The organism is Paenibacillus sp. FSL M7-1046 (assembly GCF_038007405.1).
GTDB lineage: Bacteria > Bacillota > Bacilli > Paenibacillales > Paenibacillaceae > Paenibacillus_AQ.
In genome coordinates, this window is the sequence record NZ_JBBOXB010000001.1 from 1787224 (window position 1) to 1844654 (window position 57431).

Sequence of the window (57431 nt, forward strand, 5' to 3'; positions counted from 1 at the left end):
GGTGTGCGCATGTCTGGGCTGCCGATAGCTTCATACATATCCTTGCGGACAACGAAGGTTTGGTTGGATACATATTTATCGCCATATTTCTCGTAGTCGGCTGGAGAAGAGGAAGCATTAGGATAGCCGTAAACATTACCATCCGCTTGAGTATACCATCCTAATTTGTCCGGATCGGATACTTTGTAGAAGTAAGGGTCATATTCATCAGCCAGCTTATTAAGCGGAAGCACAAGCTCGCCTTCGATCATTTTCTTAACAGCATCTTCGTACCAGCCCAGCGTGATGAAGTCGGGCAGCTTACCGGAAGCCATAAGGGTATTCAGTTTTTCATTTTCATTACCTGCAGGAACGATGAAGTTAATATCTACACCGGTTTTTTTGGTAATATATTGGGAGGTTGGGTCTACACCCCATTTATTAGGGAACCAGGCGAAATTTAGATACCAGTCAAAGGTAATCGGAGAAGTATCGGACTTCCATCCGGGTTCATCCGCAGATACGGGCGCTTTGGTCGCCTCTGCTGTTGCTGACGCATTGGCCGCTTTCCCGTTATTAGCCTTACCCTCGTTATTCTTCTCACCATTGCCGCTGGAACAGGCTGCTGTTGAAAGTGACATGATTAATGTCAGCAGCAGAAGCACCATTTTCTTTGGCTTACGTTTTATTCCCATGCTTTTTTACCCCTTTTCTGAGAATGTGTAATTATAAGCTATAACCCCAGAACCGTTGCGAAACGACTGGAGGAGTTACCTTGGTGTGCCGAAGCTTTGTTTTACAGGTCACTTTTAGCCCTTGATCGAGCCAATCATCATTCCCTTGACAAAATAACGCTGCAGGAACGGGTATACGAATACAATTGGAAGTGTAGTGACCACCATAGTCGCTAATTTAATCGACTGTGACGTTACCGTTTTGGTAAGGGCGCTGCCCTGAACGGCAACCATCATCTGGTTTGAACTGGACTGGGCCACAACACGGTACAAATAGGTCTGAATGGGCTGCATACTCTCATTGTTGATGTAAATCATCCCTGTAAAATAGTCATTCCATTGATACACGCCATGGAACAACGCAATCGTAGCAAGGACGGGCATGGATACCGGCAGTATAATCCGCAGGAAAATCGACCAGTCATTGGCCCCGTCAATCCGGGCCGCCTCTTCCAATCCGTCTGGAATTTCCCTGAAGAAGGTCATCAGGATGATTAGATCATAGAAGCTGAACAACACTGGAATAATATAAACCCAGAAGTTCTCTAATAGATGCAGATCCCGCATGAGCAGATAGCTCGGAATGAGCCCCCCCGCAAAGAAGAGAGTTACTGTACCCATCAGAATATAAATTTTGCCTCCGATCAGATCCTTGCGGGAAAGCGCATAAGCTACCATGGCTGTAAAGAATACATGGGCGACTACACCGATTGCGGTCTTAGCCACGGTAATCCACATGGCCCGCATAATGCCGGGGCTTGCGAATACCGCCTCGAAGTTCTTAAAGGTGAACATGCGCGGCCACCAGTAAATATTGCCCAACATGGCGTCTTTGCCATCGTTAAAGGCGTTGATCAGCACGTACCAGATAGGATATAGGGTAATGAAACATATACATAACATGAAGACATTGTTGGCTAGATCGAAGATGACTTCGCCCTTTGTTTTGCGATTCAGTGCAAACATGTGCAGGTCCTCCTTGGCCTAAAACAACGATGTGTCGTTGATTTTTTTGGTTACTCGATTGGCAATCAGCAGCAAAATGAGAGCGATAACTGATTTGAACAGCCCGATAGCAGCAGAATAAGAGAAACGCGCCGAAAGTAGGCCGGTCTGGTAAACATAATAATCAATTACATTACTACTGCTGTCATTAAGCGAATTGCGCAGGACCAGAATCTGGTCAAAGTTGGAGTTCATCACACCGCCGACCGCAAGAATAAACAGGATGCTGATCGTCGATTTGATCGATGGCAAAGTAACATACCACATCTTCTGGAACCTTCCGGCTCCGTCAATCGTTGCTGCTTCATACATCTCGGGAGATACACCGGCGATCGCTGCCAGATAGATGATAGCTGACCAGCCAAGCTCTTTCCAAATATCAGAGGTGATGATGATGGTCCAGAAATACTTGGGCTCAGCCAAGAAAGTAATGGGCTGGTCGATTAAGTGAAGCCCCATCAAGATATGGTTGATGATCCCGACATCCGCCAGCCATGTGGCGAGAATCCCGCCGAGCACTACCCAGGAAAGAAAATGCGGCAGGTAGGAAATCGTCTGAATGGTTTTCTTATACCGGATCGAACGGACTTCATTCAGAAAAAGTGCGAATAGGATCGGCAAAGGAAAACCGATAAACAGCTTGATTAAACTGATCCCCAGAGTGTTTTTCATGACATTCCCAAAATTATCATCCGCTAGAAACTCCCTAAAGTGGGTAAGACCTACCCAGGGGGCCTCGGAAATCGACTTGACGATGTTGTACTCCTTAAAAGCGATGATGATGCTGTACATTGGAATATAGTTGAAAATGATCATCCAGACCACGCCGAGCAATGCCATTGTCTGCAGATGGCGCTGGGCCAGAAATCTCCTCCAGAATGGCCGTTTGTTACCAAAACCGGTTTCGATTGCCGCAGGAATCAGCGGCCGTTTCGCCGGATTTATTCCGTCGCCTCTTTTGTTCTCCATGATATGGACCTCCAAAACCAATCTATCTATATTTAAAGCGCTTACAGCTCTATGTATTTATTGTAATTGTATTCCGCGTTCCCCGAAAGGCCGCAATTTTCATATTTAGGGGCTCATTTTTCGGATAAGGACGAGATTTAAGATATTTTATACAAAAAGAGAAAGGCCTTTTCAGCCTTCCTCATTTGCACAGTCTCTTTAACCCATAATTGCACGGATCGCCACAATCTCTCCCCGGCGCAGGTCTTCAGCTTCCGCACCGCGCAGCAGCGCTCCCGAAATAGGGGTAACGGTCCCGTCACGGTAGACCAGTGTAAGGTTCTGGATCACCGCCCGCTCTGCTCCAAAGGTATTGGCCCGTTTGGGGTTGTGATAGGTGACCTCCGTGCCCCCCAGGAAGGTGAACGACAGATTGCCCTGTTCATCGAACAGCCAGCCCGGTAGTGCCGGTGCAAGCGCCAGCGTCAACTCACCATCCTCTACTGTGAACACACGGCTTCCGGCCATCATCGTTCTCCACATGCTCAGGAACTCTGCGGTGGAACCGCTGAGTCTGGCTACAAATCCCCGGCCATGAGTGCCCGGGTCCGGATTTCCGCCCGTAGCTATGAACGAGGAATTCTCCAGGGTGCTGCGCCCGTATACAGCCGGATCGAGGAACGGAATCAGCGAAGTCTTCATTTCACTGAAGAACTCCTCGTACAGCCCTGATTTCAGCAGCTCCAGCAAATATTTATAGGACATATGCAGGAAATTGGACTCCCGCTCCTGCCAGCCCGGAGTAAACGCCCGTATCCGCCCGATATCGTTCGACTCCTGCTCCAGCGAGACCGACGTCCGGTACATCGAAGTGACTAGATCGTATAGACCGGTATTTTTGACTCTGGTATAGATGTCCTTGGCCTGCTCCGGGCTTTCCAGCGTTTTGAGCCAGCGGGTTGGCCCCTCCAGGAAATACGGCAGGGCATAGGCTTCGAACTCTTCCACCACAGCCTTCGGCAAGCCGTAGCCGCTGATTACCGGTTTACCCGCTTCATCAGTCACCGGCTGAAAGCGCACGACCTCAAACCGGAAATAAGTTGGTGCAAGCCCGCCGCCCATTTCTACTGCTCTATCAATGCCTACATTAATTTTGAGCAGGAATTTGCCAAGCGCCTCACGGATGACGGCAAGTGTGACCTCGGCCAATTCACCGGTAATTCCGAACCGGATGCTCTCCCGGTAAGCTTCACGTGCCGAAGCCACAGTATCCCAGTAGCCAAATTGGCTGGTCCCGCCGGCAAGCATAAGCGTCACGGCTTGATGCACCCGCTCCAGCAGCTGCGCCATCTCCACCGGAAGCGCTACAGCTTCGGTTCCATCCCCCCCGTTCTCCAGCGCCTCCAGTAAGAAGAGGATCATCCGTTTCAGCTCGAACGTCTCACTCATCCCTGAACCAAATAATCCGGGCAGCCCGTTCATGGCATCATTCCAGCCTGGTTTGTTGCCCTCCATTTCCACGCCCATGCCGTACGGATCAAGGGTCGCAAATTTGTTCAAGGCAAGCGAGATCATCTTCACAAACAGATTCGTGCGGTAAATCTCCCCGAACCCGCCTTCCGTGCGCAGCCACTGGGTATCTCCGGCTTTGCGCTGTAGTCTGTGCAGCTTCTCCTCGTCCTCCAGCAGCGAACCGTACTGCCGGACCTTCCCGCCGCTAAGCACATATTTCTCGCTGCGCGGAAGCACATAGGCCGGACTGTCATAGAACGTGTAGGATTCATCCCCGAACAGAAGCTCCTGCTGTTGATCCGGGAATACATCCAGATAACCTTCGACCAGATCAAGATTGTACGTCCAGTGGTCGGACCAGAAGCCTTCGCCAAAGGCAGCCTCTATATTCTGCTGCGACAGGGCAAGCACACCGCTGAGCAATTGCTGTTCGTCTACCTTCAGCGTAACGTTGTGGTCGGCGATGTAATTGATCAGGCGGCCCGGTGTGAAGCGGCCTGCGCATAACTTCACGAGTTCCTCCCGGTGATCGGCTGCAGCTTCGGCAATCCAGCCGTTCAGCTTCTCCGCATTCTCCGGCAGCACTTCAAAGCTGGTTCCCTGCACACTGAGCGGATTATAGCCGTCCGCCTGAATCAGGCTGTAGAACATTTTGATGTTGAAGCTGCCGACCTGCGGATGGAAAAATACATCGTTGCGCCGGTTCTGGTTCATATCGCGGAAATTCCCGTTGCCCTGGGAATAATATTCCGGTGCCAGAGAGAAGAAATTATAATCCCGCTCCATATCGCCGTGCTTGCGCGAGTATAGATGTACGACAAAGCCGTCTCCCCCGTTGTCAAAGATAAACGGATAGCCGCCGCGCAGAAAGTTGTCGAGATAGGACTGCCGGCAGTAGGCATCGAACACTGCTGAGGAGGTATGGGTGGCGATATCCGCCGTCAGCTCCTCGGTCAGGCTGGATGCCTCCTGCGCCTTGGCCGTAATATACTCCTCGCGGCAGATCTCCGCCGATTTCTGATTGATCTTCCCGATCTCGTTGACATGCCCGATGATCGTATTCAGCGTCAGCTTGCCGCCGGGAGCAAGCGTACGTGCTGTACCGCTGAAGCCGCATGGCACCTTGTTCACCGGATATTGCGGCTGTTCCAGCAGCTTCGCAAGTGGCTGTCCGGCGAAGCCGTCCGGGTAGGCAAGCGAGGTGTTTCCGCCAAACACAAGCTCGAAATCTACAATCGGCGCCAGCATTTCCCCCTCTGCTGTGAAGGAAAGATAGAAATGGCCGTTATTGATTTCACTGATTTCCGCATCATCATTCGTGCTGGAGCGCAGCTTGTAGAATGGAATGCCATTCTCCAGGTTGTATACATCCATCCAACTGCGCAGCAGGTTGCCCATTTCCTTGTAGCCGCTGTTCTCCACACCGTAAGGCAGAATCTCCGGCAACCCGTCCAGCAACTCAAACTCCAGCTTCTCAGTGCCTGTATTTTCGATTTCCACCCGCCGGATAAGCGCAGCGTAATCATCATTTGGCAGGTTAAAGTAGTGTACGGTCGTCTTTAATCCATGCCCGGCATGAGCTTCCTCAATGGTTAGCCCGTTCGGCAGGATGGTCATGGTCCGCTTGGCTGCTGGATCAGGACGTGCCGACTGGAACGGCTCATAAATTTCCGGTGTATTGCCCAGCTTGATGAACGTGCGGAAGCCGGAAGACGCTACATTTTTATAAGAAATATTCGCCGGAGAAAATTCCATGATCGGCGAGTTTTTATCCCGTACCCCGAAGCTGCAGACCCCTTGGCCCCGGTTGACATAGAAGGTCCACATCGGAATTCCCTTGAGTCCCGCGAGCCCGGGCAAAAAGCTGGCAAACGGCTTGCTCTCGTGAAATTGCTCCATCACAAATTTGCCTGCATCAAAATAAGATTTGCTCATGACAAGCCCTCCTAAAAGTTTTGTGAGCTTATGCTTCCTGAATTAACTTCGTACAAAACTCACTTCGGAAGCATTTGCTTTAGTTTTGTGAGCTTATGCTGACCTACGAGAGGACATGCGTGACGATGGAGTGCGGCGCAAGCCGGCATTCAGCCAGTTCTTCACCCAGACCCAGGGTCAGGGAACGTTCTTCCTCGCTCTCATTCATCAGCACCACGGCAATGCTGCCGTCCGGATTGCGGAAAGCTGTGGAAAGCACACCTTCTGCAGTGGATTCCAGCCCGATCCGCACAGCACCCGGAGCGATAAATTTACTGAAATGCCCGATGTAATAATAAGAGCTGTTATAGTGCACCTCGTCCGTCGTCGTATCGGCAATGATCGGAGCATCGCAGAAATTGCCTACATGGTTTGGTCCTCCAGTCTCATCCAGCACCAGATTCCAGTCCAAATACCCTTCGGTCCAGGCGTTAAGATCACCGATCATATTCCGCCCGTAGCGTTCTCCTGTGAACCACTCTCCAAGCCGTACGCCGCCCTCCTGGCAGCCTTCCGTGAACAGCAGATGCTTATCCGGGAAAAGCTCATGCACCTTGGCCACCTTGTCGAATTCCTCACCGCCGTACCAGTGAAGACCGCTGCCCCATACATATTGCGCCGCTTCGGGATCGGACAGGATAGGGGTTACACGTTCGACCATAATATCGCGGTTGTGGTCCCAAATCACGATATTCACATCCGCCAATCCCGCTTTGTGCATGACCGGCCCGAGGTGATTTTTAACAAAATCCCGTTCCTCTTCCGCGCTGTAGACACAAGAATCCCAGGTCTGAACAGCTGCCGGCTCATTCTGAACCGAGACCGCCCATACCGGAATGCCCTCTTTGCGGTAGGCTTCAATGAACTTTGTATAATAACGCGCCCAGGCATCCCCGTATTCCGGTTTCAGCGAACCGCCGTTATTCATCTCCCCGTTCGTCTTCATCCATGCCGGAGGGCTCCAGGGAGAAGCCAGCATCGTGAAAGGTCCGCCTTTTACCTCCATGGCATCCTTGATCAGCGGCAGCACCCACTTATGGTCATGGGAGATGTCAAAGGTAGCCAGCTCTGTATCATGGTCCTGCACATAGGTGTAATTGCCGAGTGCGAAGTCACAGCTATGAATATGCACGCGGCCCATACTGTAATTCAATCCCTCAACAGGGTGAAAATAGCGGTGTATAACCTCCGCCCGTTTGCCCGGACTCATACGCGATAAAGTATAGGCCGCCGCTTCAGTGAAAGCGCCGCCAAAACCTATCATCTTTTGAAATTCTATCTCGGGCTGCAGCTGCACATCGGCCTGCTGTCCGGCAATCCGGGCTTTAAACTGGATTCCCTCCTTCGGACTTAAACGTTCTCCTGTTTCTTTGGCAGTTACTACTGTGCTTACCTTTGTCATTTTGTCTGTCTCCTTTTGGATAAATTATGAATACTATGATAATCGAAACCGGTTTCGATTATTTCGAAAAAAAAGCGCACCGAGGCGAACTTCCTTTTATTCATTGCCTGGCGGTGCGCAGGAATCCCGCATGACCACTTCGACGGGAAGCACAAGCGCTTCCATTTCTTGCTGATTGCCGTCGATCGAAGCCAGAAGGATCTCAGCCGCCCGGGTTCCGAGATTAGCCGTATCCTGCCTAATAGTCGTCAGAGCTGGAGTAACATACCGGGCAAGCTCAATATCATCGTAACCCATAACGGAAATATCCGCCGGTACCGCCAGCCCCTTATCTTTGGCTGCCATAACCGCGCCTAACGCCAGCAAGTCACCCGAAGCAAAGACGGCTGTCGGGCGTTCCGGCAGTTCAAGAAGACTCTGCATCGCGGCATAGCCGCTCTCCAGGGAATAAAAAGCCCCCACTGAAACATACCCCTCCTGCACCTCAAGCCCGTGCTGCTTCATTGCAGCCTTATATCCATTCTCTCGCTGTTTGCCCGGGAATGTATTCTCTCCCCCGGATATATGAGCGATTCTCCGGTGTCCCAAAGAAGTCAGGTATTCCACCGCCTGCAGCGCACCGGCAATATTGTCCGAGCAGACCGTATGTGACTGCGTTGTCTCATAATCCAGTATAACCGTGGGAATATTGCTCTCCAGCAGCTCCTGAAAATAAGGATCTTCATAATCAGAGAGAAACACCACGACTCCATCCACGCCATGAATCCGGCAATTTTCCAAATACCCGCTTTGCTTGCCGCCGACATCCTTGGAGATAAACATCAGGGCATACCCTTTGGCCACAGCAACCTGCTTGAAGCTCTCAATCACCGCGCCGAAAAACGGATGGCGGATACCGACACCTGTGCCCTCTACGAACAGCACGCCAAGGGTCCATGATTTCTTCGTAGTCAGCGTGCGTGCATGTGCATTAGGTAAATAGCCCATCTCGCGGGCAGTCCGCAGAATCTCCTGGCGCGTCTTCTCCCGCACATCGGAGTAGTTATTAAATGCCTTTGATACCGTAGTTGGAGAGTAACCGGTTCTTTTGGCAATATCATATATAGTTGTCATTCCGGTGCACTCCCCCGGCTCAAATGAAAGCCCTTTATTTGTTCACTGCCATTCTAACGTCTTTCCGCACGTCCGTCCAGCATAAAATATCCCTGTACCGCAGGCAGCAGTGTAACAGCCTGAATCAGCAGGCCCAAGCTGGTATAGACCACATGGACAACGGATACGGCGTTCATCATGTAGGTCTGCACCATAATCCAGATAATTTGCCCGAAGCCGATATAGAGCGAAAGTGCCCACGCACTATGCAGTGTCCTGAACGGATTCAACGGGGCCGCCCACTTCCAATCCGGCTTCTTGACTAGGCCATACAGCACCAGCAGCGGCAGAAGTCCAAAGATCACCAGCAGCAGAATGCCAGGGATTGCAAAATTCTCAAAGGGCGATCTTTCCAGCACGGAAGACGGCATCCCGATCATTTCACCACTGGGGTCTGCCAGCAGCATCAGTCCTCCCCCTATCGCTCCGACTCCCAGAAAAGCCTGAAGAATATACAGTAAAATTACAGCACCCGGTCTTTTCCCGGCTTGTGTCATTGCTAATCCCCCCGTATTCATCGTCCCAAAATATCGATCTCAACTTGCTTTGAGTAGATTTTACAGGTTCTCCCTCCACCCTGCTAAGACAGATGTCACAAATTAGGGAATCGGCGAATTTTTATGCTTGCGGTGTGAACAGACGCACTTTACGTTATACTAAAGTTATTATCTGTTGAACAGGAAGTCTTTACTAATCCATAAAAAAATGAGGGGACCGGGTGACGCTGGCAAAGCATCATCCACACATGCCTATGACCGATACGAACCAGCCTTTATCCAAACAATGCGCCTATTGCCATAAACTAAAACCACTTGCCGAATTCCGCCGGCGGACCGGAAAACGCTCCAAGGGCCAGTCCCGCCGCGGGGCCTGCAGGGAATGCCGCAAGACCCGCGAAGCGGGATCCGCTCCTGCACTGCTCCGCGGAATGGGAGCGGTGTCTGTGTCCGCTGTTTCAGCTCAGACTTCCGAACCCGGACCTGTACCTGCGTCCCGCCGGTCAACGGCCCCATCAGCCCCGGCTCCTGCAGCTTCCAAACCGCCTGTACCCAAAACCCATCTGCACTCCTTGCCGGAGCGCTCCAAGGAGGGTAAGGCCGCAACCCTTACCTCTGCAGTCAAGGGAAAGACGCGTCCGCGCGGAGCCGAGCAGCGGCGGAAATCGCCGCAGCCGTTCGGACCGAAGCCCGATCCGCAGGACGCCTCCGCCCTGATCCCTTCATTTAAGGGGATGATTCTGATGCGCGGACATAGCGACAAGGGCCGCCGCTGGCACCAGGAAATCGATCTGGAGCTGGCTGTGACCCTTGTCAGAGAGCATGCAGCAGTAGTTGTGAACCGCCGCACGATTCGCCGCCTGTACAGCAATAAGGATTTTCGGGCGTTAATTCTAAACAGGGACAACTATACTTGTCATTTCTGCGGCTTGTACGGAGACACTATTGATCACTTGCTGCCGCGCGCCAAAGGCGGCCACACCACTCCCGACAACTGCGTCTGTGCCTGCAATCAATGCAACCAGACAAAAGCCGACCAATATGTAGAAGAATTTATGGGCCGTTAGGAGCAGCGGGGCAGCTTTAGAAATCCACCTGCTGATCAAGCTTGCTCTACCCGGCTCCATTCCACTCACACCCCTAAATTTTTACCATTTTATAACATGCTCTATTGTATTGTCCAATTCAAGCAGAGCTTGCTCTTCTCTCCAATGATCAACACCAAGTGCCTAAGCAACAATAAACGCTCCTTCCGCCGGTGGCTGCTGTGCTGTTGGGCAGCAGTAGCCAGGCGAGAGGAGCGCTAATGAAAGTTAAAGATAGGGATGCAACGACCTGTTCATTCAGCTGGTAATATTCTTAACCCGGCCGACTTGTCCGTCCGTCAGCCGCACCTTGATGCCGTGCGGATGGCGGGGCGAATTGGTCAAAATATCTTTGACCGTGCCATGCGTAAGTTTGCCTGTTGGCTGGTCTTGCTTGAGTACAATATCCACCTCAAGTCCGGGGCGGATGTCTGCTCTGGATTGCCCGCTCATGATGTTCTCCCCTTTCATAGGTTATAATGGAGTCAACAATTACTGAAAAGAATAGGAATGAGGACAGCTATGGCCTTCGGAATTAACAGAGAAGAATTAACCCGGTGGAAACAGGCAGTCTCTGCAGGAGAGATCGCTTTTCTGACGCATTATTGGATTGACCCGCGCTTTCCGGAAATTACTACAGTGACTAAAGTAGGCTGCAGTGACTTGCCCCGTCTAAAACGCTGGTGTAAGGAGAATGGTCTTCCGCCGCAGTATATCCACAACCGCAAGCCCTTCCCCCATTTCGATCTTATGGGTCCGAAACAGCCGGAAATACTCCGGCAGGAGGGATTATGGGAGCAGTTGGAGCGGTTCCGCATGATTTGATATATACCGTATTTGCATGGCCCGATTACTTCTTGTTCCGCAGATCCTTCATAATCTGGCGCCCGGTAGGGGTCTGAGCCAATCCGCCCCCTGCCGTTTCACGGTGCTTCTCAGGCATAGCGGAACCGACCTCCAGCATTACCTTGATCACTTCGTCTGAAGGGATCACGCTGCGCACGCCGGCCAGCGCCATATCCGCTGCGGCGAGTGCCGTAACGGCACCAAAGCCGTTGCGCACAATGCAGGGAATTTCCACAAGGCCACCCACAGGATCACAGATTAGGCCGAGTGTATTTTTGAGTGCCAGACCGACAGCATGTACTGCCTGTGCCGGGGTTCCGCCGCGCAGCTCGGTCAGCGCTCCCGCAGCCATCCCGATCGCCGAACCAACCTCTGCCTGGCAGCCGCCTTCCGCACCGGATACAAAGGAGTTATTGGCGATCACGTAACCAATGGCACCGGCGGCGAACAAGCCCGACACCATATAATCATCGTCCCAGCCAAACCGCTCCTGGCAGCTGAGAAATACACCGGGAATGATTCCGCAGGAGCCTGCGGTCGGTGTGGCAATAATGCGGCCCATGGACGCATTCACTTCAGATACAGCCAGCGCATAGGCCATCGCGGTACCGGCAGATCCGCCAAGACACGGTTCATCTGCCGCATTGTAGGCAGCAACCCGCTGCGCATCAAGGCCGGTCAGACCGCTGCGCGAGGTGGTATCTTCGTGCATGCCGCGGTGCACCGCCTCTTTCATCACTCCGTAGTACTGGCTCATCGTGGCGAACTCCTGCTCTGTGGAACGTCCGGACTCTGCGCTTTGCTCCTCAAGCATAAGCTGGCCGATACCCAAACCCCGTTCCTCGCATAGTACCGCCAACTGGCTTAATGTTTGAAAATTCATGATGAGCTATCCTTCCCTTTCTTTACTTGCGTTGGTTCGTTTAAATCAACAACCTTTACCGACTTCACGGCCGGAAGGCCCGCCAGATCCTTGAGCAGCTCTGCTGTGGCTGGCTCATCCAGCTCCAGCACTGTCAAAGCCGCACCGCTGCGGTTCTTGCGGTCCAGGGACATATGCCCGATATTAAACTGGCCTTTGCGCATTACATCGGTAACACTCGCGAGTACTCCCAAATAGTCCATATGGTTAATCAGCACTGTCGGATACATTCCCGTAAGCTTAACCCCGAAGCCGTCGATATCTACAATTTCAATATTGCCGCCGCCAATCGAGATCCCCGTAAGCGTCATTTCTGTTCCGGTCTCCCGGCCGACAAGACGCAGGCGAACCGTATTGGGGTGGGGGAACAGCCCCGTTCCCTGCCGGAAGGAAATCTCCATCCCGTCCTCTTGCGCAAGCTCGATAGAATCAGGCAGACGGTGGTCATCCGTGGCGAAATCCAGCAGGCCACCGGCAATTGCCCGGTCTGTGCCATGCCCCTGATAGGTTGCGGCAAAGGAACCGAAGAAAATGACCTCAGCCTCGCCCGGCACTTCACCAAGCACCTGACGGGCTGCTCTGCCAATCCGGGCCGCTCCCGCAGTATGCGAACTGGAAGGCCCGACCATCGCCGGGCCGATAATTGAGAATACATCTTTAAAGCGCATAGTTCAGATCGCCACCTATCAAAATTCGACAATATACTCACATATATTATACTGCACGAATGCAGAAGCTACACTATTACATTGGTATGTCACCTTACGATAGATCATTATCAGGGCCGATGCTCTGAAATCTCTCCGCCTGATTAAGTATCCTGTGAGAAAAGAACAATCCCGTCCCGTTCCTGCCAGCCGATGCCCGACCAGAAGCTGCGGCCCAGCTCATTCCCCTCAATAACCATCAAGTGGCATTTCACAATGCCGGCTTCCCGCAATCTGCCTAGACAACGGGAGACCAGTTCACGGCCGACTCCTGCTCCGCGGCATTCTCCGCTGACAGCTACATGATACATATACCCTCTGCGCCCGTCATGTCCGCACATTGCAGTCCCGGCAATTTTGCCCGCTTCATTCTCGCAGACTAGACTCAGTCCGGGGTTGCGCTCCAGATAACGGACAATTTCTTCCCTGGAGTCAGCCTGGCTGAGGTTCATGCCTGTAGTATTCCCCCATAAAAGATACGCTTCCTCATAATCATCTGCAACCATTGCTCTGTACTTCAATATTCCTTCCCCCGTTTCCATTGTTCATTGTATGTAGGGATAAGCCTTCTTGCACATGTATTCCAGCTCCTCATGACGAAGCCTGCCAAGGTCCAGCAACGCCTTATAAGGATCGCCTTCCAGCTTCAGCAGTCCCGCAAAAGCCGGTTCCGTCTTCATTCCGCCTGACTTCAGCAAAATAATTTCTTCGCGGAAACTTTCCCCCAGCAGATCCAATATCCGCCCCTCTACCAGCATATGCAGCCAAGCGTTCTGCTGCCGCGCTGGCTTGGCTTGCCCGAACAATTCAATCGGCCAGCCTCCGGCATGAAAATTAATCTTGGTGCGTGTTATTGCCCCAACCACCCGGGTTACGGCGGAATATCCGGTCCACTGCCCGAAATAACCGTGAACCTCGGCGGTAAAGCGCACGGGGTCATGTACCTCGCAGATCAGATCGAGATCGCTGCCTTCCACTTGAATTCCCAGAGGTATCGTACCTGCAAGCAGCGGTTCATAGTCCGCAAGAAGCCCCATAATCCGCAGTTCCTGAAGCAGATTGTATACCTCTCGTTGAAGTACCGTGCCCTGCTGCAAATAGGCAAGATTGAACCAGTTCACACGATCCGCCATACGTTCCTCCCAGGTAATATATCATAATTTTTTTCATAGAACGCCAGATTTGTCCCCCTGATCATTGCCCGCTTCAAATGCCGGATTCACACTGCGGAAGCGCACGCTTTCCTGGGCGCATGCATAAAAATATACGAATGACAGCATCCAAGGAGGATAACCGCGATATGAATCCCACTTACCCCTATTATGGGGAACAAACGGTATGCCGCAAGCAGCCCATTGCCTTTCCGCCGCAGCATCAGAACCGCCAGCCGGGCCTTGAAAGTCTGATGAGCCCCCGCCCGATCAGCGAAAACCCTGAGAGCTTCGGCAGCCGAAAGCTGGAAGGCAAGGTGGCGCTGATTACCGGAGGGGACAGCGGCATCGGCAAGGCGGCGGCCATCGCATTTGCCAGGGAAGGGGCGGATGTAGCCATTGCCTATCTGTACGAAGCCTCGGATGCCGAAGTCACACAGCGGCGCATTGAACAATTGGGCCGCCGCTGCCTGCGGATCGAAACTGATTTGCGGCATAAGCAAAACTGCTTCCAGGCCGTAGAGCAGACAGTACAGACCTTTGGCAAGCTGGATATCCTCGTCAATAACCATGGTGTGCAGTATCCGCAGAAGAGCATTCTCGATATTTCAGAAGAACAGCTGCTCCAGACCTTTCATACCAACATTATTCCGTTCTTTTACCTGACACAGGCCGCACTGCCGCATTTGAAAAAAGGCAGCTCCATCATTAACACCGCCTCAATCACCGCTTACCAGGGCCACAAAGAGCTCATCGATTATTCAGCCACCAAAGGTGCCATCGTCACCTTTACACGCTCTCTTGCCCTTTCGCTCGCCGATACCGGAATCCGTGTCAACAGTGTCGCCCCCGGGCCGGTCTGGACACCGCTCATTCCCTCCAGCTACTCCGCTGCCGAGGTCAGCGTCTTCGGAACGGATACTCCGCTCCGGCGTGCGGCTCAGCCTTATGAATTAGCCGGAGCCTATGTCTATCTGGCCAGTTCCGATTCTTCTTATGCTACAGGCGCATGTATTCATGTTAATGGAGGGGACATGGTCACAAGCTGAGCTGCCGCCGGTAAAGGCCCTGAGTCCGCCGTAGTAGCGTTAATCCCACCCTGAAAGGAAGTTTTAGGATGAATAAAATCAAGGATTACGATCTTCCGTCCGTCCGCCTATCCGCAGGCATGTACGCACTGGCGAAACTCTCCGCCGCCGGTCTGACCTTTATGCTCGTCTCCCTGCTGATGCTGTTCTTTCCGCACGAAGGCGGAGTGCCGGAAGGCTGGCCGATATCGGTGCCTTATGCCATTTACGCTTATGGACTGCCGGCGGCACTGCTGGCAGATCTGCTGCTGCGCATGTTCCGTTCGTCTTCGCTCGGGCCGTCACTGGTCCTGTATGCGGCTGCCGGCTTTGGCGCAGGTCTGTGGCTGGCCTCGGAGCAGGGCGGAGAAGCCATGACCTGCGGCATCTACGGCATAGCTGTACTTCTGGTATTCCGGCTTGCCCAGGTAGCCGGCGAGCGGCAGCCGCTGCTGCTTCCTGTATTCGCGCTATTCATCCCGCTGCTCTGCCTGCTGCTGCTCTAGCCTGCAGGCAGTTGCACCGGGTGCCAGACCGGCATGCATCCGGCAGGATGCATAGTGTGATCAGGCTTCTCCACACAGCTTCCTGCAATCAGAGTGCTTCAATGATATCCCCGGCAATTAATGCAGCCGGATGATGCCGCATGCGGGCTGCCCGTTCTCCGGCCAGTCCGTGCAGATACACGCCAAAAGCCGCAGCCTGTGCGGCATTCAGCCCTTGAGCCAGCAGTCCGGAAATGATGCCTGTCAGCACATCGCCCGCTCCGCCGGTTCCCATACCCGGATGGCCTGTGACATTTACATAGGCTTGTCCTTCAGGCGTTGCAATAACTGTATGCGCCCCTTTCAGCACAAGCACCACGCCATGCTCCCGGGCATAGTCCAATGCCAGACCGATCCGGTCGCGCTGCACTGCTGCCGTGGCAAGACCTGCCAGCCGGGCCATTTCTCCCGGATGCGGCGTCAAGATCACAGGCCCCCGGCGGGTCCAGGAGCTGTAATCGGCATCAGCCAGGATGTTCAAAGCATCGGCATCGATGACCAGGGGTATTTCCGTCCCCTCCCAAATCGTGCGGAGCCAATCCGTATCGCCCTCGAACCGGCCAAGGCCAGGACCAACGGCGATAACCTCCTTTCCGGCACCCAGCCGCAGCACCTCTGTTGCCGTGCCTGCTTTCCAGGTGCCATCCTCTGCGCTGCCGGCTGCAGCCAGCATCATTTCAGGGGCGGCACCGATCACATAGGGCAGCAGCCCGCCGGGCAGTGCCCAGGTAACCAAGCCGCAACCCGCCCGCAGCGCAGCCCGGGCGGAGAGCAGGCCTGCACCGCTCATGGCCAGGCTTCCGCCGGCCAGCAGGACATGCCCGTAAGTGCCCTTGTGGCCTTCGGGCGAGCGGCGGCGCGACACGTCGATCTGAAGACGTGTCCGCAGCACCTCCGGCGTCAGCAGGCAAGCCTGCACGCCGTGATCCCGGGCCAAGGCAGCCGGAATGCCGATGGAGCGGACCACCACATGCCCGGCTGCTCCCGCGCCGGGATATTGCACCAGCCCGCGTTTGAGAAACGCGAGGCAGACTGTCACTGCTGCATGAATGCATGGCTCATGCAGCTCGCCCGTGTCCGCGTTCAGCCCGCTCGGGATGTCCGCGGACACCACCGGTTTGCCGCTGCTGTTCGCGGCGGCAATCAGCTCCGCATAGGCACCGCGCGGGGCTCCCGCGCTGCCGGTGCCGAGCAGCGCATCCACGATGCCGCTGCATGCGGCAAAGTCCAGCCGGTCCGCGCCGTAGACGGCGGCGGGCAGGCCCATGGCTGCAGCGGCATCCCGCTGCAGTGCGGCTTCGCCGGCCAGCGACTCCGGCGCGGCCGCGTACACCAGCGTGACGGCGATGCCCGCCTCACGCAGGTGCCTGGCGGCGGCGAGGCCGTCGCCGCCGTTATTGCCTTTGCCGACGAGAATCAGCCAGTGCTCGGCTTCGGCAGAGTCCAGGGTCAGCGCGGCATCGCCGCTGACCCTGAATCCCGGCGGCTGAATCCCCGGGCCGCCGCTTCCCTGGATGGCAGCAACGCCTCTGCCGCTGCCACGCCCTGCTCCCGGTTCCTCGCCGCCACGCCCCACATTCGTTCCCGCGTCTCTGCCATTCTCTGCACCCGGTCCCCCGTTTATATAGCCGCCGCGCCCAGCTATATCTGCATCAGCCCAGCCGCCTCCCGCTCCGGCCCGTCCATCGTTCCGCTCCTCTCCGCCTGCGCCTCCACCGTGCCTGCTCCGGCACAGCGCGATAACCTCCTCGGCGATGGCCCGACCCGCATTCTCCATCAGCGCAACCGCCGGAATGCTTAAACCCTCAATCGTTATGCGGTCCAATTGCCGCATCTGCTCAACAGTTACCAGATCCATAACTCGCACCCCTTTCGCTACATTTCCATCGCAACAATAAAGGGTAAGCCTTACGGCATAAAATGCAATAAGTCTTACCCTTTGCGCATAACCGGAATCCACTCTCCCAGACTGTATCGGTCCTGTTGTTCAGTTCAAAGCAACCTTACAACTGCTTCTGTTCTGTACCCAGCTCAGCTAATAAGCTACCGTAAATCTCTCCCGGCTGAAATTGCCTTCCTCCAGCTCATCAATGACCGCCACGGCGAAATCCTCCACGCTGATGCTGCTCTCGCCATTTTCATCCACGATAAGCCGGTCCAGTCCGATGCGGAACATGCCTGTCCGGCGGCCCGGGACGATGAACGCAGGCGGACTGATATACGTATAATCAAGTGCCGAGCCTCTATAAATTTCATAGGCGTTGGCATGTGCGGCAGCCAGCGGCCGCAGCTCCTCGGGGAATTCGGCCGTGTCCATCAGCCACTCTCCCGATTCCGTCTTCAGACTGCCCGCTCCGCCGACGATCATCAGCCGTTCCACCCCGGCTATACGCATCCCCTCCAGGAGCGAATCCGCTGCGCCAAGCAGATCATTTTCCCGCCCGGAATCCGGTCCAAACGCACTGATGACTTCCCCATGCCCGCCAACTACGGCAGCTACCGAGGAAGGATTCAGGATATCAACGGTGGCAATCTGCAGCCGCTCATGCTCGATTTGCAGCGAATCCGGCTGGCGGACGGCTGCGGTTACTTCGTGTTTTCTTTTTAGTGCTTCCTGTACAATTGCTTTTCCCAGCGTCCCCGACGCACCTAGCACAACAACATCCATCTCTAGTTTTCCTCGCTTTCTCAAGCCCTAATTCTAATTTATCCCATAGTGGCGTTCTGAAACCCTTCGGGTAGAAACAGCATTCAAATACCCCCGCTAGGTGGGGGTCGGCCAGCCTCACTATCATAAGATTACAATCTGCCATTCCGGCCAGCTACCGCCGCAGGAACATCCCTTGCGAATAAGGCATTACCGGAACAAAACCATACTGATCATACAGCTTCGAAGCTTTCCCGTCAGCAATGAGGCTAATATACGACGGATTGGGCACCGTATCCAGAAATGCCCTGATCTCACCCATAATGACTTTCCCGAAGCCACGCCCTTGACGGGAGGGCTTAACGGCAATATCCGTTACCTGAAAGAAACAGCCTCCGTCCCCGATGACGCGCCCCATCCCTACCAGCATGTCCTCTTCATAGAGGGATACTGCATAACAAGAACGCGGAAGCCCGGTCATAGCCCCCTCTACACTCATCGGACTAAGTCCTGCCTCAACCCGCAGCGCCAGATATTGCTCCACCGAGGGAGATTCATGTCTAATTTCTACTTTTTCTGCTGTATCCATATTGTCCTTCCCTTCTCGTTCCTACTAACGGTCTCAGGATCTGCAATGCTGTTACCAATATATACTTAAGCATTGATTTCAAGCAAGGCCGGGTAACCGGCTGACGGAATAGGTACATGCGGAGATTTGAAACGTTGAAGGAATTCTGACGTAACAGAACTAATAAATTGTTTAGAAAAGCAATAATATTATTCTCAGCCTGCATCCCGGGGTAACCTAGAGATAAAGCCAAATATTCACAATATCATTAAGAAAGGAATGGTGAAGTACTCATGTCTTCTCTGGGGAAATTATTGAAATGGGGGACTTTCACTTATGAAGCGTTCCTGGCCCTGCCGATCATTGGAGGGATGTTCGTTGTAGCCAATGCATGGGTCCCGCTCGGCATCGCCTTTTTGCTGCACGCAGTGGCTGTTATCATCATGCTTAAGGAACGGGGGCCTTTTATCGGCAACGTCATTGGTATCATTACCTCGATAGTCGCTCTAATTCCGATCGTTGGCTGGATCATGCATGTGATCACGGCGATAGTCTTACTGCTTGAAGGCCTCTCCTCTTCCCGTCGGGGACCGCGTTATTAAGGCAATACTTATTTTAATGCCCCGGATGGAAATAGCCTGGAATTGATGTGCTCTATCGAGGTTCCGGCAGAACTGAAGCATATCACTGACAAATTATCTTTTGACGAATGGGAAGCCTTAATTAAATAAAAAAAAGAAAGACCTTCAACTGATGGAGGTCTTTCTTTATACCTTCTATCCTCGTCCCGCAGAACGGGTATCGGTGCGCCGGCTTCCGGTCTCTCCACTATATCGTGCATTTGCAGTGCTGTTCTCGAAACGTTTGCGTTCCGTACGCTCCATCTGTACTATCTGACCTTCATGCACTACGATGTGCAATGAGCCAAACTCCATGTCATCCAGAAGTCCTGCAATCCGCGTCAGCCATACCTCATCCACTTTCAGTGGCTTAACCATTCTCCAGCCTCCCTTTCCCCGGACAGGGGATGTTCTCCGCCTTGAATCCCGTTATTACCAACTTGTTTACTAAGATTTAACTTAGCATGGAACTAAAAGAGCTGTCAATGAGCATTTTTTCGTAACAGCCAGCTTTTGATGATCATTGTTACCAAGGCGAGCAGGAGCAGCAATGAAGCCACCGCGAACGATGCCGAAAATTGATATTCATTATATAAAATCTCGACATGCAGCGGCAGCGTATTCGTTTCTCCCCGGATATGCCCGGAGACTACCGATACCGCGCCGAACTCGCCCATAGCACGGGCATTACAGAGAATAATCCCGTACAGCAAACCCCATTTAATATTGGGCAGTGTCACACGCCAGAAAATCTGCCAGCCGTGCGCCCCCAGCGTAATCGCCGCTTCTTCCTCCTGTGTACCTTGATCTTCCATCAGCGGAATCAGCTCACGGGCCACAAAGGGGAACGTCACAAACAGCGTAGCCAGCACAATGCCCGGGAGCGCAAATACAATCTTGATATCATGGTCGCTGAGCCAGGACCCGAACCAGCCATGCGCGCCGAACACCAGAATAAAGATCAGCCCGCCGATGACCGGTGACACAGCGAACGGCAGATCAATTAAGGTAATCAGGAAGCCTTTTCCGCGAAAACGGAATTTGGTCACTGCCCAGGCGGCCGCCACGCCAAAGATTGTATTCAGCGGGACGGTAATCGCAGCCACCAGCAGCGTCAGCCGCAGCGCCGAAGCGGCGTCGGGATCACTCAGCGCGGCCCAGTAGACATCCCAGCCCCTCTTCAGCGCTTCTGTCAGCACGACAATCAGCGGCAGGGCGATCAGCCAGAACAGCACCAGCCCGGCGGCGGCAATCAGTACCCACTTCACCGCAGGAGATTCGTTCGTAGCAGGCGAGGATACGCTGCTTTTCCGCCCTGGAGCGAGCATCGGCACAGTACCGGCCATAATTATTCCTCCTAAATTTTTGTGAGCGTTACTTCACTGAATTGGCTTCGACAAAAATCACTTCGGAAGCATATGCTTAATTTTTGTGAGCAATACCTCACTGAATGGGCTTCGACAAAAATCGCCTCGAAAGCATACGCTTAAGTTTTGTACTTCCCCTATCGTGAGCTTTTGCGGGCCCAGCGCTGCAGCAGGTTAATCACGAACAGCATCAGGAAGGAGATCAGCAGGAGAAGAAGCGCCACCGCTGTAGCGCCGGCATAATCGAATTGCTCCAGCTTGGTCATAATGAGCAGCGGGGCAATCTCTGTTCTCATCGGCATGTTGCCGGAGATGAATACCACCGACCCGTATTCTCCGATCCCCCGGGCAAAAGCCAGTGCAAAGCCGGTGAGCAGCGCAGGGAACAGCTCCGGCAGCACAATCCGCAGAAAGGTCCGCCAGCGGCCTGCCCCCAGCGTCGCGGCGGCTTCTTCCATGTCTCTGTCCAGATCCTCCAGCACGGGCTGTACGGTGCGGACAACAAACGGAATGCCGATAAACATCAGCGCAAGCGTGATGCCCAGCGGCGTGAAGGCAACCTTCAGGCCGAGCGGCTCCAGAAGGGAGCCGATCCAGCCATTCTGTGAGTAAAGTGCTGTCAACGAGACACCCGCTACGGCTGTCGGCAGTGCAAACGGGAGATCGATCAGGGCATCGAATACTCTTTTTCCGGGAAACTCATAGCGTACCAGCACCCATGCCAGCAGCAGTCCCAGAAAAGCATTCGTCAAAGCTGCCGCTGCCGCAGTGCCCAGGCTGACCCGGTAGGAAGCCAGGACGCGCGGGTCTGTGGCTACATCCCAGAATTTAGCCCAGCTGAGTCCGGTGGAGTTGAAGAGCAGCGCCGAAAGCGGCAGCAGGACAACGAGACTCAAATACAGTACACTGTAGCCCATCGTAAGCCCGAAGCCGGGCAGCACCTTGCGCCGCACCGCAGCCGTAGTAGTGACATTCATTTACGTATTCATCCTTTCCTGCCTTCAGCTTATGGGCTGATCAGCACCCTTAACGGGACGAACTTTCCGAAGCCTATCTTTACAGATTGCGGCTCTATCGCCAGCATCGAGATCTAAATGACCCGCACTTAAAGTAAGAGTTAGCTGCCCGGCACATAAATCTTGTCGAAAATGCCTCCGTCATTGAAATGTTTCTCCTGCGTTTCTTTCCAGGTGCCGAATTTATCAGCCAGCGTAAACAGCTTGATGTCTGGGAATTGGTCCTTGAACTGCTCCTTCACACTTTCCAGAGTGGGGCGGTAGTAGTTCTCTGCAGCTATTTTTTGACCTTCTTCGGTGTAGAGATATTTCAGATAAGCCTCGGATACCTCACGTGTTCCTCTTTTATCGACAACCTTGTCGACTACGGCAACCGGAGGTTCAGCCAGAATGCTCTCGGAAGGATTCACAATTTCAAATTTGTCCGGCCCCAGCTCTTTGATGGACAGATAGGCTTCATTCTCCCAGGCAATCAGCACATCACCGATTCCGCGTTCCACAAAGGTTGTCGTAGAACCACGCGCCCCGGTATCCAGTACCGGCACATGCTTGAACAGCTCCTGCACAAATTCCTGTGCTTTGGCTTCGTCATTATTGTTGTGGTCGAGCGCATAACCCCATGCCGCCAGATAGTTCCAGCGTGCACCACCGGAGGTTTTCGGATTCGGTGTAATCACCTCTACACCTTCCTTAAGCAAATCCGGCCAGTCCTTTATGCCCTTCGGATTGCCTTTACGCACGAGGAAAACAATAGTCGACGTGTAGGGTGAGCTGTTAAGCTCAAATTTATTTTGCCAGCCTTCATTGATGAGTCCTGTTTCCTGCAAAGCGTCAATATCATATCCAAGCGCCAGCGTGACTACATCCGCTTCCAGACCGTCAATAACGGCACGGCTTTGTTTGCCTGAACCACCATGGGACTGCTTGATCGTTACTTTCTGGCCAGTTTCCTGCTCCCAATAAGCCGAAAAAGCCTTGTTGTAGCTCTCATAAAGCTCACGTGTAGGATCATAGGATACATTTAGCAGCTCTACCGGATCTTTAGACGGTGCTTTGGTCGCTTCTGCCGTTGCCGCCGCATTGGTGCTCTCCGGCGTACCGGTTGCTGCACCTGCGCTGTTGTTCGTATTGTTAGTATTACTTCCGCAAGCAGTAAGCCCTGCCGTCAACAATAGTGTAAATCCGGCGAGCAGCCCCTTCTTGATCCCTTTCTTCATCACAATCACTCCCCCATGTTTTCTCTTAAATAGATGATTGCTGAACTCTCTATGCGCTAATTTCTGCAAAAAAGGACGGAGGAAGGCCCACGTATGGCAGGTCAAATCGGTCCTGAAAGACACGTATCTGCGAGCCTGAAGCGGGCGTTCCTCCGTCTGTACGGTAAGAACTCTTATTCAATTATTCCTACCCATTTAGTAGGTTATAAAGACATAATACTGAAAGCTCCTTACCCTGTCAAACCTTTTTTTAGAAAAAGACGGCAATCAGACATTCTCCGGCTGAGCGGCAGCAAGTGGCGGCCGTTCCTGCAAGATCCACTTGTTATTAAAGCTCTAAAGTAATAAGATTGCTACATCTAATAGGGGAAAAAGAGAGAGTGGAAATCACCGCAAAATGTCGGGGGAGACAATCATGGGAATGGATTTGGAGTATGCTCCGGCGCCGGGGAGACCGCGGCTGCACCGGAGGATACGCAGCAGCCTTGCAAAGCGAATTAGGGAAACTTACCGTTATGATACAGCACTATGGAGGATGGCACTTACCGGTCCTTGGATAATATGTGTTCTTATTTTTACGGCGGCTATTCTGGGCATCCCCACCGGTCTGGGTGCCCCGGCGGATATTATATTGGCGGCCGGAACCGGCACCATCTTCCTCGCTCTGGCAGCCAACATACTGGCTCTGGTGCTGGCATTGACCGGACTGCCTGTCCCGCGGTTATTTACGGGCTCTATATTGAGTGCGGCGGGCGCCGTTCTGCTAATCCTGTATTATGCTGAATTGGAGATTGAAGCAGCTGCTGCCGTCGCTGTTCTTGCCGCCTTATTCGGCGGGTTCGGAGGACTTGTACTTGGCCTGCTGCGCAGCAGGCGGATCGTTTCGGGACTACTGCTCGCAGTTGCTGTCGCCTTATCTTCGATAGCCCTGCCGATCAAGAGCCACGGCGGAGCGATGCCCGTGTTGGCAGCGTCCACGGTGATTAAGGATGATATCCCCGCTGCAAATCCGGGAGAGCCCGGTGACTATACCTATCGCAGCTTTACTTACGGCAGTGGCGAGGACTTGCACCGTTCTGAATACGGTAAGAAAGTCGATCTTCTCTCCTCCACTGCGGATGCCTCGGCCTATATCAAAACCTGGCCTAAGCTGCGGACTATATTCTGGGGATTCGACTACAGCTCGCTCCCTTTAAATGCCCGTGTCTGGATGCCCGACGGTGAAGGCCCCTTCCCGCTTGTGCTTATGGTTCATGGCAACCATATGATGGAGGACTACTCCGACGGAGGCTACGCTTACTTGGGCCAGCTGCTGGCCAGCCGGGGATTTATCGCACTCTCCCTGGATGAGAACTTCCTGAATTATTCAGCCTGGTCCGGCATTCCCGACAACGACTTCAAGGTGCGGACCTGGATGATTCTGAAGCATCTCCAGCAGATCGGCATCTTCAATGAACAGGCCGGCAACCCTTTCTATCACAAGGTGGATTACACCAAGACCGCCCTGCTCGGCCATAGCCGCGGCGGGCAGGCTGTTGCCATGGCAGCCGATGCCGAACGCTGGTTCAAAAGCGATCCCGTACTGGCTGACGCCAATAAGTTTTCGATAGCCTCGGTCATTGCTCTCGCTCCCACAGATAAGGCAATCGACGAGAAGCAGGCCAAGCTGATTGACGTCAATTACCTGACCCTGCAAGGCGCACGGGACGGGGATGTGCATGACTTCTATGGAGACCGCCAGTATATTCGTTCTAGTTATTCCCGCGGCTCCTCCGCTTTCAAAAGCTCTCTATATATCGCCGATGCCAATCATAGCCAGTTCAATACCGACTGGGGACTCTTGGATCAGTCATTGCCGGCAGGATTGTTCCTCAGCCGAACGCATATTATGGACGGAGACGAGCAGCGGCAAATTGCTAAGGTCTATGTAGCTGCGTTCCTGGAAACAACCCTGCATGGAGAGGCTGGCTATCGCGGGCTATTCCGCGATTACCGCAGCGGAGCGAAGTGGCTGCCGGATACTGCGTATTATAGCCGATTCCAGAGCGGAGAATTCATCCCGGTAGCTACTTTTGACGAAGACCGCAACAAGAACACGGCACTAGGCGGAACGGCAGCTGCCACGGGACTTAGCTGGACGGAAGAAGTTGCCCGGGACCGTGAGCTGAAGAGCAAAGCAACGCATGGCATCCTGCTGGAACGCAGTGCCAGCAACAGCGGAGAAGAAGCTGCTTACACCATCACGTTTAAAGATAGTGTCACTAGCGATATTGCCGAGTCCGATGCAGAAGGTCTGACCTTTTCCCTGGCTAACCGCAACGCCGATGCTGATGAGGATGATGAGGATGAGGATGAGGATGAGGATACCGGCACTGCCGATAATACAAAGCCTTCCCCCTCGCCTGATGTAGTGGTCGAACTCACGGATAGCAATGACATTGCAGCCCGCCTGCCGCTGGACGAGGTGATGGAGGTTCTGCCGCTGCCCCAAACCCAGTTCACGGTAAATTCCTGGCTGGAAAAACGGGTAAGCGACGGCAAATACGGCGATCTTTCGGAAGCCGTGTTCCAGACCTACGAGCTGCCGTTTGAAGCCTTTCTGGAGGAGGAGCCTGCGCTTGACCCCGGCAAGCTGACTGAAATAACCTTCTATCTGCAGGAAGAAGGCGATAAAATCATGCTCGACGATATCGGATTTTATAACTGATCCGGCGAAATCAATGGATTACACTAAATAGGGCCTCTCCCTTTCACTGATTAACAGCGAAGGGAGAGGCCCTTATCCTATTACAATTCCTTCTTGCTTCTTGTTACAGGGCTTTTATGCAGACCGGTGAAGGAACTTCCAGTTCATTGCCGGTAGGAATCAGCCTGCCACTCTCACAGTCGATTCTAAACGAGACGATATTGCCGCTGTTCTGATTGGCAGCGAGCAGCATTCCCCCCATAATAGCAAAGTTGCGCGGTGTCCGGCCGCCCGAATTGACCCAGTCCGCCGGTTCAAGCAGGCCTGTAGCTGCATCAATAAGGAATAGGGCGATACTGTCATGGCCGCGGTTGGAGGCATAAAGGAACCGTCCGCAAGGAGAAACATGGATGTCAGCTGCCGTATCATCACTGCCAGCTGTGTACTGCTCCGGCAGTGAGCTGACACTCTGGAATACTCTCAGGTCCCCCTGCTGTTCGTCGCTTGCAAATACCGTAATGGTGCTGTTCAGCTCATTGATCAGATATAACCATTGTTCCGTGGGGTGATAGGCCAGATGGCGCGGTCCCGAACCGGGAGGCAGATCGACTTCACGATGTGTAATCAGCTTTCCGTCCTGCACACGGTACAGCAGAACCTGATCGAGACCCAGATCACAGACCAGCACCCGCCCGCCGGTACTGTCGGGAATTACCGAATGGGGATGCGGCGCTTCCTGGCGGTCTGGGCGAATCCCTGAACCTTCATGCCGGACCTGAGCCGACATCTCTTGGAGAGAACCGTCCCCGCTCACAGGAAACACGTTGACATTGCCGCCCGTGTAATTGGCGACATATATGTAATCCCCTTGCGGATGAATGGAGACATAACAGGGGGCACCGCCTTCTGTACTTCTGCCGCCTAGCGGGTGCAAGGCTTTGGTTCCGGCCTCAATGGCAAAGGCATGAATTTCTCCCTCATCCTGTTCGCTGACTGCATATAGAACAGTTCCCGCACGGTTTACAGCCAGATAGGACGGATTCTCAATGCCCTTGGTACCGTCCAGAACTCTCATTTCCCCTGTATCCTTGTTCAAAGCCCCCAGCAGAATAGCATCCTCTTCCTTGGTATTATAAGTCCCCACATAAAATAGTACTTCATTAGGCTGTTGCATAGCAGCGTCTCCTTTTAGTGTAATAGCAGCGTATCTTGCTTGACCCCGGCAGACCCGCTTTTCGGAGCCATCGTTTGCAGGTATATTTCCTTACTTCTTATATACCCTGCACAGCACCCTGTTCACTCATATCCGCGCTTCATTTTCACTATAACATGTTTATATACCCAACACATTATGCGGGTTAAACAGCATGTTTTGGGGCATACTTGAATACTGATAATAAGCAGCAAGGCAATATTTTACACATGGTTTAAACGTTCCGCTTGAGGTTAATAGTAACCATCGAAGATAACAAACACAAAGGAGCTGAAGCATAATGAGTTTATTATGGATGTTAATTGTAGGCGGGGTAATTGGTTGGTTGGCAGGTCTGATCATGGGCAGAGATATTCCTGGAGGCATTATCGGCAACATTATTGCCGGTATTCTGGGTTCATGGCTCGGTGGCATGCTGCTCGGAAGCTGGGGACCAAAAATCAGTGATTTCTACGTCTTCCCTTCATTGATTGGTGCCATTGTCCTGATCTTTATCGTCAGCCTGATCCTCCGTTCGGTCGGTGGACGCAGCCGTTCTTAAGCTTGCCGGCGATCGAAGCTGAACCAGATGAGTTGAACATTTGGACACAACCCGCCAGGGTTACCCTGGCGGGTTTATTGTGTCTGGAGGATCAGAGATCCTCAGCAAACCGGCCTGAATTTTAGTTTCAGCTGCGATTCTGAACATCACAGAATTTCTGCTATAATGGAGAAATAGTGACACAAATCACAGAGAGGAAAGTGAATCATGGGCAATATTAACCCCTCGCTTCTGCATGTGGGCTCCACACTGGGGGCCGTGTTTATGGCGCTGATGGTTATTTTTATCCGCCTGAAGGCAAGCGCGAGACCGGTGACCCTCCGTAAAATATGGATACCGCCGCTCGGCATGTCCACAGGTTTTGCCATGTTCGTTGTACCAGAGGTCCAGTTTCCCTGGTGGTGGGCGGTTGCGGCTTTCCTGATCGGCTGGTTCATTTTCGCCTATCCGTTAATGCGCAGCACAGTCTTTGAAGAACGGGACGGCCAGATTTACGCCCAGCGGTCCAAGAGTTTCGCCTTCATTCTGCTCGGATTGCTGCTGATCCGCACAGTGCTTCATGAGTTTATCAACCGATATGTATCCATACCGCAGTCAGGCGGATTATTTTTTATTCTGGCCTTTGGCATGATCCTCCACTGGAGGGTGTACATGTATAAGCGCTATACCCGAATGGCTCTGCCGAAGGCACCTATTCCCCAGCCCCGCGGATAAGAATGAAGCATAAAATGAGTAAAAAGAGCATTTCATTGACCCTTAGGGCCGCACGAATGCTCTTTTTTTTTATTTTCCGGAAGTCCACCTTCACGCTACAAGCATAGAATATTCTATAACTCCGCCCAGTCATTCCTAACCTTCCATGTCATTTGTGGCAAAAAATGTTCGGTCAAAACACGCTTTTTCACCTTCATGTCAGGTAACTTGCAATCAGATCAGTTAAAATATAAGCATACTTCACCAAGGAATAGGAAACGTATACTTTTTAGAGAGCGAGGACAAGGCAATTGAAAACGAAATCGAGAAAAGTGGCGATCGTCGGCTCCGGTAATGTGGGCTCCAGCTGCGCCTATTCCATGGTCAACCAGGCGATATGCGATGAGATCATGATGGTCGACCGCACCTATGACTGGGCCATGGCACAAGCGCTTGACCTCTCGCACTGCATGGATTTCACAGGGACACGCACCAAAGTATATGCCGGTACCGCAAGCGATTGCGGCGGAATGGATGTCGTTATCCTGACTGCCGGGGCCAATCCCAAACCGGGTCAGACCAGACTTGATGTCCTGGATGATGCTGCGGTTATAACTAAGTCTATTATTACGGAAATTATGGCTGGCGGATTCGACGGTATCTTTGTAATTGCCGCCAATCCGGTTGATATTGTCACCTATATGGTATGGAAAATCTCCGGACTGCCGCGCCACCGCATTATCGGCACCGGCACCTCTATTGATTCATCGCGGCTGAAGACGCTGCTGTCGGAAGTATTCTCCATTGATCCCCGTAGTGTGAACGGCTATGCACTCGGCGAACATGGAGAATCCCAGTTTGTTGCCTGGTCGCATGTAACGATCGGCGGCAAACCGCTTCTGCAGATTATGGAGCAGCACCGCGAACGGTTCAGGGATCTGGATCTGGAGGATCTCGCCCGCAAAACGAAGGATGCCGGCTGGGAGATCTTCACACGCAAAGGCTCCACGCATTTTGGCATTGGCAGTGCTCTGGCTTATATCACGCGCTCCATCCTGAATGATGAACACAAAATCATTGCCGTCTCGGCGATTCTGGACGGAGAGTACGGGCAAAAGAATGTATGCGCCGGAGCTCCTGCCATTATCGGCGGGGGCGGCATTCAGGAACTGCTGGAGCTGAATCTCAGTGATCAGGAGTATGCGAAGTTTGACGCTTCATGCGGCATCATCCGATCCGGCATCGAAAGCCTGCATCTGGAAGAGAAGGTTTAATTCTTAGCTCAAACGAAACAGCCCCCGGCTGCCGCGCTGCAACGCGCGAAGCCGGGGGCTGTTCTTATTTTATCTGCTGATTAACGGAATTTTTCGATCTCTTCTTTCAGCTCAGACATCATCAGATTCAGTGATTCCGCAGAATTGACTACCTGCTTCATCAGCTCCTTCTGATCCGTTGAGGCCTCAGCGACCGCCTGGGCGTTGTCCGCGGAAGTCTTGGCGATAATCAGCATATCGGAAATGGATGCCGTAATTTCTTCCGTGCCTGCAGACATCTCTTCATTAATAGCGGATACGTCCTGGATCTGCACCGAAACTTCACGGATGGAGGAACGGATATGGTCAAAGGCGGACCCAACTTTCGTCATCTTGTCCATACCATCGCCAATTTCGGAAATGCTCTTCTCCATGGATACTGCGGCATTCGTTGTCGAATTCTGAATTTGTCTGATTAATTCAACAATATGCACAATCGCTGTATTGGTACGCTCGGCCAGCTTCTTCACTTCATTCGCTACCACTCCGAAGCCCCGTCCATGCTCGCCCGCTCTGGCTGCCTCGATGGAAGCATTCAAGGACAGCAGCCCTGTCTGGTTGGATATCTCTGAAATCACATCGACGATTTGCCCGATTTGTTCCGATTGCTGTGTCAGTGTGCCGATGAGTTCAGCTGTCTGGCCCGCAGTAGAACTGATTACCTTCATCTGTTCAAATGTCGCCTTGATCTCATGATAGCCGTTCTCGACCTCTGCACTTACAGACTCCGCCTGATCGGATACACTCACGGAGGATTCAGCAATCCTTTGCAAGCCTACCGCCATCTCTTCCGTAGCCCGCGCGGACTGTTCCGAACCTCTGAACTGCTCCTCCATTCCTTGCGCCACTTCCTGAATCACCTCTGCAATCTCTGCCGAAGTGTTGGAGGACTGAGTGGCGTAATCCAGCAGACCTTCCGCAGATACCGCTACCTCCACTACGGTTGTATCGATCTTGCTGACAATTCCGGAGAGGGATTCAATCATATGATTAATACTCCGGCTCATCTGGCCGATTTCATCCTCGGAGCCAACAACCACCCGCTCATTCAGCCGTCCGTCTGCCACCCTTTTCATCACTTCCGAAATAGCGACAATCGGCTTAACAATCTTCCGGGTAAGATAGAGGGACAATACCACGACAAGCAAAATAACGATGACTACAAAAATTGTCGTCAAGGTCTGGGCCGAATTCACTTTAGCGTAAACTTCGCTTTTGGGAACATTAATCAGCAGCTTCCAATCGGTTCCAGGGATGGTTTTGAAATATGTAATAAGAACTTTGCCCTCTTCGCCCTTATAGGTTACCGAACCGTTAGGCTTGCTCAATATACTTTTAACCGCTTTTTGCGTCCCGGGTTTCTCTGCATAATCCGCAATATTTTTTCCGATCTTGCCCGGATCAGAGGAGGCATAATAGTTCCCTTCCCCTGAAACTATAAATCCGTACCCGGTTTCGCCCACCTTGATATTTTTGGCCATTTCCATCATAATCTCCGGTGTAACCGAGAAGGCAATACCGCCGTTAAACTGGTTATCCTTATCCATAATCGGGACCATAATCGTAATGATATGTTTATTCAGCTGTTCCAGAAAAGTCATATCAGCTATTGACGGTTTATGTGTCTCCTTGGCCTCCAAGAAATACGGGGAGGTACCCGAATCCGCCGTCATCCCCATCATATTGCTGAGTTTACCTTCTTTACTAATAACGCTATAGCCTTCAGACTGAGTGTCACTTTCCTCGAGCACCTTGATTACCGGGAAAATGCTCTCCGGCTTTGCCGTATCGAACTCGGGATGCATAGTGATCAGTTCCTGCACCGCAGAGGTTTTGGACTCCAGCCATTCCCCGAGCTGAGAACTATTCATATTCAGAGTACTTTCCGCCAGCTCTTGACTATCCGACTTGGTTACACCGCCGAAATACTGCATAAAAAAGATGGTAGCTCCCAGCAAAGGCACGATGGAAATGGCAAGAATCACAAGCGACCATTTCGTCTGCACGGATACTGGCTTTCTTTTCTTTGCTTTCATTTTCATTTTTTCCTGCTTCATTTCTGTCTCTTCCACCTTAAGTCCTCCTAGCAGTACTAGATACAATTTTCCAATTGCTGTAAATGTATACTAATATATCGGCAAAAACAGACATAAATCATTATATTCACGACAAAAAATAAGCCCTTAGTCCCACAATATGGAATCTAAAGAGCTTACTTTTTCATACTATTTTCATGTTTTTTCACATAATTTTCAAGCTAACTACAGGACTCCTATGACATTCATTCTGTTTTAGGCGCCTGCAGCGCCCTGATGCTGTTCAGCACAGCAAGCACGGTTACACCCACATCCGAGAATACCGCCTCCCACATGGTAGCAATCCCGAATGCACCCAGCAGCAGAAAGATCGCCTTGACCGCCAGGGCAAAAATTATATTCTGCCAGACAATGCTCCGCGTCCGCTTGGCTATTCCGATGGCCTCAGCAATCTTCGACGGTTCGTCGGTCATAATGACAATATCCGCCGCTTCAATTGCTGCATCCGAGCCAAGTCCGCCCATTGCAATGCCCACATCTGCCCTCGCCAGCACAGGGGTATCGTTGATTCCGTCGCCGACAAAAATAATTTTCTCCCGCTGTGACTTCTCCTTCTCCAATCTTTCGACAGCTTCCACTTTATGCTGCGGCAGAAGCTCGGCATGAATTTCATCAATTCCCAGCTGGCGCCCGACAGCCTCCGCTACCGACGAAGCGTCACCTGTCAGCATGACCGTCTTGCGGATGCCCAACGCCTTCAATTTGCGGATCGCCTGAAGGGAGTCGTCCTTCACTTCATCAGATATGACCAGATATCCTGCATATTGTTTATCAACAGCGATATGAACAATTGTTCCGCTCACCTCAGAAGTCCCGCTGGAGATTCCCTCGCGCTCCATGAGCCGGGCATTTCCGGCGAGCACTGCCCTGCCTTCTACAGTAACGGCTATGCCATGACCGGAGATTTCATTGTAATCGGCAATAACTTCACCTGGAATATCTGCGCCGTAAGCCGACCGGATGGATTCCGCAATAGGATGGGGCGAATGGCTCTCTGCATAAGCGGCAAGCCGCAGCAGCTCACTCTCGGCAATACCTTCCGCAGGAAAGATGCCAGTAACTTTGAACTGCCCTTTCGTCAGCGTTCCCGTCTTATCGAACACGACAATCTTCACATCATTCAGTGCCTCAAGATAATTGCTGCCTTTAACCAGAATGCCATTCCGGGAAGCCGCTCCAATGCCGCCGAAGAAGCCAAGCGGAATGGAGACGACCAGCGCACAGGGGCATGAAATGACGAGGAAGACAAGCGCCCGGTAGATCCAATCCGAGAAGGTGGCCCCACTGATAAACAGTGGCGGCAGTACTGCCAGCAGCAGGGCTGTAATGACTACAACCGGAGTGTAGGCCCGGGCAAATTTCGTAATGAAATTTTCTGTCTTCGCCTTGTTGCTGGAAGCATTCTGCACCAGTTCAAGAATTTTGGATACCGCTGATTCCCCGAAGGTTTGAGTGACCTGAACGGTAATCACACCGTTGCGGTTGATAAAGCCGCTCAGCACCTGAGCGCCCGGCTCAGCCGAGCGTGGCACCGATTCTCCGGTAAGCGCGGACGTATCCATCATTGCACTGCCCTCGAGGATTGTTCCGTCAAGCGGCACCTTCTCACCCGGCTTGATAACAATGATGTCTCCGACGGCCACTTCCTCCGGCGATACTTTTCTCAGCTTCTCCCCTTCCTTGAGAAAGGCAAATTCCGGACGGATATCCATCAGCGCTGTAATGGAACGGCGGGAACGGTTAACTGCCAGACCCTGGAAGAGTTCGCCAACCTGATAAAAGAGCATGACGGCAACGCCTTCCGGGTACTCGCCAATGGCGAAAGCCCCGATCGTCGCCAGTGCCATCAGGAAATTCTCATCGAACACTTGGCCACGGACAATATTCCTTGCGGCTGACCAGATGACCTCGCCGCCAACAATCAAATAAGCGGCCAGGAAAATCAGCAGCTCCGGGAATCCGCTGACCGGCAGGAACATTCCGGCTGCCGCTAGAATTCCGCCGGCGCCCAGCCGCAGCAGAATTTTGCGCGTATCTCCTTCCCCATGCTCATGGCTATGGGAGTGGCCATGAGCTTCATCATGTGCATGATCATGATTATGGGCTTCATCACTACCATGAGTGTGACTGTGTCCGTGGGCCTCCCCCTGGCTATGTCCATGAGTGTGGCCCTGATGTTCATGCTGGGCATGAGCGTGGGCTTGCCCTTGTGCTTCTAAGGATACAGAATTCACAGCAGCAGCCTGCTGCTTCTTCCTTCCAGCAGCAGTTTGAACCTCCTTCAGCTTCACATGCGGCTCAAGGGTAGTTACTGTCCGCTTTGCCTCTTCGGATACCGTGTCCGCATAAGCTGCGGCAGTCTCCAGTGTCATCATCTTCATCGCGAAATTTACGGAGCAGGATGACACTCCTTCAATCTTTTTCACCTTGTTCTCAATTTTCATGGCGCAATTTGCGCAATCCAGACCCTCGAGCACCCACTGACGTCTTACGTTTCCCTCCACCGCATTCAAATCACTCATCTCCCTTGGAAAAAACTATATATGAGTATCTGTTCATATGTTTACTTACACATATTATATTCCCCCTAAACTTGCAGTGTCAATGCAGATTCCGTATACTTCATCACTTTTTTTAAAATGATAAGAAGATCACAATTGTTTCCAAAAGGGACTTGTAATTCAGCTGAGTTGCGAATACTATTAACATATGATCAATCATTCATATGTTATTTTAGGAAGGGGTACCTGTATGACAAATGATCAACACAAAGATAGCCGCCATAAGCATGAACATCAGGGACATGAGCACGGACACAACCATTATGAACATAATCATTCCGGCCATTCTCATTCCCACTCTCACGCACCCGATAACCTCAAGGGCCTATTAATCGCTCTGATCATTACCGGAAGCATCATGCTGCTGGAGTTCTTCGGCGGCCTGGTTACGGGCAGCTTGGCCCTTCTGTCGGACTCCGGCCATATGCTGGGCGATACTGTTTCGCTGGCCTTAAGTCTTGTCGCCATGATCTTTGCTGTAAAGCCCCCTTCTCTGAAAAATTCTTACGGTTACTACAGATTTGAGATTATGGCAGCCTTATTCAACGGAGTTACGCTGTTCATCATTGCCGGATTTATTATATGGGAAGCGTATCAGCGTTTCTTCTCACCTCCGGAGGTAGCAAGCGGTACAATGATGATCATTGCGGCAGTCGGATTGCTGGCCAACCTGGTCAGTGCATGGTCTTTAATGCGAAAAAGCAATGTGCAAGAGAACATCAATGTCCGCAGCGCCTATCTTCATATCGTTAGCGATGCACTAGGCTCGGTCGGAGCTCTGCTTGCCGGGTTAATCATGAAATTGTTCTCCTGGTATATTGCAGATCCAATCATCAGTGTGCTTGTCGCACTGCTCATCCTGAGAGGAGCCTGGGGCGTAATTAAACAGGCATTCCATATTTTAATGGAAGGAACACCGCTTAACGTGAATACCCGTGATGTACAAGAAGCGCTGCTGCTTATTGACGGAGTCATCGAGGTTCATGACCTGCATATCTGGACCATTACCTCAGGGCTGGATGCGCTTAGCGGCCATCTGCTGATTCAGGACCATAAGGATCACCAGCGTGTTCTCCAGGAGGCCACCAGCCTCGTGGAAGAAACTTTCGGCATTCATCATTCGACGCTGCAAATTGAGAACTCGTCCATGAAGCACAAAAGCTTGAAGGTTTAACGTGCATTAGGACGGTGAAATCTCCTGACGCAAACAAAAGAAACCGTCCTTGCGCTAAGCCAGCGCAGGACGGTTTTGTGTTTACAGCTGAGTTCTCATGAAAATCTATTCATGTCTGATATGCTCATGCGTCTGCAGAAAAATCTGTTCCACATGCGCATCATTTAGTGAATAATAGACCGTCTTGCCTTCCTTGCGGCGCTTTACGATCCGCAGATTGCGCAAATAGCGGAGCTGATGGGATACGGCCGATTGCCCCATGTCGAGGATGACCGATAAATCGTGCACACACAGCTCTCTCTGCGACAAAGCGTAAATGAGCCGTACCCGCGTCGGGTCGCCCAGCGCTTTGAACATTTCCGCCATTTTATCCGTTGTTCCGCGGTCCGGCAGAATCAGCGCTATAGATTCCGGTTCCAGCTCCGAACCATTGCATGTATTGTCGCATTCTTCAAGTGCCGCTGGCTCCATGCTCTCGCCCTCCTCTAATATGCTTATCCGGTGTTACTGGTTGTTAATAGTAGCTTCTACGATTAATTATAGAAAAAACTTCACCGGATGTCCATGAGAGGATTCAGCACAGCATGCTACATACGCGATATTATACTGCTTTACGCCAGAAGTGGAGCAGGCCTCCCGCCAAAAAGAGAACCAGGCTTCCTGTAACTACCAGCATCAAGCTCTCCATCGGCAAATTAAAAGCTCCGAACTTATCTTCACCGTAAGGAGACATGGCCAGCATTGGCTGCACCCAGGGATAATATGGGCCGTAGGTGGCTGAATTGGAGATGAGCATATTCGGTAAAGTCAGGCTTACATTCAGTGCCAGCGGTGCGCCGAAGCTGCTCCAGCCCTGGGAAACTGCCAATTGCAGCGCGGCCAGCGGCAGGCAGGCGAACCAGCCGCCGAAGAGGCTGGTGAGAAGCAGCTGCCAAGGCACAGCGCCTTCCGCACCGCGATATATCCCTAGGCCTACCACTACAACGATAAACAGCAGCTGCACGGCGGCCAGCATTCCCATAATCAGTGTGAATTTAGCCAGGTACACAGAACTTCGTGTTACAGGCAGGGACAACAACTGCTTCCAGCCACCGTCGGTATGCTCGGAACGGCAGATTAGAGCCGCAAATATGCCGGCAAGCACGGGAAGGAACAACATTGAATGCATTAGCGACATTACACTCAGCAGCACCTGCCAGGTGATCTGCCCATCATCCTGCATATCGGCTAGCCCTCCGATAGGCACCGCGACAGCCGGACTGAGCAAAATAAGCAGCCAGACATGAGATTTGGACATTTTCAGCTTCTCAGCCGATAGAACTCTCCAAAAGGTTCTCATCCTAGTCCACATCCTTTCGCGCAAAATGTATGGATCCCGGCAGCAGAATCAGCAGGCCAAGCAGCAAGCCTGCTCCGCTGAACAGCCAGGGCCGGGGAGCGCTCCAGGCTAGGGCCGGCCAGCTCAGGGGAACCCATTCCGACAGAAACAAGGAGAAGATGCTTAGCAGCGACAAGGTAATTCCCACCGACACCGGAAACGTCTGATTGCGGCTGGACAGGGAGAACCACAGCTGCAGTGAGATCACCGGGAGTGCTGCAGCATAAGAAGCAAAGCCAATTTGCAGCACCTTCGCATAAGGGATTGGCTGCGATTGGAACCCGAGGATCACTCCCAAGCCCACCGTACCCGCCGCCAGCAGCAGACAGGAGACAGTAAGCAGCAGCAGGCAGAGCAGCAGCTTGGCCATAAAGACAGAGGTCCGGGAAATCGGCAATGCCAGGAGCTGCTTCCACGAGCTCATTTGGTGCTCCACGTTGGCCATCATCGAACAGATCAGCGTGCCCCCCAGATAAAGGGCCACCGGAACGAAGTCGGCCACATTGCTGAGCAGTCCGCCCCATAAATCGGCACGATATTGCTGGGTCAGATAATCGTAACGCAGCCCAAAGTTCAGCCCCTGCATGGCAAGCAGGCCGATGGGGCCGAGAAAGACCAGAAACCACAGGCCTTTGCCGCGGATTTTGAGCCAGTCAGCCGACAGCGCCCGCCACATCATGATGCGCCTCCCTCAACAACCTGCAGGAAGAATTCCTCCAGTGATTGTCTGCGTTCTTCCACCCGGTAGATTGCATGTCCATCCTCGACCAGTTCTTTAATCAGGAGAGCCACTCTGGCATCGCTCATCCGCGGCAGCACAAGCCGCCCATCCTGCATTTCACCGCCGCAGCCCCTTCGCAAGGCGAGCGCCAGCGCGGCTTCCGGCTCGGATACGGCAAGCCGGAGATCTCCCGCCGCCTGCTGCTGCAGATGGGCAATGGAGTCCTGGTAAACCATTTTACCCTGGCGGATAATGCCGACCGTATCTGCCATCTGTTCAATTTCGCTCAGCAGGTGGCTGGACACAAGCACGGTAATTCCCTGCTCTTCCGGAAGCCGCTTGATCAGCGAGCGGATCTCCTGTATGCCTGACGGATCAAGCCCATTAGTCGGCTCATCAAGGATCAGCAGCTCCGGACTGCCGAGCAGTGCAGCAGCAATGCCCAGCCGCTGCTTCATGCCCAGCGAGAAGCCCTTCACAGGCCGCTTTTCTTCTCCTGTCAGCGAGACAATATCCAGCACCTCGGCGATCCGCTGCTTCGGCACATTAAGGATCCGGCGGATCGCCTCCAGATTGTCCAGTGCGCTCAAATGCCCGTAATATGACGGGGACTCCACAAGCGACCCCACTTTGCGCAGAATCTGCAGCTTATTTTTACGGAGCTCCTGGCCGAATACCTTAATTTGCCCCGATGTCGGCTTGATCAGCCCCAGCAGCATGCGGATGGTCGTTGTTTTGCCTGCGCCGTTGGGTCCAAGAAAGCCGTAAATTTCACCTTTGCCAATATTCAGGTTCAAACGCTCCACCGCAGCCCGGCCGCGGTATTCCTTCAGTAAATCCTTTGTTTCAATTACAGTTTCTTTCATTCTCGTTCACCTCGGTAACTAGCATAACGTCCCAAGGTTAAAAGAGCGGCGGCAGCAAGTTTAAATTTCGTTTAAATTTTGCCCCGGCGCTGAGAAATGACAATAGAGGTACCCTGCTCACTGCTGTCGACCGTCCACTCCAGCTCCATCCGCTTAAGCAGCAGCTCTACAATAGACAAACCAAGTCCTGCCCCTTTGGAGTCGGAGTTGCTCATCATTCCCTTGCCATGGTCCGAGACGACAATCACAGGGCGGCTATCCCGGACTTCCAGCGCAATGCCTACATATAGTCCGCAGCGGGCGTGGCGCAGGATATTCTGAAACAGGTTGTCCAGAATCCGGCGGAACCAGCTCTCGTCTATAGTCCAGTATAGAGGTTCACCCTCCAGGTCAATATCAACCTGGAACCCTTCCTTCTCCCAAAGCGGATACCAGGCAGCGGCACTTTCGCGCAGCAGCCGCAGCACATCCCTGCGCTCCAGCTTCAGCGTTATCTTTCCGCTGCTGAGCAGATTATAAGAGAGCAGATTCTCGATCAGCACGCTGAGCCCGGCAATCCGTTCATCCATCAGCTCCAGCGATTCCTGCCCGCGCGGCGATAGGCTTTCCTTGCCCAGCACATGGAGATGAGTACGGATTACGGTGAGGGGAGTCCGCAAATCATGCGACAGATCCGAAACCAGGCGCTTGCGCAGTCCCTCCTCTTCCGCCTCTCTGGACCGGCTGGCAGTAAGCTCAGTCACCATCGTATTAAAGGCCTCCTCCAGACGGCCAATCTCATCCGTTCTGCCGCCGGAAGTAACAGGCTTCGGAATTCCGGCCCCGCCTGTGAAACTCATCGCCGTCTGCAGGCGCAGCAGCCGGGTTCGGATCCCTATGAAGAACAGCAGCGACACCACAATGAAGCCGGCAAAAAACAAAACCAGAACGATTAAATACCACGAGCTTAGCCCATCAATACTTTCTTCATCCCTTAATGCATCCGGAATTTGCATCACCATAAAACCTTCTCCGGCCTCCGCACGGTCTCCTACAAAGGCGACAATGGCGAGCGGATTAAGCTCTGTGCTCTTTTTCATAAAGGCAACCGCTTCTGCAGCACTCCACTGCGCGGGCAAAGCATCACCCTCTACCTGCTTCTGCAGCTCGGGATCTTCCGGCGTAAGGCTTAGCCTGGTTTTCCCGTGGCTGTCTACCCAGAACATCCCGGCCAAAGAATACTCACTGCTGAGTTGCCGCATCCGCTCATTGATCGCCTCCGGCGGTTTGCCCAGCAGATCCAGCGCTTCCTGATGCCACATCTTCTCCAGCTTGGTGATGCTGGAGTAAGGGGCATACTCATCAGGCGGACCTTCCCGGGTCAATGCGCTGAATACGCCGTATCCGACAAAAGTTGCCGTCATCATGACAGGCAGGAACAGCAGCGCAGCAACAATAATCAGCAGATAACGGGAGAGCAGCGAGCTACGCAGTTTGTGTGAGCGCCCGCTGGCCTTCATGCTCTCACCCGGTAGCCGATTCCCCGGACCGTCTCTATAATCTCCGGTGCTGCCGGGTCAAGCTCCAGCTTCTCGCGCAAATAACGGATATGTACCATCAGCGTCTTGTCCCCCTCTATGTAAGCCTCGCCCCAGACGGCTTCATAGATCTGTTCCTTGGTCAGAATCTGCCCAAGATGGCGGAGCAGGTAGGAGAATATCTGAAACTGCTTGCCGGTTAACAGGATTTCTTTGCCGCTGGCCGCCTCTTGAATAAGGTGTTCCCCTTCATGGACGATCAGATGCTTAATCCTTAGCGGTGCAGGTGCCGCAGCACCGCTCCTTCTCAGCAGGACTTCAATCCGTGCAGCCAGCTCATCCGGGTGAAACGGCTTGGTCAAATAATCATCGGCGAATTCCAGCCCCTGGAGCTTATCGTCGATGGAGGTGCGGGCGGAGAGCATCAGAATCGGCAGCCCCGGGTACGTCCGCTTCAGCCGCTGCCCAACGGTGAAGCCGTCAAGACCGGGCAGCATGACATCGAGAATGGCCAACTGACAGCCGGCAGCCGCCTCCACTGCCCCTTCACCGCTCTCCAGCCAGCGGACGGCATACTGGCGTTCCCGAAGATCGGCGGAAACCGCACTGCCAATCTCCCGGTCATCTTCAACATATAACAATGTAACGCTCATTTAGCTTTCAATCCCTTTCTCGGTGGAAATGGCAGGACATCATAAAATCCCCGAAGGCGGCGGATGACCGTCTGCGCTTCGGGGAGGATATAGGTTGTATTGATTATGCACGGTTTCCAAAACTAGCCGGGGGCTTGTCATCCGGCTTCCCGAAGAGATACCCCTGGCCCAGATCAATGCCGATGTCCCGGCAGAAGAGGAACTCTTCCCGCCGTTCAATTCCCTCGGCAAGCACCTTGGCACCAAAGGAACCGGCCCGGTTCACAATATCGAGTACGCTTCTCTGTTTCCGGTCGTCCTGATCACAGAAGCTGATCAGACCACGGTCAATCTTTACATAATCCGGCTGCAATCTGGACATGACTTCCACTGTAGAGTAGCCCGCGCCCACATCGTCCAGCGCCACCCGCATGCCCTGCTGCCTGTATTCAGCAAATATGGTCTGGAGATGTCTGATATCGCTTATATTCTCCGTCTCCACGACTTCAAATACAAAGTCTTCCGGGTCCTCTTCCAAACGATGAATCGCTTCGAAGGTATGAGTGAGACAATATTTAGGATTATAGATAGAAGAGGGCAGAAAATTGATAAACCGCTTGATGCCCTTAGGCAGCAGTCTTTTGCCGGTTTCAATCGCCGAGATCCGTGCAGCCCGGTCGAGAAACGAGTGGAAGCCGGTCCGGCGGGCAATCTCAAACAACTCATAGGGCTGAAAGGGGCTACCCTGCGGCAATGGCCGCAGCAGCAATTCAAAACCCACAATTTCTTCGTTAAAGTTCACGATCGGCTGCAAATGGCTGCAGAAATCATGATTGGAAATGATCGTGATCAGATTATCACTGGCAAACCGGACGCTCAGCTGTTCCAGCGTCAGCCAGCGTTCCACAGGAATACGCCGGGTATGCCCTTTTATACATAGGGACAGCGGCGTAGCCCACTCATTCTGCAATCCCTCCAGAAGCTCCAGCAAATCCATGAGCTCCTCTCTGGAAGCATAGGCGGCTATTCCGGTATCCGCTGAGCCTGTCAGCTTATAGCCTGCAGCCCTTATAGCATTGGCGAGCGGAATCGGGCAGGGCCGCATCTTTAATTCTCCTGCGTCCTCTACCGGTTCGATGTCAGAGCACTCACTGCAGTTCATGTGCATTCTCCTCGCCTCTAGATGTCAGATTTCAGTTCAGTAATTATAACATGATTTACCATAAGCCAGCTATCTTCCGGACGGCAAAAAGCCATCTATAAACCGTAGGGTTTAAGATGGCCAGCTGCTTCATATCTTAGATTTATTTGCCGTTAACTGCGGCCGTAGGCTGCCAAACGCCATGCTCTTCGTTTTTGCCGACATACTCTATCCGTGCCGGTGCAAGCTCCAGAATGACATAGTCAGGATCATCCGGTCCCTTGAACCATTGCTCCAGTGATTTATTCCATACTTTAGCCCGCAAGCCTTCATCCTTGGTGACAGCGACTGTTGCTTCGATCTCCAGCACATCCTTGCCGCCGCCCTTCTCATATCCAAGCAGCAGAAAAGCATGCGGATTATCCTTCAGCTCTTCTACCTTATGCGTCTTCCGATTGGTTGCGAGGTAAATGTTTAATCCGTCATGAAATACCGCCATATAACGCACCTTAGGTTTGTTGCCGGCTTCTATCGTGCCGAAGGAACCGAACTTATTGTCATCCAGCGCTTTGATGATATTTTGCTCCAGCTCATTGTTATCCATTGACGAAACAGCTCCCTTCCAATATGTGTGCTTATTATAGTGTACCCGTCCGGTTCAGAATGAATCCGGGACAAAATCATGAACTCATCACAGGAGGAGTCTATCCTTTTTGAATAAATTGATCTGGATCTGGACCGTTCGTCTCTCCTAGCTTGGCAGCCTGAAAATTAGGGTAATATAGAAGATGTCAATATCCTGTGCATAAGGGTGGAACTCTTAATGACTGAGCATTTCTCCGAACACACCGAACCTACATTACATACCGCTCTGCTGCAGTTTATTTTCCCCTTCTCCATCAAGGACGGTGAGGACAAGAGCCTGGCCCGGCAGCTTGGGCTTGACGGCTTCACCCGTTTTTTTCTCGACAGCAAAGAGCTGGAGGATGCTTATTACGGCGAAGGCTACTGCGTATCCCATGAGAAAATGGAGCGCAGCTATCTGCCGTTCGCAGCCCATGTCCTATTCCCGCGGGACAAGGATAAAGAAGATTCCTTCCGCCGGTTTTCCCGGGTAAACGATCTGGCCTGCAGGCTGGAAATGACACAGCAATCCGTAAACTTCCGGGTACTCTCGACGGATGTATTCATTTGTCCGTTTCAGCTTGGATTTCTGACCGTAAGAGTCCGCATCGAGGAAGAGAACCTGCCCTTCAGCACCGCGCTGGAATTCGCCGACCGTTTCCGCACACTCGAGGATGTCTCCTACCAGGACAAACATACATATATCCATTGCCAGGACAAAACCTTCGATCAGGTGGAGGATTTTGTGTTCAGGAATCTGGCCGATGGCCTGCAGCCGTTTATGGACCAATCGGAAATTGACGGAGCCTACTTCGAGACGCTTCCCTTCTTCGTTGATGAACGAATGCTGGTCCAAGCCTTTTATGGCTTCAACCGGCAGGAGGACGCAGACGAAATCAGTGTGGAGCTGCGTTACCGCGCCTCCCAGCTGGATGGGCTGAATCTGGACGGAAAACCCTATATCAGCGCCAGCGATCCCGAGTACATCGAGGAGTACTGCCAGGCACATTCGTACAACCGCTGGGGGCCGGATACCTACTATATGACCAACGAGCAGACCTTCTGCTGCCTGAGCCGGGCCGAACAGGAGGTAGCCACCCCACTGGTCAATCAGATGTACGGGCAGTATTACTACGGGCTGCTCCTTAGTATTTTCCACAAAATCGTCCTGTTGAAGCTTTCCAATCTTCACTCCCGGCTGCGTATCAACCACGATTATGATGAAATTGAGAATCTGATCTTCCTGATTAACAAGTTTTCGGCCAAGTTTTATTTTCTGGAGCTGATTTCACAGTCGCAGGGCCGGGAGATCTTCATCCAGCTGCGCAAAGTATACGGCAATGACGCCCTCTTTGATGAAGTCAAAATGACCCTGAACGACCTGTTCCAGTACCAGGAGAAATTCCAGGCCAAACGCCGGGATACGCTGCTGATGATTCTGACCGTCTTCACAGTGGTGAGCGGCATCTACGGGATGAACCAGGTCATTGAAGATTTGAAGGGACGCATTGAATGGAGCAAAATACTGGAATACTCTCCTTTTGAATATTTGGCACTGCTGCTCACCTTCACCGGTATCCTCGTCAGCATCCTCCTGACGCTGAAAGAGCTGTGGAACGGAATCCGCAGCCGCCGCAGAAAAAGATTTTATTCCAAGGATTGATAAGCTGTCGGAAACAATCATGAGTGATTTGCTCTCCGGACGACGTAGTAATGAATAGTATATACGCCGGAGGTTGCCTATGACGTTCAATCCTAATGACAGCCTGGCATGGGCCGGGCGGTTCATAAACAAAGATAAAAAAGCACTCGCAGAAGCGATTGATTTCTTTGGCCCCGATGTGCAAAGACTGGTCCGGCGTATTCTGTCCGGCACCGGAAGCGCGGAGGATGTTGAGGAATGTGTGAGCGATGTGTTTATGGCGGCATGGACCGGAATCAGCCGTTATGAGCCCGAGCGCGCCTCCTTCCGCACCTGGCTGTTCCTGCTGGCCAAATACAAAGCGCTGGATCTGAGGCGCAAGCTGCTGCGCCGGGGCGGAACCGGAGAAGCAGATGCCTCCAGAGCTGCACGGAACGAGATTTCCGCCGAACAGGAAGTTCTTTCCCGCGAGACGGCCAGTGAATTGTTCGGCTGCATGCAGCAGATGGGCGAACCGGACCGCAGCCTGTTTCTGCGCAGATATTTTCTTTATGAGAGCCTTGATCAGCTAGCGCAAACTTTCAGTCTCAGTAAAAAGGCAGTCGAAAGCCGCTTATACCGTTGCCGGACGCTGCTCAAGCAGAAGCTAGGCCTGTCTGAGAGTCAGGGAAAGGAGGCGCAACATGGCCAAAGACATGAAAATTGAGGAACAGCGCCTGTTCGGGATGATTGATTCTATGAGCTTCAGCGATGCAGAGCTTGCCTTAGGTGTTCTGCCGGAGGTTGACCAAGGTCCGCGCCCCGCAGACGAAGAGGAGGCAGCTTCGCTCGCCCGCGTCAAAGCACGTACACTTGCCCGTCTGGAGCCCGAAGCCGCTGTCCACGCCTTCCGTTCCTTCGCCCGGAGATCCCAGAGGCGGAATATCTTCGCGGCCGCAGCGGCAGTAATACTCATCGCTGCCGGTATGCTCGCTTTCTCTCCTGAGGTACAGGCCGGGTTAAGAAAGGCGCTGAGTTTCCTTCCTGGCTTCGGCACCGTTGTGGAGAACAGCCCCGGTGACCGGATCTATGTACTGAGCAAACCCTATGACATTGCTGTGGGGGACGGAAGTCTGACCGTGGATGCCGTTCTCCTGCAAGAGCTTGGCGTGAGCATTACGCTTCGCGGCCGGAAAGTCCCTGAAGTCAGCGAATTTGAGGCAGATATCGGCGGCAACCGCTATACTTTCACCTCTTACATGCGTTCGTCCTCGGAGAGTGAGTGGTACGGCAGCTACAGTTCAACTCAAGCGGTGCAACTGAAGCAGGATAATCTTCTAACCCTGCATCTGGGCGGCACAACCGTTGGTCCGTTACAGCTCACCGCTCCGAAGACAGCTGAGGAGCTCGGGGAACTCGGCGCAAGCGATATACAGCAGGATGTGCGGATTACTGCTTTTCCGGTGGACCTTGGCGGCAGGCTTGTCCGTGTCCAGTTATTGCCCACACTGACGGGAGAATCCGGGCTGACTGTCCATTCTTACGGACTGGAGCCGCTGGTGCCTGGATCAGGTCTCTATATAGAGAACGCGGCAGGAGAAAAGGCGGTACTGGAGCAGCCTGAATCCATGTCCTATCCTTCCGACTTCCGGTTTCATGAGACTGCCGGGGCGGGCGCTTGGCCTTATACGGTCTTCATTCCTTATATTGAAGTTTCAGATCGTGACGCCGTATCTGCAGAAGTAGAGATTCCGCTGCCTGATATCGGCCAGGAGAAAATGCTCCACACACGCGCGGAAATCGCGGGCTTTCAGGTAGAGTTCACCCGCATTGAACGTACCGGCGAGACGGCTGCCAGCGTCGATGTGAATGTGAATTTCAATGCCGCAAAGCTGCGGACGCTGAAGTATTTCCTTATTCGCTATCCGGGGCAGGCGGACAACAGCTCATTCTCTTGGGTGAATACCGACCAGACCTACGGCGTGATGAAAACCCTCCATTTAGAAGCAAAACCCGGGGAGGATAAGCTGCGTTTTAAGCTTTCTGAGCCGCATTTTCTGCTCAAAGGGCCGTGGCGCCTGCCGCTGAAGCTTGATAGCTAAGCAGAGTTGCTACTGGACAACTATGGAGCGGGCGTCTATAATACACCGTAAGAACACAGCAATACCTATAACTTCATAGTACCAGGGGTGCTGGAATTGGCCGGCTGAGATTGTGTCCCACAAGATACTGACCCTTATACCTGATCTGGATAATGCCAGCGTAGGAATCGTCAATCGCTTACGGCCGTTTATGGCCCAAGCACAACCTTGCGCAAGTAACTGGTGTCCCGATTCTCGGGGCGCCTTTTTTATATGGGACTATTCAGAATTTGGAAGACTAGGGTTGCTGGAAGGAGAGAAGAAGAGAAATGGGAGTCACAAAAGTATTAAAGCTCAGCCTCACCTGCATGCTGGTCTTTGCCATTGCCGGATGCGGCAATAGCAACGGGAACTCCGGCGGGAATGCGGCAGAGACTGCCGGGAACAGCACCACTGCTCCTGAAACCACTGCCGGGGCAGCAACGGACGCTCCGAAGGAGCTGACCAAGGTAAAGATCGCGCTGGACTGGACGCCGAATACAAATCATACCGGGCTTTATGCGGCAAAAGAGCTGGGCTATTACGAAGAGGAAGGGCTGGATGTTGAAATCGTGCAGCCGGGCGCTGCCGGGTCCGACACGATGGTTACCTCGGGCGAAGCCGCTTTTGGCATCAGTGCCCAAGAGGCGCTGACGCTGGCCCGCCTGCAGAAGGTGCCGCTCGTGTCCATCGCCGCTATCATTCAGCATAATACCTCCGGGTTCGCTGCACCGAAAGACCGCAATATTAAGACACCGAAGGATTTCGAAGGCAAAACCTACGGCGGCTGGGGTTCCCCTGCCGAAGAAGCGGCCATGAAAGCCATTATGGACCCCGAAGGCGGAGATGTGAAAAAGGTGAAGCTGGTGAACATCGGTGAAGCGGACTTCTTCACCGCCGTGAAACGCGACATTGATTTTGCCTGGATCTTCTATGCCTGGACCGGGATTGAAGCGGAGCTGCGCGGAGAACCGCTCGACATGCTCTACCTCAAGGATTATGCACCCCAGCTTGATTACTACACACCGGTACTGACTACTAGCGAGAAGGAAATTGCCGAACATCCGGAGCTGGTGAAGGCTTTCCTTAAGGCTACCTCGAAAGGTTATCAATACGCCATTGATCAGCCGGAGGAAGCCGCAGCTATTCTAACCAAAGCTGTTCCCGAGCTGGATCCCAAGCTGGTCCTGGCCAGCCAGAAATGGCTCAGCCCGAAATACAAGGATGATGCCGTCCGCTGGGGCGAGCAGAAGAGCGAGGTCTGGCAGGATTACGCCGACTGGATGTATGGCCTGAAGCTGCTCGATCAGCCGCTGGATGTTCCAAGCACATTTACGAATGAGTTTTTGCCAGCTAACTGATTAAGGATGAAGTGATTGAATGTTCGTTTCGCGCTGTACGCAGATTACCCATTTAAACTGAGAGGATTGATATATTGTGGCCAATACATTGCTAAGCATTCAGGTAATTCCCAAAACTCCGAACAACGAGGATTCGATTCCTTACGTGGACAAAGCCATCGAAGTGATTCAGAAATCAGGTGTAAAACATCAGGTGAACCCGCTGGAGACCACGATGGAGGGCGACATCACCGAGCTGCTTGAGGTTGTGCGCCAGATGCATGAAGCCCTGATTGCAGCAGGCAGTCCGAGCATCATCTCCCAGATCAAAATCGCCCATAACCCGAATGGAATCAGCATGGACAAGCTGACGGAGAAATACCGGCCGTGAGATCGTATTGGAAACAGATTTGGCCGCCCCTTGTGGCGGTCGTCTTTTTTCTGGGGTTATGGCAAGTTTCGGTATCCCTGTTCCATATCGAGTCATGGATCCTTCCCAGTCCAAGCGATATCGCCCGGGAAACCTCGGGCAATGCTTCCGGCATTTGGGCACATACAGCGGCTACGCTGCGCCTTACCCTGATCGGCTTCCCCATCGGCACAGGCGTGGGTCTTATTGTCGCCCTGCTGCTGCATCTGCTGCCTTGGCTCAAGAGAGCACTCTACCCGCTGCTCATTCTCAGTCAAAATGTGCCCTCCATTGCGCTCGCGCCGCTGCTGATTATCTGGTTCGGCTTCGGGCTGCTGCCGAAGATTGTGCTGATTACACTTGTCTGCTTCTTCCCGGTTTCAGTCGCCGCCATGGGCGGCCTGATGCAAAGCGACCGGACCATGCTAAACTATATGAAGATGGCCGGCGCGAACAAATGGCAGATCTTCACCAAGCTGGAGCTTCCGGGCTCCCTGCCCGCCCTGTTCTCGGGGCTTAAAATTTCGGCCACCTATGCCGTAATGGGCGCTGTTGTCGCGGAATGGATCGGCGCTGACAAGGGCATCGGCTACTACATGCTGCTGCAAAAATCCGCTTACCGCACAGACCGCGTATTCGTCGCCATTGCCATCATCGTGCTGCTCAGTCTTGTGCTGTTCGCACTTATCGCACTGCTGGAGAAATGGCTGGTGCGCTGGAAACCGCGCAAAAGTTCCTAGAAAAGGAGGATGGCCGACAATGCCGCATATTACAGACAACCCGCCATCCGGCACTGAAGCAGCCGGTATTCCTGAATCCAGGACCTTACCACCTGCACTTGAGGTAAAAGGAATCTCCAAAACCTTCACCCACCGCCGCCGCGAAACCCGCGTGCTGGACAACGTATCCTTAACAGTGCAGCCGCAGGAATTCGTCTCAATTGTCGGACCCTCAGGCTGCGGAAAAAGCACTTTATTCCATATTATCGGGGGCCTGGAGCTGCCGGATGCCGGAACGGTAAGCATGAACGGCAACCTTGTTACAGGGCAGCGCGGAGAGATCAGCTATATGCCGCAGCAGCCCGCGCTCTTCCCTTGGCGGAGCATCGAGGACAACGTCCTGCTCGCCGGTGAGCTTAAGGGCGCGCCGCAGGCTGCGGCGCGGGAAACCACCCGCCATTGGCTGGCCAAGGTCGGCCTTGGCGGCTTCGAGCGGGCCTACCCGCATATGCTGTCGGGCGGCATGCAGCAGCGGGCTGCCTTCCTGCGGGCGCTGCTCGCGCCGCAGGAGCTGATGCTGCTGGACGAGCCGTTCAGCGCACTGGATGCGCTGACGCGCAGCGAAATGCAGCGCTGGCTGCTGGAGCTGTGGGAGGAGAACCGCCGCTCCGTGCTGTTCATCACCCACAACATTGAAGAAGCGCTGCTGCTCTCCAGCCGCATCTATGTGTTCTCCGGACGTCCCGGCTCCGTCCTGCATACGGTCGATGTCCCGTTTCCCCGGCCGCGCCGCGAGGAAATCGCCGATTCGCCGGAATTCCTCCAGCTCAAGCGCCAGCTGTCACAGTGGATGCGGGAAGAGCAGGCGAAGAGCGCCAAGTAATCTTAAGCGATATCCGCTTAACAACCTGTACATTAAGACCAGCCGCCCGATGAACCGGACGGCTGGTCTTATTAATATGTAGTTATTTCAAGATAACCACCCGAATGCGACACTGATTCAGGCAGCGCAGGGCTACGCAACACAAACAAAAGGAAACACGCCCGCTATTTTCATATAAAACCTATTTTTATTGATTTAGAGGGAATTACTCCCTATATTATTCAATTACTAAGCCCTTTTTCCATTTTCCATGGAATTACCGGTAGTAAATCCCTCTGCTTGCCGCACCATTCTGTCGGTGGCATAATTAGCGGGACCATTCCCCTTTAAGCTATAGGCATACATCAGCTCCATAAAGAGACTACTGGCCCCCTTCCCGCCGCTCCATTAAGCATTCAACCTTAATAGAATTTATCCGGACGTAACCAGTAACAATCCACCTGTAGCACGCCCACCGCAGCATTCAGAAATATCAAGAGATAATAAACGCCTAAATCCAGCCCTTCTCCTCAGCCAGCCGTACGGCTTCGATCCTGCTTTTCACTTCCAGCTTGCCCAGAATTTCCGAGATGTAATTGCGGACTGTCCCATAGGATAGGTGCAGACTCCCGGCAATTTCACCAGCCGTCTGCCCTGCTCCGGCCAGCCGCAGAATCTCCCGTTCACGGGAGGACAGCGGATTCTCTTCCCGCAGGCTGCCGAAGACCAGTTCCGGCGAGACCTCACGGTGTCCTTCCATGACGCGCCGGATCGCATCCGCCAGCTTGTCGACCGGCTCGTCCTTCAGCAGATAGCCCTGAATCCCGGCCTTCACGCCCCGTTCGAAATAGCCCGGCCGGGCAAAGGTCGTCAGGATAATGATCTTCGTCCGGCAGCCTTTGGCTTTCAGCAGCTCCGCCACCTCCAGCCCGCTCTTCAGCGGCATTTCAATGTCCATAAGACATACGTCCGGTTCCAGCCGCTCGATCAGCGCAAGCGCCTCCGCCCCGTCGCCGGCCTCTCCGAGAACCTCAATGTCCTCCTCCAGGTCAAGCAGCGAGGCCATCGCCCCGCGCAGCAAACGCTGATCCTCGGCGATTACAATGCCTATCATGCCAATTCCCCCTCCTTATGTTCCTTGATAATCCTTGGAATCACTACAGATAATGCTGTCCCCCCGCCCGGATTGGAGCTTAATGTCATTGAGCCGTCAACGAGCGACAACCGCTCGGCCATCCCTTTCATTCCGTTGCCGTCGCGGCGTTCCCGTCCTGCTTCATCAGGAGTGAGTCCAATTCCGTTATCCTCAACGGTGATCCGCACTGCCCCCTCCGTCAGCGCAATTCCGATTCGGCAACGGGTGGCTTGGCTATGCTTCACTATATTCGTCACCGCCTCCTTGATGCAGAGGCTGAGGATATTCTGTGTCAGGTCAGGCACGTCCTCCAGCGACACCTCCCCCTGCACTTCAAGGACTATCTCCGCAGCCCGCAGCATTTTCCCGGCCTCTGCCAGTTCCTCGGCTACGGTAACTGCCCGCATCTCCGAGACCAGCTCGCGAACCTGGCGCAGTGCCGCACGCGAGGTGCGCTGAATCTCCCTGGCTTCGGCCTGCGCGCGCTCCGGGTCCTTGGCGACAAGCCTCTCGACAAGCTGGCTTTTCAGTGTAATCAGCGACAGGGTATGGCCCATCGTATCATGCAGGTCCCGGGCGATCCGCATCCGCTCTTCGCGTTTGACCAGCTCCTCGATGACTTCATTCGCCTGATCCAGCTGTTTCTCCAGTATTTTTCTACGGCCTAGAGATTTTATCCCGAACGGAGAGACCAGCATAATAATTAAAAAAGGAAAAAAGAACAGCAGGTCATACAGATTCATCCCCCATGCCGCTATAACCAGCGGTACCAGAATCACACCGCAAAAAACTACATAGGCTATCTTGAACTCTCTCTTACCGGCATACCAGCCGACAAAGTTGGAAGAGAAGAAGCCCATGAAAAAATTAAGCGGGTTGTAGCATAGGCTCAGCACCACAATCAGCAGCATTTGCAGCCCCAGCCAGTAGTTAAAGGCTTTGTCACCGGCCCAGTATAACTGGCGGTATGTCACGGCGAAGAGCAGCAGCAGAGCTGCTCCAATGATCAGCTTCAGGCCCCGCTCCTCCTGTAGATTAAAAGCCGGAAGCAACAAATAGAATATCCATACAAAAGGGAAAAAACCGTATTTTTGCGGGAACAACCGAAACTTCCTGCCTGACAACATGCATTACACCGCTTCCTGTTTTTTTCGAATATACAGCGATAGTAACATAAATATTGCCAGATAGCCGAGCAAAATCAGCACACCGCTCCACTGTGGATGGCTGCCCCGCACAATCTCCCAAGCCCCGTTTCCATAATTATAAGAAGGCAGCCAGCGGCCGATCCGCCGCATCAGCTCCGGAAGAATATCCAGCGGCATCCACATGCCGCCGGCCAGCGCCAGCCCCATATAGAGCACATTGCTGACACCGCTTGCCGTATCTACCCGTTTCATAAAGCCGACAAGTGTGCCAAGCGCCAGAAAAGGCAGGGAGGCAACAACAATCCATAATCCGCTGAACAGCCACTGCCCTGCAGTCAGGGACACCCCGTTCATCAAATAACCGGCGGCAAATATGCATACCACGGAGAAAAGCTGCATGATCATCTGAGCAAACATTTTGCCGATGAAATAGACATAGGACGGCAGCGGAGTAATGCGGATAAAGGTATTCCAGCCCTGGGTCCGCTCCTGCACAAGCCGGATGCCAAGCGTCATGATCGCTGACCCCATTACACTGAACGCCGCCATCGACATCAGATAATGAGCCTGCCAGAGGGCCGCGTCGTCCATGCCTGTATTCACCACTTTAGTGAAGATGAAATAGAACATGATCGGCATGACCAGCGACCAGAACACATAATAAGGATTGCGGAAGATCCGCAGCAGCTCGGACTTGCATTGGTTGATAATTATTTTCATGGCTTTACGCCCTCCTCCGGTTGAATCGTCAATTGCTCAAAGGCTTCATCCAGCCTGCCCTGATCAATACGCACATCCTTCACTTCAAGCCCGCCGGTAAAAATAGCACGGAGCGCCTCGTCCGTATTCTCTGTCGTGACCACAATCCGGCCGTCCTTATCGTACATTTCCTCGACCGCTGCCAATTGCCGCAGCCGTCCGCGCAGCTCTTCAGGATCGCCTGCAGCCAGAAAGGACAGCGATTGCCGCACAATTCTCCCCTTAATCTCATCCGGGCTGCCGTCCGCCACCAGAGCGCCGCGGCTGAACAGCAGAATCCGGTCGGCAATATCCTCGGCCTCCTGCAGATAGTGGGTCGTGAAGAGGATCGTCTTTCCTTCAGCGGCCAGTCCGCGCACCCTGTCCCAGAAATGCCGCCGCGCTGTAATATCCATCCCGACTGTCGGCTCGTCAAAGAACAGCAGCTCCGGGTTGCCCGCCAGGGCCAGCGCGAAATTCAGGCTGCGCCGCTGGCCGCCGGAGAGCTTCTCGGCATACCGCTGCAGATCGGCCTTGGCAAGGCCCGTCGCCTGCAGCAGAACCTCCATAGCCATGGGCTGCGGGTAATAGCTGCGGATCAGAGCGATGATCTCCCGGACCTTCAGCCGGTCCATTACGCTTACTTCCTGCAGCATGGCCCCCGTTTTTTCCCGGACCAACCGGCTCCCGGGCGGAAGCCCGAACACCTTTATGCTGCCTTCCGTCTGCTCCTTCAGTCCAAGCAGCATGGATAACACGGTCGTTTTCCCCGCCCCGTTAGGCCCCAGAATCGCAGTAACCGAACCCCTGCCGATCTTGAAGCTAATGCCGTCCACCGCTTTTTTGCCGTGAAATATCTTGCTTACCCCATCCATTTCGATCACATTCTCTATACCGTCCATGTCCGTTCCCCCCGTATCTTAAGCCCTGATCTATATTTCTATGGTATAAAAAACGGGGAAATAAGATCAGTATGGACTGTCATTCCTTTGAGATGACAACTGTCACCTTGCCATAAACGCATGGCAAAAAGCCCCGCACCAAACGGCAAGCATTTGGCATGAGGCTCTTTGCATCGCTTCAAGAAGCTTATAACCATGCTATTTTTGCATAAATCCCTTTTCCTGCAGAAATTCCTTCATATGCATGCGGGCCGGCTCCGCAAAACGTTTAGCCATCATAGCCGACCAGGGTGCATCACTCTGTCCGCCCGTCCGCTCGCGCATATAGGCACTCGACACTTCGTCATAAGCTGCAACCTGCCCGGCAGTTTTGGCCTTGTCATAGCCGTTCCGGTGCAGTACAGCTTCCAGCGGAAGACGCGGACGCAGTCCGGAGGCCCCGGCAGGATAGCCGAGACACATGCCGAATACCGGATAGACCCGTTCAGGCAGATTCAGCAGCTCCGACAATTCGGCGATATTGTTGCGGACTCCGCCGATGTAGACGATGCCCATACCTAGCGATTCTGCGGCAATGGCAGCGTTCTGCGCCGCAAGCGCTGCGTCAACGGTGGCAACAATGAAATTTTCAGTGGAATCGAAGGATTCGGCGGATTGCAAATAGTGTGCCGTTGTTTCATGCAGCCGGTACAGATCAGCACACCAGACCAGGAAGACCGGACACTGCTCGATATAAGCCTGATTGCCCGATAGGGCGGCAAGCTGGGCTTTAAGCACGGGCTCAGTGACTGCAATGACACTATAAGCCTGGACATTGCTGGAGGTCGAAGCCATCTGGCCTGCGCCGATGATGGCAGCAAGCTGTTCTTCACTTACCGGCTTGTCCAGGTACTGGCGGACGGAGACATGCTGGTTTAATAATTCAAGGGTTTCGTTATTCGGTTTCATGATCTGTTCGCCTCTCTTTTCTCCTTATTAGCACTTCGTTCTTTTCTGGACTTCAAGTATATTATGAACACAAATCAGTGCATAAACAAATGAATACAGGCTTCACTTTTACCATCCGCCCCCGCGCTTCACTTCCTGGACAATAGCCTTGACGCCTTCGTCGATCTGGTCCAGCCGGGCACGTGAAATGCTGATCCGCATAAACTTCTCCCGGTTCCCGTAACCGGTCATATAGAATCCCTTGCCTGATACGACGCTGATCTTTCGCTGCGCGAGCCGCTTGACCACACGATCCAAATTCACTGTCTCCGGCAGCTTATACTGCATGTAGATCCCGGAGCTGTCCGAAGACACTTCAATCAGTCCTTCCGTATTGTGCCGCTGGAGTGCCTCGTACATTGCGCTGATTCTTTCGGCATACAGAGCTTTTATTTTGTGCTTGTGATGCTCATACATGCCATTCCTGATATACACCTCAAGGGCTGCTTGGGACAATAACGAATTGTCCGTGTATCCTTTATACGCGCAGAATGTCTTAAACAGGGTTTCCGGTACAACAGCCGCGCCAAGCCGGAGACCCGGAAAAATGATTTTGGAATAGCTTTTCAAATAAATAACATGTGAAGTCTGGTCATACGCATAAATAGGATCAAAGCGCCGCTCTGCACCCAGGTCTGCCATATAATCATCCTCAACGATGTACACATCGTATTTGCCGGCCAACCGGGCAATGGCTTTCCGTTCCTCCGTATTGAAAGAGGTTCCGAGCGGATTATGATATCTGGGCATGGTATAAAAGAATTTGATTCCCCCGCCGCTGAACCTCTCCTCCAGCTCCCGCAGATCAATGCCGGCTGCCGAACGGGCAATCCCGCTCACCGGCATCCCCTCCGCCTCCAAATAACGCAGGTACAGATCATATCCGGGCTGTTCAACAAGGATTTCTGTCCCGCCATTCGGAAATGGCATCTTGGCCAGCACCTCCAGCGCCTGCTGGGTTCCCGAAGTGATGATGATCTGCCCCACCTTGGCAAAGACCTGATATTCGGCCAGATGGGGCACAAGAGTCTGGCGCAGCGTACCCAGTCCCAGCGCATCTCCATAGGTGAACAAGTGGTATTTGTGCCTGTCAATCGCTTTATTGAGACAATGCTGAAAATCCAAATACGGAAACACATTCAGATCAGGCGAGGCCGAGGCAAAATCAATCGTCTCCCCGCCCCTGGCAGGCCCCGCATCTTCAGACCTTTCAACCATATAGTATCCGCTCTGCGGAATAGAATAAATCGCATGTTGTCTTTCCAGCTCCCCGTATGCCCGCAGAATAGTGCTGATGCTGCAGCCGTAGAAATCTGCACTGCTACGCACAGAGGGCAGTTTTTGCCCCGGGCTGTATTGCCCCTCTCTGATCCGGTTTTCCATGTCGGACAAGACCGAAAGATACTTTTTCATGATGCGCCTCCTGAATGGCCTTCTACACTAACTGTAAGTTCATGTTACCACTATTCGTCTCTATTCATTATATAGCAATCAACGAACTGTATCGGTACAGTCATGGAAAAACAGTATTGTTCGGGCAGGCATTTCCCTTTAATTTTAAAGTAACAGATAAGACGTTTATACGATCCTGTCCTGTTAACGAAAAGGAGATGCTACTATGCTGCAAAAAGGACTTAAGCTGGCTTATATCTTTGCCGTGCTTAACGCAGTTATTATCGGATTCTCATTCTTATTCACCAAAGTAGCGCTCGGTCATGCCGGACCGCTCGATACATTGACCTACCGCTTCGCGGCTTCGTTTATAGTGATGTCGATCCCGGTCGCCTTCGGCTGGGTCAAAATATCCTACAGCGGCAAGCCGATTGGTAAAGCGCTGCTGCTGGCAGCCATGTACCCGCTCGGATTCTTCACCCTCCAGGTATTCGGACTCCAGCATGCCACCTCTGCCGAGGGAGGAATTCTCTATTCTTTCACCCCGGTTGTGACGATGATCATCGCCTCTATATTCTTGAAAGAGCGCACGACGCTTCTGCAGAAGTTGTGTATCTTCCTGTCCGTATTCGGCGTTGTGTTCATCTTTGTCATGAAAGGGAGCAGTATTAATCTGTCCAACATGACCGGGATTGTGTTGTTATTCCTGACCTGTCTGGCCTTTGCCGGATACAGCGTACTGGCCCGGTCACTCTCCAGGCATTTCAGCCCCGCTGAACTCAGCTATTTAATGATGGGAATTGGCTTCGCCACATTCCTGATCATTTCGCTTACCGGACATGTGTCCAGCGGCACGCTTGGCGATTTCTTCAAACCGCTCGGCAGCAGCACCTTTATCTTGTCTACCCTTTACTTGGGTATTATAGCTTCGCTCGTCACCACCCTAACATCAACTTATATTTTGTCCAAAATCGAAGCTTCCCTTACGAGTGTGTTCACCAATCTCTCGACTATCGTCTCCATTGCGGCCGGGGCGGTCTTTCTCGGGGAAAACATCACTGTGTATCACTGGATCGGATCGTTCCTGATTATTGCAGGGGTTATTGGCACCAACCGTCTGGGACGCAAGAAAGCCGCCGGGGCTTAATGCCCGGCGGCTTTTTTTTCCGTTCAGCTCCAATAATGGAGCATTCCCCTTGTGGAGAAAATTATGAGATTTACAGCTTAACCCGCTGCAGCCGCAGCGCATTCAGCACGACCGATACAGAGCTGAAGGCCATTGCCGCACCGGCAAGCCATGGCGCCAGAAAGCCCAGCGCAGCAATCGGTATCCCAATGGTATTGTAAGCAAGCGCCCAGAACAAATTCTGCTTAATATTGGTCATGGTTTTACGGCTCATCAGGATCGCATCCGGAATGCTCATCAGATCGCCCCGCATGAGGGTAATATCCGCTGCTTCCATCGCTACGTCGGTGCCGGTACCAATAGCCATACCGGTATCGGCAGTGGCCAGGGCAGGGGCATCATTGATGCCGTCCCCGACCATCGCCACCTTGGTTCCCCCGCTCTGCAGCCTGCGGATCTCGGCAGCCTTCCCCTCCGGCAGAACCTCGGCCAGCACCGTACGGATGCCGGCCTGCCCGGCAATGGCCTCGGCTGTCAGCTTGTTGTCTCCCGTAATCATGACCACTTCAATGCCCATATCATGCAGCTTGGCTACGGCAGCCCGCGAAGTATCCTTGATGGTATCGGCAACCGCGACAATCCCGGCAATGGCCCCGTCCACGGATACCAGCATCGCCGTTTTGCCTTCCTGTTCCAGCTTCTGCATCAGCCCGGTCCACGGCCCGGTGTCTGCACCGCTTTCTTCCATCATCCGCCGTGTTCCCACACGGATGCTCTGGCCATCAACCACCGCAGAAATGCCGCGTCCCGGCACC

At 53.0% G+C, this 57431-nt stretch carries 56 protein-coding genes, 1 pseudogene and 1 riboswitch (2 of these 58 only partly in view); of the genes and pseudogenes, 20 read left to right on the forward strand and 37 right to left on the reverse strand.

The features are described 5' to 3' along the window. The 7 genes from NYE29_RS07630 to NYE29_RS07660 all read right to left on the reverse strand — a co-directional run. Positions 1-674, reverse strand: the beginning of a protein-coding gene (locus NYE29_RS07630; RefSeq protein ID WP_076113868.1) for an extracellular solute-binding protein. 1015 nt of this gene lie to the left of the window's left edge; only the first 674 of its 1689 coding nucleotides appear in the window; the start codon lies at positions 672-674; its stop codon lies off the left edge, out of view. Positions 675-788: 114 nt separating this feature from the next. Continuing rightward, positions 789-1679, reverse strand: coding sequence for a carbohydrate ABC transporter permease (locus NYE29_RS07635; RefSeq protein WP_076113869.1), 891 nt, complete (start codon positions 1677-1679; stop codon positions 789-791). Between the two features lie 18 nt (positions 1680-1697). Then, entirely contained in the window at positions 1698-2687 is a 990-nt protein-coding gene (locus NYE29_RS07640; protein ID WP_340895174.1) for an ABC transporter permease, read from the reverse strand. A gap of 198 nt (positions 2688-2885) precedes the next feature. Further along, complete coding sequence (locus NYE29_RS07645) at positions 2886-6113, reverse strand: cellobiose phosphorylase (protein WP_340895175.1); 3228 nt, start codon at positions 6111-6113, stop codon at positions 2886-2888. A gap of 103 nt (positions 6114-6216) precedes the next feature. Further along, a complete protein-coding gene (locus tag NYE29_RS07650) occupies positions 6217-7554 on the reverse strand; it encodes a glycoside hydrolase family 30 protein (RefSeq protein WP_340895176.1) in 1338 nt (445 codons plus the stop codon). A gap of 96 nt (positions 7555-7650) precedes the next feature. After that, entirely contained in the window at positions 7651-8667 is a 1017-nt protein-coding gene (locus tag NYE29_RS07655) for a LacI family DNA-binding transcriptional regulator (RefSeq protein WP_340895178.1), read from the reverse strand. A gap of 53 nt (positions 8668-8720) precedes the next feature. Continuing rightward, positions 8721-9203 (reverse strand): hypothetical protein, encoded by a 483-nt coding sequence (locus NYE29_RS07660; RefSeq protein ID WP_340895180.1) that lies wholly within the window; start codon positions 9201-9203, stop codon positions 8721-8723. 254 nt (positions 9204-9457) lie between these two features. On the opposite strand from NYE29_RS07660, the gene NYE29_RS07665 reads away from it, so the two are divergent. Beyond that, on the forward strand, positions 9458-10270 hold the full coding sequence (locus NYE29_RS07665) for an HNH endonuclease (protein ID WP_340895181.1): 813 nt from the start codon (positions 9458-9460) through the stop codon (positions 10268-10270). 276 nt (positions 10271-10546) lie between these two features. Here NYE29_RS07665 and NYE29_RS07670 read toward each other — a convergent pair whose 3' ends face one another. Then, positions 10547-10741 carry a YwbE family protein gene (locus tag NYE29_RS07670; protein ID WP_038585239.1) on the reverse strand — a complete coding sequence of 65 codons (195 nt, stop codon included), beginning with the start codon at positions 10739-10741 and terminating at the stop codon, positions 10547-10549. A 69-nt stretch (positions 10742-10810) separates the two neighbouring features. On the opposite strand from NYE29_RS07670, the gene NYE29_RS07675 reads away from it, so the two are divergent. Further along, entirely contained in the window at positions 10811-11113 is a 303-nt protein-coding gene (locus NYE29_RS07675) for a hypothetical protein (protein ID WP_340895182.1), read from the forward strand. Between the two features lie 25 nt (positions 11114-11138). Here the strand turns inward: NYE29_RS07675 and sdaAA are convergent, their stop codons facing one another. The 4 genes from sdaAA to NYE29_RS07695 form a co-directional block, all read right to left on the reverse strand. After that, positions 11139-12017, reverse strand: coding sequence for an L-serine ammonia-lyase, iron-sulfur-dependent, subunit alpha (gene sdaAA, locus NYE29_RS07680; RefSeq protein ID WP_038585233.1), 879 nt, complete (start codon positions 12015-12017; stop codon positions 11139-11141). Further along, positions 12014-12724 (reverse strand): L-serine ammonia-lyase, iron-sulfur-dependent subunit beta, encoded by a 711-nt coding sequence (gene sdaAB / locus NYE29_RS07685; RefSeq protein ID WP_340895185.1) that lies wholly within the window; start codon positions 12722-12724, stop codon positions 12014-12016. The genes sdaAA and sdaAB overlap by 4 nt, the downstream gene beginning before the upstream one ends. A gap of 143 nt (positions 12725-12867) precedes the next feature. Then, positions 12868-13284 (reverse strand): GNAT family N-acetyltransferase, encoded by a 417-nt coding sequence (locus NYE29_RS07690; protein WP_340895187.1) that lies wholly within the window; start codon positions 13282-13284, stop codon positions 12868-12870. 24 nt (positions 13285-13308) lie between these two features. Beyond that, positions 13309-13896 carry a DUF4269 domain-containing protein gene (locus NYE29_RS07695; RefSeq protein WP_340895189.1) on the reverse strand — a complete coding sequence of 196 codons (588 nt, stop codon included), beginning with the start codon at positions 13894-13896 and terminating at the stop codon, positions 13309-13311. Positions 13897-14063: 167 nt separating this feature from the next. Between NYE29_RS07695 and NYE29_RS07700 the strand changes: the two genes are divergently transcribed. Together NYE29_RS07700 and NYE29_RS07705 are read left to right on the forward strand one after the other, a co-directional pair. Then, positions 14064-14963, forward strand: coding sequence for an SDR family oxidoreductase (locus NYE29_RS07700; protein ID WP_340899639.1), 900 nt, complete (start codon positions 14064-14066; stop codon positions 14961-14963). 68 nt (positions 14964-15031) lie between these two features. Continuing rightward, on the forward strand, positions 15032-15487 hold the full coding sequence (locus tag NYE29_RS07705) for a hypothetical protein (protein WP_038585218.1): 456 nt from the start codon (positions 15032-15034) through the stop codon (positions 15485-15487). Between the two features lie 88 nt (positions 15488-15575). On the opposite strand, the gene NYE29_RS07710 is transcribed toward NYE29_RS07705, so the two are convergent. From NYE29_RS07710 to NYE29_RS07720, 3 genes are all read right to left on the reverse strand, one after another. Continuing rightward, the gene (locus NYE29_RS07710) at positions 15576-17384 is read right to left on the reverse strand and encodes an NAD(P)H-hydrate dehydratase (RefSeq protein WP_340895191.1); all 1809 of its coding nucleotides are present in this window, start codon (positions 17382-17384) and stop codon (positions 15576-15578) included. Between the two features lie 177 nt (positions 17385-17561). Next, positions 17562-18194: an NAD(P)-dependent oxidoreductase gene (locus tag NYE29_RS07715; protein ID WP_076113881.1), complete on the reverse strand. Its 633-nt coding sequence runs from the start codon at positions 18192-18194 to the stop codon at positions 17562-17564. Positions 18195-18348: 154 nt separating this feature from the next. Next, positions 18349-18762 (reverse strand): GNAT family N-acetyltransferase, encoded by a 414-nt coding sequence (locus NYE29_RS07720; RefSeq protein ID WP_340895192.1) that lies wholly within the window; start codon positions 18760-18762, stop codon positions 18349-18351. Between the two features lie 272 nt (positions 18763-19034). Here NYE29_RS07720 and NYE29_RS07725 point away from each other — a divergent pair, with 272 nt between their 5' ends. Beyond that, complete coding sequence (locus NYE29_RS07725; RefSeq protein WP_076113883.1) at positions 19035-19343, forward strand: hypothetical protein; 309 nt, start codon at positions 19035-19037, stop codon at positions 19341-19343. A 3-nt stretch (positions 19344-19346) separates the two neighbouring features. Continuing rightward, positions 19347-19472, forward strand: a pseudogene (locus NYE29_RS07730) (VOC family protein); the annotation flags it as partial. 45 nt (positions 19473-19517) lie between these two features. Here the strand turns inward: NYE29_RS07730 and NYE29_RS07735 are convergent. The 4 genes from NYE29_RS07735 to NYE29_RS07750 all read right to left on the reverse strand — a co-directional run bounded on the left by NYE29_RS07735 (position 19518) and on the right by NYE29_RS07750 (position 22961). Continuing rightward, entirely contained in the window at positions 19518-19739 is a 222-nt protein-coding gene (locus NYE29_RS07735) for a YezD family protein (RefSeq protein ID WP_038585204.1), read from the reverse strand. Positions 19740-19843: 104 nt separating this feature from the next. Further along, positions 19844-20707: a sulfate ABC transporter permease subunit CysW gene (gene cysW, locus NYE29_RS07740; RefSeq protein ID WP_340895193.1), complete on the reverse strand. Its 864-nt coding sequence runs from the start codon at positions 20705-20707 to the stop codon at positions 19844-19846. Positions 20708-20865: 158 nt separating this feature from the next. Next, positions 20866-21705: a sulfate ABC transporter permease subunit CysT gene (cysT, locus tag NYE29_RS07745; protein ID WP_340895194.1), complete on the reverse strand. Its 840-nt coding sequence runs from the start codon at positions 21703-21705 to the stop codon at positions 20866-20868. Positions 21706-21845: 140 nt separating this feature from the next. After that, positions 21846-22961 carry a sulfate ABC transporter substrate-binding protein gene (locus NYE29_RS07750; RefSeq protein ID WP_038585197.1) on the reverse strand — a complete coding sequence of 372 codons (1116 nt, stop codon included), beginning with the start codon at positions 22959-22961 and terminating at the stop codon, positions 21846-21848. A 93-nt stretch (positions 22962-23054) separates the two neighbouring features. Between NYE29_RS07750 and NYE29_RS07755 the strand changes: the two genes are divergently transcribed. Together NYE29_RS07755 and NYE29_RS07760 are read left to right on the forward strand one after the other, a co-directional pair. Further along, positions 23055-23306, forward strand: coding sequence for a hypothetical protein (locus NYE29_RS07755; protein ID WP_340895195.1), 252 nt, complete (start codon positions 23055-23057; stop codon positions 23304-23306). Between the two features lie 70 nt (positions 23307-23376). Continuing rightward, complete coding sequence (locus NYE29_RS07760) at positions 23377-25668, forward strand: poly(ethylene terephthalate) hydrolase family protein (RefSeq protein WP_340895197.1); 2292 nt, start codon at positions 23377-23379, stop codon at positions 25666-25668. Positions 25669-25771: 103 nt separating this feature from the next. On the opposite strand, the gene NYE29_RS07765 is transcribed toward NYE29_RS07760, so the two are convergent. Then, a complete protein-coding gene (locus NYE29_RS07765; RefSeq protein ID WP_340895199.1) occupies positions 25772-26821 on the reverse strand; it encodes a lactonase family protein in 1050 nt (349 codons plus the stop codon). A 319-nt stretch (positions 26822-27140) separates the two neighbouring features. Here NYE29_RS07765 and NYE29_RS07770 point away from each other — a divergent pair, with 319 nt between their 5' ends. The 3 genes from NYE29_RS07770 to NYE29_RS07780 all read left to right on the forward strand — a co-directional run bounded on the left by NYE29_RS07770 (position 27141) and on the right by NYE29_RS07780 (position 29368). Further along, a complete protein-coding gene (locus NYE29_RS07770) occupies positions 27141-27401 on the forward strand; it encodes a GlsB/YeaQ/YmgE family stress response membrane protein (RefSeq protein WP_054943165.1) in 261 nt (86 codons plus the stop codon). Positions 27402-27608: 207 nt separating this feature from the next. Continuing rightward, on the forward strand, positions 27609-28115 hold the full coding sequence (locus tag NYE29_RS07775; protein WP_340895202.1) for a CcdC family protein: 507 nt from the start codon (positions 27609-27611) through the stop codon (positions 28113-28115). Between the two features lie 290 nt (positions 28116-28405). Continuing rightward, positions 28406-29368 (forward strand): L-lactate dehydrogenase, encoded by a 963-nt coding sequence (locus NYE29_RS07780; protein WP_340895204.1) that lies wholly within the window; start codon positions 28406-28408, stop codon positions 29366-29368. An 80-nt stretch (positions 29369-29448) separates the two neighbouring features. Here NYE29_RS07780 and NYE29_RS07785 read toward each other — a convergent pair whose 3' ends face one another. Together NYE29_RS07785 and NYE29_RS07790 are read right to left on the reverse strand one after the other, a co-directional pair. Beyond that, entirely contained in the window at positions 29449-31479 is a 2031-nt protein-coding gene (locus NYE29_RS07785; RefSeq protein ID WP_340895205.1) for a methyl-accepting chemotaxis protein, read from the reverse strand. A 209-nt stretch (positions 31480-31688) separates the two neighbouring features. Continuing rightward, positions 31689-34016: a heavy metal translocating P-type ATPase gene (locus NYE29_RS07790; RefSeq protein WP_445322158.1), complete on the reverse strand. Its 2328-nt coding sequence runs from the start codon at positions 34014-34016 to the stop codon at positions 31689-31691. 238 nt (positions 34017-34254) lie between these two features. Here NYE29_RS07790 and NYE29_RS07795 point away from each other — a divergent pair, with 238 nt between their 5' ends. Next, positions 34255-35238: a cation diffusion facilitator family transporter gene (locus NYE29_RS07795; RefSeq protein WP_340895208.1), complete on the forward strand. Its 984-nt coding sequence runs from the start codon at positions 34255-34257 to the stop codon at positions 35236-35238. Positions 35239-35343: 105 nt separating this feature from the next. Here NYE29_RS07795 and NYE29_RS07800 read toward each other — a convergent pair whose 3' ends face one another. The 8 genes from NYE29_RS07800 to NYE29_RS07835 all read right to left on the reverse strand — a co-directional run bounded on the left by NYE29_RS07800 (position 35344) and on the right by NYE29_RS07835 (position 42097). Then, complete coding sequence (locus tag NYE29_RS07800) at positions 35344-35709, reverse strand: ArsR/SmtB family transcription factor (RefSeq protein ID WP_038585175.1); 366 nt, start codon at positions 35707-35709, stop codon at positions 35344-35346. A gap of 130 nt (positions 35710-35839) precedes the next feature. Continuing rightward, a complete protein-coding gene (locus tag NYE29_RS07805; protein WP_340895209.1) occupies positions 35840-36577 on the reverse strand; it encodes an ABC transporter permease in 738 nt (245 codons plus the stop codon). 1 nt (position 36578) lies between these two features. Next, positions 36579-37295, reverse strand: a complete 717-nt coding sequence (locus NYE29_RS07810) for an ABC transporter permease (protein WP_076111666.1) — start codon at positions 37293-37295, stop codon at positions 36579-36581. Next, positions 37292-38203 (reverse strand): ABC transporter ATP-binding protein, encoded by a 912-nt coding sequence (locus NYE29_RS07815; protein ID WP_076111664.1) that lies wholly within the window; start codon positions 38201-38203, stop codon positions 37292-37294. Before NYE29_RS07815 ends, NYE29_RS07810 begins: the two co-directional genes overlap by 4 nt. Positions 38204-38274: 71 nt before the next feature. Continuing rightward, entirely contained in the window at positions 38275-39702 is a 1428-nt protein-coding gene (locus NYE29_RS07820; protein ID WP_340895213.1) for a sensor histidine kinase, read from the reverse strand. Beyond that, positions 39699-40373 carry a response regulator transcription factor gene (locus NYE29_RS07825; protein ID WP_340895216.1) on the reverse strand — a complete coding sequence of 225 codons (675 nt, stop codon included), beginning with the start codon at positions 40371-40373 and terminating at the stop codon, positions 39699-39701. Before NYE29_RS07825 ends, NYE29_RS07820 begins: the two co-directional genes overlap by 4 nt. A 103-nt stretch (positions 40374-40476) precedes the next feature. Continuing rightward, a complete protein-coding gene (locus tag NYE29_RS07830; protein ID WP_340895217.1) occupies positions 40477-41514 on the reverse strand; it encodes an EAL domain-containing protein in 1038 nt (345 codons plus the stop codon). A gap of 142 nt (positions 41515-41656) precedes the next feature. Further along, a complete protein-coding gene (locus NYE29_RS07835; RefSeq protein ID WP_076111659.1) occupies positions 41657-42097 on the reverse strand; it encodes a pyridoxamine 5'-phosphate oxidase family protein in 441 nt (146 codons plus the stop codon). A gap of 219 nt (positions 42098-42316) precedes the next feature. On the opposite strand from NYE29_RS07835, the gene NYE29_RS07840 reads away from it, so the two are divergent. From NYE29_RS07840 to NYE29_RS07870, 7 genes are all read left to right on the forward strand, one after another. Next, positions 42317-43780: a hypothetical protein gene (locus NYE29_RS07840; RefSeq protein ID WP_340895218.1), complete on the forward strand. Its 1464-nt coding sequence runs from the start codon at positions 42317-42319 to the stop codon at positions 43778-43780. A 79-nt stretch (positions 43781-43859) separates the two neighbouring features. Then, a complete protein-coding gene (locus tag NYE29_RS07845) occupies positions 43860-44465 on the forward strand; it encodes a sigma-70 family RNA polymerase sigma factor (RefSeq protein ID WP_340895220.1) in 606 nt (201 codons plus the stop codon). After that, complete coding sequence (locus NYE29_RS07850; protein ID WP_340895221.1) at positions 44443-45840, forward strand: hypothetical protein; 1398 nt, start codon at positions 44443-44445, stop codon at positions 45838-45840. The genes NYE29_RS07845 and NYE29_RS07850 overlap by 23 nt, the downstream gene beginning before the upstream one ends. A 73-nt stretch (positions 45841-45913) precedes the next feature. Further along, positions 45914-46024: riboswitch (TPP riboswitch) on the forward strand. 124 nt (positions 46025-46148) lie between these two features. Then, positions 46149-47219 carry an ABC transporter substrate-binding protein gene (locus NYE29_RS07855; RefSeq protein ID WP_340895223.1) on the forward strand — a complete coding sequence of 357 codons (1071 nt, stop codon included), beginning with the start codon at positions 46149-46151 and terminating at the stop codon, positions 47217-47219. A 76-nt stretch (positions 47220-47295) separates the two neighbouring features. Continuing rightward, positions 47296-47589: a thiamine-binding protein gene (locus NYE29_RS07860; protein ID WP_076111651.1), complete on the forward strand. Its 294-nt coding sequence runs from the start codon at positions 47296-47298 to the stop codon at positions 47587-47589. Then, complete coding sequence (locus tag NYE29_RS07865; protein ID WP_038585149.1) at positions 47586-48347, forward strand: ABC transporter permease; 762 nt, start codon at positions 47586-47588, stop codon at positions 48345-48347. Before NYE29_RS07860 ends, NYE29_RS07865 begins: the two co-directional genes overlap by 4 nt. Before the next feature lie 19 nt (positions 48348-48366). Beyond that, entirely contained in the window at positions 48367-49209 is an 843-nt protein-coding gene (locus NYE29_RS07870; protein WP_340895228.1) for an ABC transporter ATP-binding protein, read from the forward strand. Between the two features lie 490 nt (positions 49210-49699). On the opposite strand, the gene NYE29_RS07875 is transcribed toward NYE29_RS07870, so the two are convergent. The 6 genes from NYE29_RS07875 to NYE29_RS07900 all read right to left on the reverse strand — a co-directional run bounded on the left by NYE29_RS07875 (position 49700) and on the right by NYE29_RS07900 (position 55511). Next, on the reverse strand, positions 49700-50302 hold the full coding sequence (locus NYE29_RS07875; protein WP_038585146.1) for a response regulator transcription factor: 603 nt from the start codon (positions 50300-50302) through the stop codon (positions 49700-49702). Then, positions 50299-51426, reverse strand: coding sequence for a sensor histidine kinase (locus tag NYE29_RS07880; protein WP_340895230.1), 1128 nt, complete (start codon positions 51424-51426; stop codon positions 50299-50301). Before NYE29_RS07880 ends, NYE29_RS07875 begins: the two co-directional genes overlap by 4 nt. 27 nt (positions 51427-51453) lie before the next feature. Further along, positions 51454-52191 carry an ABC transporter permease gene (locus NYE29_RS07885; RefSeq protein ID WP_340895232.1) on the reverse strand — a complete coding sequence of 246 codons (738 nt, stop codon included), beginning with the start codon at positions 52189-52191 and terminating at the stop codon, positions 51454-51456. Beyond that, positions 52188-53102: an ABC transporter ATP-binding protein gene (locus NYE29_RS07890; protein ID WP_144024361.1), complete on the reverse strand. Its 915-nt coding sequence runs from the start codon at positions 53100-53102 to the stop codon at positions 52188-52190. Before NYE29_RS07890 ends, NYE29_RS07885 begins: the two co-directional genes overlap by 4 nt. Before the next feature lie 207 nt (positions 53103-53309). After that, positions 53310-54059 carry an oxygen-insensitive NADPH nitroreductase gene (gene nfsA / locus NYE29_RS07895; protein ID WP_340895234.1) on the reverse strand — a complete coding sequence of 250 codons (750 nt, stop codon included), beginning with the start codon at positions 54057-54059 and terminating at the stop codon, positions 53310-53312. Between the two features lie 108 nt (positions 54060-54167). After that, the gene (locus NYE29_RS07900) at positions 54168-55511 is read right to left on the reverse strand and encodes an aminotransferase-like domain-containing protein (RefSeq protein WP_340895237.1); all 1344 of its coding nucleotides are present in this window, start codon (positions 55509-55511) and stop codon (positions 54168-54170) included. Positions 55512-55716: 205 nt separating this feature from the next. Between NYE29_RS07900 and NYE29_RS07905 the strand changes: the two genes are divergently transcribed. Beyond that, the gene (locus NYE29_RS07905; RefSeq protein WP_340895240.1) at positions 55717-56637 is read left to right on the forward strand and encodes a DMT family transporter; all 921 of its coding nucleotides are present in this window, start codon (positions 55717-55719) and stop codon (positions 56635-56637) included. A gap of 70 nt (positions 56638-56707) precedes the next feature. Here NYE29_RS07905 and NYE29_RS07910 read toward each other — a convergent pair whose 3' ends face one another. Further along, positions 56708-57431: the 3' end of a heavy metal translocating P-type ATPase gene (locus NYE29_RS07910; protein ID WP_340895241.1), read on the reverse strand. It continues 1730 nt past the right edge of the window; the window shows 724 of its 2454 coding nt (coding positions 1731-2454); the start codon falls outside the window, past its right edge; its stop codon occupies positions 56708-56710.

Excerpts from the sequence above, each read along its gene's own strand:
- NYE29_RS07635 (WP_076113869.1), bottom strand. The coding sequence starts at position 1,679 with ATGTTTGCACTGAATCGCAAAACAAAGGGCGAAGTCATCTTCGATCTA.
- NYE29_RS07640 (WP_340895174.1), bottom strand. The coding sequence starts at position 2,687 with ATGGAGAACAAAAGAGGCGACGGAATAAATCCGGCGAAACGGCCGCTG.
- NYE29_RS07645 (WP_340895175.1), bottom strand. The coding sequence starts at position 6,113 with ATGAGCAAATCTTATTTTGATGCAGGCAAATTTGTGATGGAGCAATTT.
- NYE29_RS07650 (WP_340895176.1), bottom strand. The coding sequence starts at position 7,554 with ATGACAAAGGTAAGCACAGTAGTAACTGCCAAAGAAACAGGAGAACGT.
- NYE29_RS07655 (WP_340895178.1), bottom strand. The coding sequence starts at position 8,667 with ATGACAACTATATATGATATTGCCAAAAGAACCGGTTACTCTCCAACT.
- NYE29_RS07660 (WP_340895180.1), bottom strand. The coding sequence starts at position 9,203 with ATGACACAAGCCGGGAAAAGACCGGGTGCTGTAATTTTACTGTATATT.
- NYE29_RS07665 (WP_340895181.1), top strand. The coding sequence starts at position 9,458 with ATGACCGATACGAACCAGCCTTTATCCAAACAATGCGCCTATTGCCAT.
- NYE29_RS07670 (WP_038585239.1), bottom strand. The coding sequence starts at position 10,741 with ATGAGCGGGCAATCCAGAGCAGACATCCGCCCCGGACTTGAGGTGGAT.
- NYE29_RS07675 (WP_340895182.1), top strand. The coding sequence starts at position 10,811 with ATGGCCTTCGGAATTAACAGAGAAGAATTAACCCGGTGGAAACAGGCA.
- sdaAA (WP_038585233.1), bottom strand. The coding sequence starts at position 12,017 with ATGAATTTTCAAACATTAAGCCAGTTGGCGGTACTATGCGAGGAACGG.
- sdaAB (WP_340895185.1), bottom strand. The coding sequence starts at position 12,724 with ATGCGCTTTAAAGATGTATTCTCAATTATCGGCCCGGCGATGGTCGGG.
- NYE29_RS07695 (WP_340895189.1), bottom strand. The coding sequence starts at position 13,896 with ATGGCGGATCGTGTGAACTGGTTCAATCTTGCCTATTTGCAGCAGGGC.
- NYE29_RS07700 (WP_340899639.1), top strand. The coding sequence starts at position 14,064 with ATGAATCCCACTTACCCCTATTATGGGGAACAAACGGTATGCCGCAAG.
- NYE29_RS07705 (WP_038585218.1), top strand. The coding sequence starts at position 15,032 with ATGAATAAAATCAAGGATTACGATCTTCCGTCCGTCCGCCTATCCGCA.
- NYE29_RS07710 (WP_340895191.1), bottom strand. The coding sequence starts at position 17,384 with ATGGATCTGGTAACTGTTGAGCAGATGCGGCAATTGGACCGCATAACG.
- NYE29_RS07715 (WP_076113881.1), bottom strand. The coding sequence starts at position 18,194 with ATGGATGTTGTTGTGCTAGGTGCGTCGGGGACGCTGGGAAAAGCAATT.
- NYE29_RS07720 (WP_340895192.1), bottom strand. The coding sequence starts at position 18,762 with ATGGATACAGCAGAAAAAGTAGAAATTAGACATGAATCTCCCTCGGTG.
- NYE29_RS07725 (WP_076113883.1), top strand. The coding sequence starts at position 19,035 with ATGTCTTCTCTGGGGAAATTATTGAAATGGGGGACTTTCACTTATGAA.
- NYE29_RS07735 (WP_038585204.1), bottom strand. The coding sequence starts at position 19,739 with ATGGTTAAGCCACTGAAAGTGGATGAGGTATGGCTGACGCGGATTGCA.
- cysW (WP_340895193.1), bottom strand. The coding sequence starts at position 20,707 with ATGGCCGGTACTGTGCCGATGCTCGCTCCAGGGCGGAAAAGCAGCGTA.
- cysT (WP_340895194.1), bottom strand. The coding sequence starts at position 21,705 with ATGAATGTCACTACTACGGCTGCGGTGCGGCGCAAGGTGCTGCCCGGC.
- NYE29_RS07750 (WP_038585197.1), bottom strand. The coding sequence starts at position 22,961 with ATGAAGAAAGGGATCAAGAAGGGGCTGCTCGCCGGATTTACACTATTG.
- NYE29_RS07755 (WP_340895195.1), top strand. The coding sequence starts at position 23,055 with ATGGCAGGTCAAATCGGTCCTGAAAGACACGTATCTGCGAGCCTGAAG.
- NYE29_RS07760 (WP_340895197.1), top strand. The coding sequence starts at position 23,377 with ATGGGAATGGATTTGGAGTATGCTCCGGCGCCGGGGAGACCGCGGCTG.
- NYE29_RS07765 (WP_340895199.1), bottom strand. The coding sequence starts at position 26,821 with ATGCAACAGCCTAATGAAGTACTATTTTATGTGGGGACTTATAATACC.
- NYE29_RS07770 (WP_054943165.1), top strand. The coding sequence starts at position 27,141 with ATGAGTTTATTATGGATGTTAATTGTAGGCGGGGTAATTGGTTGGTTG.
- NYE29_RS07775 (WP_340895202.1), top strand. The coding sequence starts at position 27,609 with ATGGGCAATATTAACCCCTCGCTTCTGCATGTGGGCTCCACACTGGGG.
- NYE29_RS07795 (WP_340895208.1), top strand. The coding sequence starts at position 34,255 with ATGACAAATGATCAACACAAAGATAGCCGCCATAAGCATGAACATCAG.
- NYE29_RS07800 (WP_038585175.1), bottom strand. The coding sequence starts at position 35,709 with ATGGAGCCAGCGGCACTTGAAGAATGCGACAATACATGCAATGGTTCG.
- NYE29_RS07805 (WP_340895209.1), bottom strand. The coding sequence starts at position 36,577 with ATGAGAACCTTTTGGAGAGTTCTATCGGCTGAGAAGCTGAAAATGTCC.
- NYE29_RS07810 (WP_076111666.1), bottom strand. The coding sequence starts at position 37,295 with ATGATGTGGCGGGCGCTGTCGGCTGACTGGCTCAAAATCCGCGGCAAA.
- NYE29_RS07815 (WP_076111664.1), bottom strand. The coding sequence starts at position 38,203 with ATGAAAGAAACTGTAATTGAAACAAAGGATTTACTGAAGGAATACCGC.
- NYE29_RS07820 (WP_340895213.1), bottom strand. The coding sequence starts at position 39,702 with ATGAAGGCCAGCGGGCGCTCACACAAACTGCGTAGCTCGCTGCTCTCC.
- NYE29_RS07825 (WP_340895216.1), bottom strand. The coding sequence starts at position 40,373 with ATGAGCGTTACATTGTTATATGTTGAAGATGACCGGGAGATTGGCAGT.
- NYE29_RS07830 (WP_340895217.1), bottom strand. The coding sequence starts at position 41,514 with ATGAACTGCAGTGAGTGCTCTGACATCGAACCGGTAGAGGACGCAGGA.
- NYE29_RS07835 (WP_076111659.1), bottom strand. The coding sequence starts at position 42,097 with ATGGATAACAATGAGCTGGAGCAAAATATCATCAAAGCGCTGGATGAC.
- NYE29_RS07840 (WP_340895218.1), top strand. The coding sequence starts at position 42,317 with ATGACTGAGCATTTCTCCGAACACACCGAACCTACATTACATACCGCT.
- NYE29_RS07845 (WP_340895220.1), top strand. The coding sequence starts at position 43,860 with ATGACGTTCAATCCTAATGACAGCCTGGCATGGGCCGGGCGGTTCATA.
- NYE29_RS07850 (WP_340895221.1), top strand. The coding sequence starts at position 44,443 with ATGGCCAAAGACATGAAAATTGAGGAACAGCGCCTGTTCGGGATGATT.
- NYE29_RS07855 (WP_340895223.1), top strand. The coding sequence starts at position 46,149 with ATGGGAGTCACAAAAGTATTAAAGCTCAGCCTCACCTGCATGCTGGTC.
- NYE29_RS07870 (WP_340895228.1), top strand. The coding sequence starts at position 48,367 with ATGCCGCATATTACAGACAACCCGCCATCCGGCACTGAAGCAGCCGGT.
- NYE29_RS07875 (WP_038585146.1), bottom strand. The coding sequence starts at position 50,302 with ATGATAGGCATTGTAATCGCCGAGGATCAGCGTTTGCTGCGCGGGGCG.
- NYE29_RS07885 (WP_340895232.1), bottom strand. The coding sequence starts at position 52,191 with ATGAAAATAATTATCAACCAATGCAAGTCCGAGCTGCTGCGGATCTTC.
- nfsA (WP_340895234.1), bottom strand. The coding sequence starts at position 54,059 with ATGAAACCGAATAACGAAACCCTTGAATTATTAAACCAGCATGTCTCC.
- NYE29_RS07900 (WP_340895237.1), bottom strand. The coding sequence starts at position 55,511 with ATGAAAAAGTATCTTTCGGTCTTGTCCGACATGGAAAACCGGATCAGA.
- NYE29_RS07905 (WP_340895240.1), top strand. The coding sequence starts at position 55,717 with ATGCTGCAAAAAGGACTTAAGCTGGCTTATATCTTTGCCGTGCTTAAC.